A 57,671-nucleotide genomic window follows, 5' to 3' on the forward strand; every position below is an offset into this window, starting at 1 on the left:
AAAACAAAATATTGGCACTGACATTCATCGACACACTGTTGAGTTCTCAAAGAACACGCACACACCACCACCACCCACACGAAGCAGGAGGATCCGGGGCAACCGTTCCAGCCTAGCCAGCCGCACGGAGCCGAGTCAAGACTCGAACTCTTCGGTGACCAGGATGTCAGATGATCTACGGAGCCGGTGATCGAGGCCTTGCGGTCTCGGTCCGTGTCCGTGTCGCTCTGACTCGACAAAAGTTACGCGACGGATAACAGTGCGTCAAATCCGCAGGTCGGCCACACGACGGGCTCGCGACCATGCAGGTCAGCGCGCCGCTCCGGCGCCTCGCGGGCCTTCGAGTGCTCGAACCCCGACTGTGACCCCGCGCACGCGTGGCTCACACCGAGCGCCATACGCCGGCCATGTTCTTCTTACCCCGACGCAGCACCAGCCACTCACCGTGCAGGAAGTCGTCCGCGGAGGGAGTCCAGTCCTCGGCAGCGATCTTCTGGTTGTTCACCGACACTCCCCCCTCCTTCACCACACGACGGGCGGCGCCCTTCGACTCGCACAGCGACGTGTCGACAAGAAGGTCGACGATCGTGCGCTCCTCCCCTGCCGGCAGCTCGGCGACGTCGGTCTCCGACAGCGCGGCCGACAGTGTCCCCGCGTCCAGGTCGCGAAGCTCTCCCCGGCCGAACAGGGCGGAGCTGGCAAGTTCGACGGCCGCGGTGTTGTCCGCGCCGTGCACCAGCGTCGTCATCTCGGCCGCCAGTCGCTTCTGCGCCGCGCGGGCCTGGGGTCGTTCTGCCGTCGCCGCCTCGAGTTCCGCCAGCTCGTCACGATCGAGGAACGTGAACCAGCGCAGGTACTTCACGACGTCGGCGTCGGCCGTGTTCACGAAGTACTGGTACCAGGCGTACGGCGACGTCATCTCGGGGTCGAGCCACAGGCTTCCGCCACCGGTGGACTTACCGAACTTCGTGCCGTCCGCCGCAGTGACCAGAGGAACGGTCAGCCCGTGCACGGCGTCGCCGTCCATACGTCGGGTGAGATCGATACCCGCGACGATGTTGCCCCACTGATCCGATCCGCCGACCTGCAAGGTGCATCCGTGCTGCCGATGCAGGTGCAAGTAGTCCTGCGCTTGCAACAACATGTAGCTGAACTCGGTGTAGGACATCCCGTCCGATTCGAGGCGCTTCTTCACCGTGTCCCGCGCCAACATCACGTTGACGGAGAAGTGCTTGCCGATGTCGCGGAGGAAGTCGATGGCAGACAGCGACGCGGTCCAGTCGAGGTTGTTCGCGATGACCGCACCGCCGGCACCCTCGAAGTCGACGAAGCGAGAGAGCTGACCCTTGATGCGATCGGCCCACTCGGCCACCGTGTCACTCGAGTTCATGACGCGTTCGCCGACGTCACGCGGATCACCGATGAGTCCGGTGGCTCCGCCGGCCAGCACGATCGGACGATGACCCGCACGCTGGAAACGTGACAGGACCAGCAGCGGAACGAGGTGCCCTGCGTGCAAGCTCGGTCCCGTCGGATCGAATCCCGCGTAGAGGGTGATCGGGCCGTCCGCGGTTGTCGCCGCTGTCAGTGCCTCGATGTCTGTCGACTGGGCTATCAGTCCACGCCAGGTCAGGTCCTCGATGATGCTCACACCGCTGATTCTTTCGCATGCACGCACGTCACCCGACGGCGCCCTCAGGCCTCAGTACCGGGCTCCCCGGCGGGGTCTGTCGGAGCTCGCGGGTTCCGTCTATAGGCAGACACGGCCACCGAGGGAATCCAGAAACGCCACGGACGGTCGGGAGCGGTGGACACGCCGACACGAGGACCTGACTGTACCGGTGACGCCGTCTCGTCCGACAGCGTCACCGACACTTCCGCGCTCTCGGCGAAGACACGAACACCGTTGTGGGCCAACGACAGTGCGAGAGCACTCCCGACGTTGCCAGGTCCGCGCGCCATACCGAACTCCGGTGCGCGGGGCCTCCGCGTCCTGGCGACCGCGAGACCGTCGACGACCTCACCCGCGCGGATCAGGACGGCGCCGGCCGTTCCGTCAGGACCACAGACGATGTTCGCGCACAGATGCATCCCGTAGCTGAGATAGACGTACAGGCGACCGGGCGGCCCGAACATGACCGAGTTGCGCGGTGTGGGACCTCGGAACGAGTGCGCCGCGGGGTCGGGCCAGGGTCCGCCGGGATCTCCGCCGTACGCCTCCACCTCGACGATGCGCAGCGTGACGCCCGCGCAGGTCAGACTGGCGCCGAGCAGACGCGTCGCCGCGTCGACGGGAGTCGCGGACCCGAGAAGTCGTTCGGACGGCAGTACGGGGCCGGTCATGTCGGCGATCGACGAGTCGCAGTCGCTCCCGTCACTCCGCGATCGGAGCGGGCGCGGTCGCCCGAGCCAGAATGTCCTCGTGCTCGGCGTCGGTGGCGTCACGCGCATCGTCGATGAGCAGCACCGGAATGCCGTTCTCGATGGGGTAGACACGGCGCAGCCGGGGGTTGTAGAGCAGCTCGTCCTGGATCAGCAGAAGCGGACCCTTGTCCTGCGGGCAGGCGAGAATGCTGTGCAAGCGAGCATCGACGCTCAAGAGGACTCCTCGTTCCGTCGTCGCGTCGGTCTTCCGACGCGGTCTCACCCTACTGATGCGCGGTGAAGCGCTCCGCCGCCACTGCCTTCGTCATGCGCTTGTACTCGCCGGACGTCGACGCCAGATACCAGGTCTTGACCCCCGGACCGGGCAGTCCGGCAGCGCGCAGCGTGTCGTCGAGTGGTCGGAACGCGCGGCTCAGCGGGATGTCCGCGACCACGTGCACGACGTCGGGTCGCTCGGCCGGATCCAACACCAGCAGCGCGTCCGACACCATCGATGCCGTGAGGTTCTGACCCGCCCGCACGGTCACCGCGCACACCGACCACTGGTCACCGTGCTCCCCGATGCCGTACGCCACGGCCAGGTCCACCGGCTCCGCCTCGCCGATCGCGTCGGCTATCGGCTGCGGGTAGACGGGTCCGCGTGCGGTGGTGATCACCGAGCGCTTGTGCCCGAGCAACCAGTAGTCACCGCCCTCGTCCCGGCGGAACAGCAGGTTGGTCGGAGTCCACACGTCGCCGGCACTGAAGACACCACGCATGAACGCGCCGCTGGAGTCGTCCAGTCCGGGGCGGCCGAGCAACAGGCCGGGTTCGCCGGTCTCGCAGTGTCGGACGAATCCCTGCTCGTCCACGAGGTACCGACCCGAGACGGCGTCGTATGCCGCGAGTTCCACCCGTGCACTGCCCGGCAGCGGGCGACCCTTTGCCCCGATCTTCGTTCCCGCCACGTTCGCGAGGACGACGTCGCCCTCGGTGGACGCGTAGAACTCGAGTACCCGCGCAGGTGCCAGTCGTTCGAGCGTGTGCCGCCACAGGTTGGTGGGCATGCCCGATCCGATGAGGAGCCGTACGGCGTGCTGTCCTCGGTGCGGAAGGGACTCCGACGTCAGGATGTCCCGCATCATGGTCCACGTGTAGGACACGACCGTGACGCCGTAGCGCTGCACCTCGTCCGCGAAGCGCTCGGGCTCGACACCGCGCGACAGCGCGATGCGGGACCCGCCCGCCAACGCGCCGCCCACCGCCACGAGCAGTCCGGCCGAATGGTGCAGCGGCGCCAGGCAGTACACGGTGTCGCCGCGGGACAGACCTGCGGAGCTGGCCGTACCGAAGGCCGACAGAGCCCAGCGGTAGTTGGTGATGAACTTGGCATCCAGGGTGTCGTCGTTCCCGCTGAACAGCACGAAGGCGAGTTCCCGTGCGCGCCCGGGGTTGGGGACGTACCACCCCGGCAACTCCACCGTCGACGGGTCGACCTGCTCGAGATCCACGACCAGGTCGGAGTCCTCGATGTCGAGCGAGCGGGACTCGCCGCCGCCCAGGACCAGCACGTCCAGTCCGTGGTCGACGGATCCGGCCAGATTGTCGGGGTCGACGATCAGCAGTTCGACGCGCCCGAGTCGCAGCGACGCCGAGAGATCGCTGGTGGGCTGCAGCATGACGGCCACCGCGCCGATGCGGGACAGTGCGGCGACGGCGGCGAGTGCGCTCGGACGTGTCTCCATCAGCACGCCGACGTGCATCGCGGGGCGTACACCGTTGACGATCAGGCCGCGCACCACGTTGTCGATGCGCTGGTCCACGGCGGCGTAGGAGTACACACGGTCGTCGAACACGAAGCACTCACCGGCACTCGCGCGCCGAGCCTGCTCACCGAGCAGACGACCGAGGGATACCTGCGAATGAGGTTGCAACTGGCCGAGTCTGGCGAGACGGGGCAGTGTGCGAGCGGCCTCGGACGAGATCTCACGAGACCCCTTCACGGCCCCGGCCGCCGCCGAGGCGATGCCGCGACCGAGACCCAGGCCGACCTCGGCGATGGTGGCCGCGGTGTGGACGAGACGATTTCCCACCGACACGCCGCTCTCCGAGGCCGGGTGCTCGTCGTACCCCATGGCGTGCACCTCGACCGGCCGCGGCCCCAGGCCCTCGCGCCACCGGATCCACCCCGCCGTGCTCGGCCACGTCTGCGTGGCCGCGGTGCTCCCCACCACCAGTCCGAAGTGCCCGGCGCGGAGCCCTGCTTCGTACACCTTGGCCCGCGGAGCCGCCTTGCGGATGCCGCGCACCGCGAGCGGTTGGCCGATGTCGTCGACCTCCCCCACGAACGCGAGGATCGGCATGGTCAGTTCCGCGAGCGAGACGACCTTGCCGCGGATGGAGAACCCACCCGTCATCATGCGGTTGTGCACGACGAACTGCGTCAACAGTTCCGCGACCGCCGGGCCCGACCAGGCGACCCACCCGTCCATCGCGAGGAACCGGCGCTGGGACTCGCGGGGCAGGAGCGCGTCCCGGTCGTGGAGCTGGAGCAGGAAGTCGATGCGCGACTTGACGGTCTTGGCCGGGTCGAGCAACTGGAACCCGGTGCGGGCCATCCAGTCGGTCACCGCGAGACGCGTGAACACGTGCTCGGCGAGGAACTCGGCACCCTTGGTGGCAACGTTCGCCGGGATCCCGAGAGGGAGCGCCGCGAGGGTGTCCACCGGACTGCCGAACGTGATGATGCTGGCGATGTCGCGACTCGAGCGGTACGCGGCGGCCTGGTAACAGAACATGCCGCCCTGCGAGTACCCACCGAGATGGACCTCGCGACCCGTCCGCTCGGCGACGATGTCGATGATCTCGCTGATCGCGACGATGTGGTCCGCCAGCGTCCGGTTCCACCCGCCCTCCTCGGTGGCCGGCGAACCGAAGTCGACCACCCAGGGGTCCATCCCCGCCTCGTGCAGGATACCGACGCCGCCCTGGTCGCGGGTGACGTCGTAGACGTCGGCCGACATCATCATCGGCGGTACGAGCACGACGGGCGGACCCGTCTGCTCGGACTCCGGGAAGTACCGACGCAGCCGGTACATACGATCGCGCGCGACCACCGAGAAGGGAGACGGAACGGCATCCGTCTCGAGTCCCCCGAGACGGATGACCTCGAGCCCGTTCTGCGCCGTGGCGACCACACGCCGCAACGACGTCGCGACCGACCCGGTGTCGATTCCCAGCAACTGCACTCCTCGAAGGCGGCATCGATTCGGTCGGTGTGGTCCACGACTCGTCGACCGATGAGGACACAGCGTCTCACACCACTCCGACCGCTCGGATCGGGTCGTCCCGTCAGGCCGTGATCCACGTCCTGAGCTCGGCCGCGGTGCGCTGGACCACGATGATCTGCTCCGCCACCCGCGCGGGCGCGGTACCGCCGCGGCTGTCCCGCGAGCCGATGGATCCGTCGACGGTGAGCACCGAGCGGACCTCCGGCGTGAGCGCCGGGTCGATCGTCGCGAACTCCTCGTCGGTCAGTTCGTCCAGACCCACACCGCGCGACTCCGCACGTCGCACGCAGTCGCCTGCCACCTCGTGGGCGTGCCGGAACGGCACACCGTTGCGGACGAGCCACTCGGCGATGTCCGTCGCCAGCGTGAATCCCGCCGGCGCCAGCTCGCGCAGCCGGTCGGTGTGGAAGGTGAGGGTGGACACCAACCCGGTCAGGGCGGGCAGAAGCATCTCGAGCTGAAGCACCGAGTCGAAGACGGGCTCCTTGTCCTCCTGCAGATCACGGTTGTACGCGAGGGGCTGAGCCTTGAGCGTCGCGAGCAGACCGGTGAGATTGCCGATCAGTCGCCCGGTCTTGCCGCGCGTGAGCTCCGCGACGTCCGGGTTCTTCTTCTGCGGCATGATCGAACTGCCCGTCGACCATGCGTCGGCGAGTGTCACGTAGCCGTACTCCGGGGTGCTCCACGACACGATCTCCTCGGCGAGACGCGACAGGTCCACGGCAGTCATGGCCAGGACGAACGCCGCCTCGGCGGCGAAGTCGCGCGAACTCGTCGCGTCGATCGAGTTCTCCGCGGAACCGTCGAACCCGAGCTCCGCGGCGATCTTCTCCGGGTCGAGTCCGAGCGACGAGCCCGCCAGGGCGCCCGAACCGTAGGGCGACACCGCGGCGCGGCCGTCGAAGTCCCGGAAGCGCTGCACGTCCCGCAGCAGCGGATGGGTGTGTGCGAGCAGATGATGCGCGAGCAGGACCGGCTGCGCGGCCTGCGAGTGCGTCTTGCCCGGCATCGCCGCGTCGGGATGTGCCTGCGCCTGCGCGGTGAGGGCCTCGACCACGTCCAGCACGCCCGCCGACACCCGCCGCACCGCGTCCCGCAGCCACATCCGGAACAGGGTCGCGACCTGGTCGTTGCGCGACCTGCCGGCGCGCAACCTGCCGCCGAGCTCGGGTCCGACCCGGTCGATCAGCCCGCGCTCGAGGGCGCCGTGCACGTCCTCGTCGGACTCGGCGGGACCGAACGCACCCGAGTCGACGTCGGCGGCGAGCTGATCGAGGCCGGTGAGCATCGCCTCGAGATCGCCCGCCGTCAGCAGGCCGGCCGAGTTGAGCACGCGTGCGTGAGCCTTGGAGGCACGGACGTCGTACGGGGCGAGCACCCAGTCGAAGTGGGTCGACTTGCTCAGCGCCGCCATGGCTTCCGCGGGACCCGACGCGAAGCGCCCACCCCAGAGAGCGCCCGCGTTGGTGCCGTGCGCGGGTGACGTCACAGGTCCGACTGTCCCTGCGACGCCACCGCGCCACGGTCACGGCTGGCCGCGATCTTGGACGACAGGCCGTGCAGCTGCACGAAACCCTTGGCCGACGACTGATCGAAGGTGTCGCCCGCGTCGTAAGTCGCGAGATTGAAGTCGTAGAGCGACTCCCCGCTGCGACGACCGTTCACGACGACGGTGCCGGCGTGCAGCACCAGGCGGATCTCACCGGACACGTGCTCCTGGGTGTGCTGGACGAAGGTGTCGAGAGCACCCTTGAGCGGCGAGAACCACAGGCCGTCGTAGACCTGCTCGGCCCACTTCTGGTCCGTGTGCCGCTTGTAGCGGCCGAGCTCGCGTTCGAGGGTGACGTGCTCGAGCTCCTCGTGGGCACGGATGAGGACCATGGCGCCGGGAGCCTCGTAGACCTCACGGCTCTTGATACCGACGAGCCGGTCCTCGACCACGTCGAGGCGGCCGACACCCTGCTTGCCCGCACGGGTGTTCAGTTCCTGGATCGCCTGCAGCACCGAGACCGGGCGGCCGTCGATGGCGATCGGGCGTCCCTTGTCGAACGTGATGACCAGCTCGTCCGGCGCGTTGAAGTTGGCCGTCGGATCCTCGGTGTAGTCGTAGACGTCCTTGGTCGGGGCGTTCCACAGATCCTCGAGGAACCCGGTCTCCACGGCGCGACCCCACACGTTCTGGTCGATCGAGAACGGCGACTTCTTGGTGACGTTGATCGGGATGCTGTTCTCCTCGGCGAAGGCGATAGCCTTCTCGCGGGTCCAGGCGTAGTCGCGCACCGGGGCCAGCACCTCGAGCTCGGGCGCGAGCGTGTTGAAGCCGACCTCGAAGCGGACCTGGTCGTTGCCCTTGCCGGTGCACCCGTGAGCCACGACGGTGCCGCCGTGCGAGCGCGCATTCTCGACGAGGTGCTTGACGATGAGGGGACGGCTGATGGCCGACACCAGCGGGTAGCGGTCCATGTAGAGGGCGTTCGACTGGATGGTCGGGAGGCAGTACTCGTCCGCGAACTCGTCCCGGGCGTCCACGACGACGGCCTCGACAGCGCCGCAGTCGAGTGCGCGCTGCCGGATGACCTCCATGTCCTCGCCACCCTGGCCGAGGTCGATCGCCACGGCGACCACCTCCTTGCCGGTCTCGCGGCCGATCCAGCTGATGGCGACAGAGGTGTCGAGACCGCCGGAGTAGGCGAGGATGACGCGTTCGGCCATGGGGTGTGTGCTCCTTCGTGTGATTCTGACGTTCTGGGATTCGGTCTGGTGGTTCAGCGCGCGAGATTCTCGATGCGGTCGGCGAGCTCGCGTCCGGACAGCGGATCGCGGGCGATCACGAAGATGGTGTCATCCCCCGCGACCGTTCCCACAATCTCGGGCAGTGCCGCCCGGTCCAGTGCACTGGCGAGATAGTGCGCGGCTCCGGGCGGCGTGCGGAGAACCGCCATCGTGGAGCTGGCGTCGGTGGAGACGAGCAACTCGCCGAGCAGCCGGGAGAGCCGATCGGTGCCGCCCGCGACCCCTCGGACCGGGCTGCCGTCCTCGGGAACGACGTAGACGCCCGCACCGCCGTCGGCGGCGCGAAGTTTGACGGCGCCCAACTCGTCGAGGTCGCGGGAGAGAGTGGCCTGGGTGGCCTCGATCCCCTCCGCCGCGAGCAGCGACTGGAGTTCCTGTTGCGACCGGACCTGGTGGGTGGAGAGCAGGGCCACGACGCGCGCCTGGCGCCCGGCGCGCGTCGACGACGTCACCGGGCCCTGCGACTCGGCGGTCACGGCGTCCGTCGTCCCGATGCCGCCTGCTCGAGCAGCCACACCAGGACGGCCTTCTGTGCGTGCAACCGGTTCTCGGCCTCGTCCCACACGACGCTGCGAGGGCCGTCGAGCACCGTGTCGCTGATCTCCTCGCCGCGGTGGGCCGGGAGGCAGTGCAGAACGAGAGCCTCCGAGTCGGCACGGTCGAGCAGCGACTCGTTGATCTGGAACGGGCGCAGGGGTCCGACGCGGTCGAGGCCGTCGTTCTCCTGCCCCATCGACGTCCACGTGTCGGTGACCAGCACGTCGGCTCCGGTCGCGGCGGCGATCGGATCGTTCGTGACGGTCACGCTCGCTCCCGTCCGCTCACCGCGCTCCTGCGTGGCGGCCAGCACCGACGGATCCGGCACGAAGCCCTCCGGGGCGGCGATCGTGACATCGACGCCGGCGGTGACGGCGCCGAGCATGAGGGAATGCGCCATGTTGTTCGCGCCGTCACCGAAGTAAGAGAGGCGCAGACCTCTCAACGATCCCTTGCGCTCGGCGAGCGTCTGGAGATCGGCCAGCACCTGGCAGGGGTGGAAATCGTCGGACAGCGCGTTGACGATGGGCACGCTCGCCCCCGTCGCCATCTGCTCGAGGCGCTTCTGCCCGAACGTACGCCACACGACGGCGTCGACGTAGCGGGACAGCACGCGCCCGGTGTCCTGCAGCGTCTCCTCGCGTCCGAGCTGCGTGCTGCGGCCGTCGACGACCACTGCGTGGCCGCCGAGCTGCGCGATGCCCATCTCGAACGAGAAGCGGGTGCGCGTCGAGTTCTTCTCGAAGATGACGCCGACGCCGCGCGGACCCTCCAACGGGCGCCGCGAGAACGGCGCCTTCTTGAGTTCGGCTGCGAGAGCGAGGATCTCGGCCTGCTCCTCGGGGGAGAGATCGTCGTCTCGAAGGAAGTGCCGCAGTGTCACGAGGTCGCCTCTGCTGTCGGCCGCGCCTCGTCGAGGACCGCGGGAAGTGCACGGACGAACGATGCTGCCTGCTCGTCCGTGATGATCAGGGGCGGCGCCAGACGCAGGACGTTCGCCTGCGCCGCGTTCACCAGGAAGCCTGCGTGGCGGGCCGCGGTCTCGACATCGGCCGCCACCGGCTCGGTGAGGACGATGCCCAGCAGAAGGCCCGCACCCCGTACGTGATCGACGAGGGGATGTCCGAGCGCCTCGATGTCGTGTCGCAGGATCTTGCCCAGCCGGTCGGCGTGCGAGAGCAGATCCTCGGACGCGAGAGTGCGCAGCACCGCCAGGGCCGCCGCCGAACACACCGGGTTGCCACCGAATGTGGTCCCGTGCTTCCCCGGGGTGAGCATGGCGGCTGCCGGGCCGATGCCGATGCAGGCGCCGATGGGCAGTCCCCCGCCCAGCCCCTTCGCGAGGGTGATGACGTCCGGGACGATGCCGAACCGCTGATGGGCGTAGAACCACCCCGTACGGCCGATGCCCGTCTGGACCTCGTCGAGGATCAGCAGGGCGCCGTGGCGCGCAGTGATCTCGCGCGCTGCGGGCAGATAGCCCTCCGGCGGGACGACGACTCCGCCCTCACCCATGATCGGTTCGAGGAAGACGGCGGCCGTGTTCTCGTCGACCGCCGCCTCGAGCGCGGCGATGTCGCCGTAGGGAACGTGCGACACACCGGCGGGCATGGGCTCGAACGGAGCCCGCTTGTCCGCCTGCCCCGTGAGCGCGAGGGCTCCCATGGTCCGACCGTGGAACGCGTTCTCCGCCGCGATGATGTTCGGTCGACCCGTGAGACGCGCGATCTTGAAGGCGGCCTCGTTCGCCTCGGTGCCGGAGTTGCAGAGGAACACCCGAGCATCGCCGCCGGCCGCGTGACCGAGGTGCTCGAGGAGGTGCTCCGCCAGTTCGATCGACGGCGGCGCCGCGTAGAGGTTGGACGTGTGGCCCAGCGTCGTCAGCTGGGCGGAGACCGCCTCGACGACGGCAGGATGTCCGTGGCCGAGGATGTTGACCGCGATCCCGGCGAGGAGATCGAGGTACTCCTTGCCGTCGGCGTCCGTCACCACGGCTCCCGAACCGCCGACCAGCGCCACGCGCGGCACGCCGTAGTTGTTCATCAGCGCATTCGAGAAGCGTTGCTGCAGTTGCTCCGTGCTGGTCATGCCCGTCCTCTCGTACTGCCGTCGTGCACCATCGTGCCGATGCCCTCGCCGGTGAACAGTTCCAGGAGCACGGAGTGCTCGAGTCGACCGTCGATGACATGGGCGCTGGGAACTCCCCCGCGCACCGCGCGCAGACACGCCTCCATCTTGGGGACCATGCCGGCGTCCAGGCCGGGCAGCAGTTCGGCGAGGACGTCCGCCTCGATCTCCGAGACGAGCGACCCGCGGTCCGGCCAGTTCGTGTAGAGCCCCTCGACGTCGGTGAGGACGACGAGCTTCTGCGCGCCGAGCGCCTCCGCGAGGGCCGCGGCCGCGGTGTCCGCATTGATGTTGTGCACGACGCCGTCCGCGTCGGGAGCGATGGTCGAGACGACCGGGATGCGCCCGGCCTCGATGAGGTCGTGCACCGCTGCGGGATTCACCGTCGTCACGTCCCCCACCAGACCGATGTCGGTGGCGACACCGTCGACGGTCACGGTGCGTCGAGTCGCCGTGAACAGGTGCGCGTCCTCGCCGGAGATGCCGACAGCGTAGGGGCCGTGCGCGTTGATCAGTCCGACCAGCTCGCGACCGACCTGCCCGAACAGGACCATGCGCACGACGTCCATCACTTCGGGCGTCGTCACGCGGAAGCCGCCGCGGAACTCCCCCACCAGTCCGAGTCGAGTGAGCATGGCGGTGATCTGAGGACCGCCGCCGTGCACGACCACCGGGTGGATACCGACGGTGCGCAGGAACGCCATGTCGGCCGCGAACGCGGCCTTGAGTCGATCGTCGATCATGGCGTTGCCGCCGTACTTGACCACGACGACCTTGCCCGTCCACTGCTGGAGCCACGTGAGGGCGCCGGCGAGGATGCGTGCGGTGTCGTGTGCGGACACGGGCTCGGACGACGTCATGACGAGTACGCCGAGTTCTCTTCGACGTAGGCGTGCGACAGATCCGTGGTCCTGATCGACGCCGACGCGGAGCCGACACCGAGGTCCACCTCGACCGTGATGTCGACGGCCGAGAGATCGACCTCACGAGCGCCGGGCACACCCATGCTGTCGACGCACACGGGATCGCCGTTGAACGACACGACGATGCGATCGGGATCGAGCGCGACCGGCGCAATGCCCACAGCGGCGAGAACGCGGCCCCAGTTGGGATCGGAGCCGAACAGCGCCGTCTTGACGAGGGAATCGCGTGCGATGGTTCGCGCCGCCACGAGTGCGTCCTGTTCGGACTCGGCACCACCGACCCTGACGATGATCCGCTTGGTCACGCCCTCCGCATCGGCCATCAGCTGATCCGCGAGGTCGTCGCACACCGCGAGGACAGCGGCGTCGAGTTCCTCCTGTGTCGCCTCGATGCCGCTGGCACCGGACGCGAGGAGCAGCACCGTGTCGTTCGTGGAGGTCGCGCCGTCCACGTCGAGTCGGTCGAAGGACTGTGCCGTCGCGTGTCGGAGGGCGCGATCGAGCTGATCGGCGCTCGCCACGGCGTCCGTGGTGACGACACACAGCATTGTCGCCAGCGAGGGCGCCAGCATGCCGGCGCCCTTGGCCATGCCGCCCACGTTCCAGCCGTTCCCGTGGTGGATCGCGGCCTGCTTCGGCCGGGTGTCGGTCGTCATGATCGCGTAGGCCGCATCGGTGCCGCCGGAGATGCCTCCGGCGAGCTCGTGCACCACCTCGGTGACACCGCCGAGCACCTTGTCCATGGGCAACCGGTCGCCGATCAGTCCGGTCGAACACACGGCGATCTCGCCGGCGCCCGTCTCGGTTCCCCAGTCGCTGAGGGTCGATGCGAGGTGATCGGCGGTACGGTGCGTGTCCTGGAATCCGGGCGCACCGGTGCAGGCGTTGGCGCCGCCCGAGTTCAGGACGACGGCGCGGAGCCGACCGGAGGTCAGCACCTGCTGCGACCACAGGACGGGCGCAGCCTTGATCTTGTTCAGGGTGAAGACACCGGCCGCTGCCAGATCGGGGCCCTCGTTGACCACGAGGGCGACGTCGAGGCCCCCCTTGGCCCGGAGACCGGCCTCGACCCCGGCGGCCCGGAATCCCGCTGCCGACGTCACACCCTGTGTGCGGACGAGAACCCCGGGAGCGCGCGTGGGGGCGCCGGGAGAGGACTGGGTGTGGTCGGTCATGGTGCTGTTCCCACCGTGGAGAGTCCGGCGCTCTCGGGGAGTCCGAGAGCGATGTTCATCGACTGCACCGCGGCACCGGCGGTGCCCTTCGTCAGATTGTCGATGGCGGCGAGGACCACCAGCAAGCCCGCGTCCTCGTCGACCGCCACCTGCAGGTGGACCGCGTTGGACCCGAGCACCGACCCCGTCTGCGGCAGCTGCCCCTCCGGGAGAAGGTGAAGGAAAGGTTCGTCGGAGCAGTACTTCTCGTAGACCGCACGCGCCTCGGAGGCCGACACTGTCGTCGGAGCGGTGCACGTCGCCAGGATGCCGCGCGGCATCGGAGCCAGCACAGGAGTGAACGACACGATCACGTCGGTGCCGGCGATGGCGGAGAGGTTCTGCGTGATCTCCGGCGTGTGGCGATGCGCGCCGGCGATGCCGTAGGCACGGACCGACCCCATGACCTCGGAACCCAGCAGGTCCGGCTTCGCCGCGCGACCGGCGCCGGAGGTGCCGCTCACGGCCACCACGGTCACGCGGGGCTCGACCATGCCGGCAGCGAACGCGGGCGCCAGAGCCAGCGACGAGGCGGTGGGATAACACCCCGGGACCGCGATGCGCGTCGCTCCGACCAGGGCGTCCCGACCACCGGGCAACTCGGGCATGCCGTAGGGCCAGTGTCCGGCGTGCTCCCCGCCGTACCAGCGATCCCAGGCGGCGGCGTCGGTCAACCGGAAGTCGGCACCGCAGTCGATGATCAGCGTGGAGTCCGACAGCTGTTCGGCGAGGGCGGCGGACTTCCCGTGCGGGAGCCCGAGGAACACGACGTCGTGCCCCTCCAGGGCCGCGGCGTCCGTGTCCACCAGCACGCGGTCCGCGAGCGGAACGAGATGCGGATGGTGTTGCCCCAGCGTGGTTCCGGCGTTTCCACCGGCCGTCAGGGCGCCGATGGTCATCCGGCCGTCGAGCACTGCCGGGTGTCCGAGCAGCAGACGCAGGATCTCGCCACCCGCGTAGCCACTGGCGCCCGCGACGGCCACCCGGGTGCCCGTCGATGTCGATGCACTGTCCATACGATGATTATGCATGACGGTGCAAGCTCATTCAAAAGCGGCGCACCGTCAGTGTCGGAGTTCGGCTCCCACCGCCGTCGCCGCTGCCGCGACGGCGGCATCGCGAGCGGCACTCGCCTCGTCCTCGGTCAACGTACGGTCGGCCGCTCGGAACCGCAGGGCGAAAGCCAGCGACTTCCGGCCGGCACCGACCTGATCGCCGGAGAACACGTCGAAGACACGAATGTCCTCGAGGAGTGGGCCCGCCCCCGACACCAGAGCCGACTGCACGGCGGCGGCCGGGACGGACTCGTCGACGACGACCGCGACGTCCTGCAGCACGGCGGGGAACGGCGAGATGGACGGCGACGGCAGCGGCTCGCGGGTGGGAACGAGATCGAGGTCGATCTCCACCGCGCAGGTCCGCGGCGGCAGACCGGCGCGCTCGAGGACACCGGGATGCAGCTCACCCGCGTGCCCGACCACGACACCGTCGACAACGACTTCGGCACACCGGCCCGGATGCCACGGAAGGTACTGGGCGGACCGGAGTTCCACCTCGACGCCGGACGCGCTCGCGATCGTCCTCGCTGCGCTGAAGGCATCGGTGGCGTCGGCAGGACGGCCGGCGCCCCACGGCCCGGGTGCCGTGACCGCACCGGTCAGCACGACGGCGGCGTGCAGCGGCTGCACCGGCAACGACTGCTTCAGAGCGTCGATCTCGTCCTCGGTGGGACGACGGTCGACGGCGAGCGCATCGATCGGGCGCGTGCCCTCGCCCGGTTCGACGACCTGCGCGACGGCGAACAGCGCCAGATCCCGCTGTCCGCGCGAGACGTTGCGCTGGGCGATCTCCAGGAGACCGGGGACGAGAGTGGTCGCCAGTTCGGGTCGGTCCGCCTCCAACGGATTGAGCACCCGCGTGGTCACCCGGCGCGGATCGTCCGCGTCGAGTCCCCAGACGTCGAAGACCCCGGCCGGCAGGAACACGGGCGCGAGGACCTCGACGTGCCCTGTGTAGGCCAGTGCCCGACCCACCGCCCGGCGACGACGCTGAGCGGCGGTGAGTCCGCGGCCCGCGGGAGCGCGCGGCAGGACGGACGGAATGGACTCCAGTCCCTCGAGTCGCAGCACCTCCTCGACCAGGTCGGCGGCCTGACGGAGGTCGGGACGCCACGTCGGCGGCGTCACGACGGCCACCCCGCGCCCGGCCTCGGACACGTCCACGACGACGTCGCACCCGACCTGCGTGAGGCGGCGCACCGCGGTTCCGCTCGGATAGGTCACACCCGCCACCCGGTCCGGCAGGTCGAGATCCATGGTCACGGTCTCGGACACAGTCGGTGCACCGATGTCGGTGAGCAGCGGCTCCACCCGGCCGCCCGCGATCGAGGCCAGCAGTGCGGCGGCACGGTCGAGCGCGCGCACCGGGAGAGCGGAGTCCACCACACGTTCGTAGCGACGGCTCGCCTCACTGGGCAGCCGGTGACGGCGCGCGGTGCGGAACACGGCGAGCGGGCTCCAGATGGCCGCCTCGAGCAGGATGTCGGTGGTCTCGTCGCCCACCTCGGTGGACGCGCCACCCATGACACCGGCCAACGAGACCACGCCGGACTCGTCCGCAATGACGACGTCCTCCGGGTCGAGGGTGCGCACGGTGTCGTCGAGGGTGCGGAGCGTCTCCCCCGCCTCGGCCCGGCGGACCACCAACCCGCCCGACAGCGCGGAGGCGTCGAACGCGTGGAGTGGTTGGCCCAGCTCGAGCATGACGTAGTTGGTGACGTCGACCGCGGGCGAGATGGGTCGCACCCCGGACAGCAGCAGCCGTCGCTGGATCGTCCAGGGGGTCACCGCGGCCGGATCGATGCCCACGACGCGGCGCGCGGCGAAACGGGTGGCACCCGACTCGGAACGGACGTCGACGGGCCACGCCTCGCCCTCGGAGGCGGCCGCGGACACGACTGGCTGCGGGGCGTCGGCGGGATCGACGAAGCCCAGGTCGAAACCGCACGCCAGTTCGCGGCCGAGACCGCGCACGCTCAGGGCGTAACCGCGATCGGGCGTCACATTGACGTCGAACACGGTGTCGTCCATGCCCAGAACGGCGAGTGCGTCGTCGCCGGGCTCGGCCGTGCCGACAGGCAGCACGAGAATGCCGGAGTGATCCGAACCGAGACCGAGCTCGGACACCGAGCAGATCATGCCGTCGGACGTGCGCCCGTACGTGGACCGCGCGGCGATGGCGAACCCGCCGGGCAGAACACTGCCGGGAAGTGCGGCCACGATGAGGTCGCCCTCCGCGAAGTTCCTTGCACCGCAAACGATTCCGCGGGGCTCAGCCTCGCCCACCTCGACCAGGCAGAAGCGGATCGGCTTCTTGAACTCGGTCAACTCCTCGATGGACTGCACACGGCCGACGACCAACGGGCCCGTGATCTCCGGAAGGGGGATGACGTCCTCGATCTCGAAGCCGACGGACACGAACCCCGCGTCGAGCTCGTCAGCAGTGACGCTCCACTCAGGAGCGGCCTTCCGGACGACCTCGGTCAACCAGGACTGGGGCACTCGCACGACTTCTCCACTCTCTCTGTCTGAATGCTTGTCTGCAGGGGCCGAGCGTCAGCCGGCCACGCCGAAGGGCAGGCTGAACCGCACGTCGCCCTCGACGATGTCGCGCATGTCGGGAATGTCGTTGCGGAACTGCAGCGTTCGCTCGAGGCCCATACCGAAGGCGAACCCGCTGTAGATCTCCGGGTCGACGCCACAGGCGCGCAGCACGTTCGGATTCACCATGCCGCAGCCACCCCACTCGACCCAGCCCGCTCCACCCTTCTTGCGGGGGAACCACACGTCCACCTCCGCGGACGGCTCGGTGAACGGGAAGTAGTTGGGGCGCATACGGGTCCGCGTCTCCGGGCCGAACAGCGCACGCGCGAACGCGTCGAGCGTGCCGCGGAGATTGGCGAGCGTGAGCCCCTTGTCCACGGCGAGTCCCTCGACCTGATGAAAGACGGGCGTGTGCGTCGCGTCGAGTTCGTCCGTACGGAACGTACGCCCGGGGCACACCACGTAGATCGGCAGGTCGCGCTCGAGCATCGACCGCACCTGCACCGGCGAGGTGTGCGTGCGCAGCACCTGACGAGACCCCTCGGGCGCGACGTGGAACGTGTCCTGCATCGTCCGCGCGGGATGGTCGGGCAGGAAGTTGAGCGCGTCGAAGTTGAAGTGCTCGGTCTCCACCTCCGGGCCCTCGGCCACCTCCCACCCCATCGCCACGAAGACGTCGGCGACCTGATCGGCGATGACGGTGATGGGATGGCGGGCACCCACCGGGCGGCGGACGGACGGCAGGGTCACGTCGATCGCCTCGGCGACGAGCACGGCCGCGTCACGTTCGGCGAGCAGCACCTCACGACGATCGTCGAACGCGATCCGCACGCGGTCACGCGCCACCTTGACCCGCTTGCCGGCGTCGGCCCGCTCGGTCTTCGGCAGCGAGCCCAACGCGCGCTGTGCGAGCGCGAGGGGCGCCTTGTTCCCGATGTGGTGGATCTTGGCCTCGGACAGAGCGTCGATGTCGGACGCGGCGGCGAAGGCGGACTCGGCCTCGGTGACGGCTGCGTCCAGCGCCGCGTCGGTCAGCGCCTCCGCGTCGGCAGCGGCCTGATCGGCCTGCGCTTCACCCTCGTTGCGCTCCACGTCCACACACTCCATCGTCTCGATCGGCGAGCACCTCTGTCGCGATGCTCCTCACGGTCGCCGGGCAGAACCCGGCGGGGAAAGCCTAGGCGGTGCCCCCGCGGCGCTGCACCCGCGCACCGGCGTACAGACACACGGCGGCCGCGGTGGCGAGGTTGAGACTCTCGGCGCGGCCATGGATGGGAATGCGCACCCGGTGATCCGCAGCGGCCGCGACCTCGCGGGACAGCCCGTGCGCCTCGTTGCCGAACACCCAGGCGGTGGGCCCGGCCAGCGCGTCGTCGGCGTCGTCGAGGTCCAGTTCACCGTCGACGGTCGTCGCCAGCAGACTGGCGCCGGTCGCACGGACCGCGTCGAGTACCGCCGTCACCGAACGCTCCCGTGCGACGGGGAGATGGAAGAGACTTCCGGCGGACGCGCGGACGCTCTTGCCGTTCAGCGGATCGACACTGTCCCCGGCGAAGATCACCGCGCCGGCGCCGGCGGCGTCCGAGACGCGCAGGATGGTGCCCGCGTTGCCCGGCTCGGAGATGTCGACGACGACCGTCACGAGTGACGGGTTCGCGGCCAACGCCTCGGCCAGGGAGACGACGACGGACGTGCACACGGCCACGATTCCCGGCGGCGTCACGGTGTCCGACAGCGATTTCGCCGCGCGCTCGGTCATCAGCTGCGGCTGCGCACCGGCCGCGGCCGACGCCTCGAGCAGTCCGCGGTGCTCGTCGAACCAGCGCTCGGTGGCGAACACCTCGCGCACGACACCGGCGGCGACCGCCTCGGTCACCGCGTTCTCTCCCTCCGCGAGGAAGAGGCCGGTTCGCCGACGTTCGACGCCGCGCTGCAGCTTGACAGCCGAAACGACCCGCGGAGTCCGCTCGGTGAGCGGCGCCGCGGGTCGTGACGGAGTGTCGTCGAAGCGCCTGATCAGGCTGCTTCTCCGGCCGGTGCGTTGATGTCGGCAGGCAGTGCCGCCTTGGCGATCTCGACGAGTGCGGTGAACGCCGCAGCGTCGGAGACCGCGAGCTCGGCGAGGATCTTGCGGTCGACCTCGACCTCGGCGATCTTCAGACCCTGCACGAAACGGTTGTACGTGATGTCGTTCGCCCGAGCTGCCGCGTTGATACGCGTGATCCACAGCTTGCGGAAGTCACCCTTGCGAGCGCGGCGATCGCGGTACGCGTAGGTGAGCGAGTGGAGCTGCTGCTCCTTCGCCTTGGTGTAGAGACGCGAACGCTGCCCGCGGTATCCGCTGGACGCCTCGAGAATCGAACGACGCTTCTTCTGGGCGTTGACCGCCCTTTTCACGCGTGCCACTGGTGAATCCTGTCGTAGAGGGGCCTAGGGCCCGGGTGGGAAAGAGATCAGAGACCGAGAAGCCGCTTGACGCGGGGAACGTCGTTGGGGCTGACGACGGCCTTGCCGTCGAGGCGACGCGTCACGCGCGAGGACTTGTGCTCGAGCAGGTGGCGGCGGCCGGCCTTCTGGCGCAGGATCTTTCCGCTACCGGACACCTTGAATCGCTTCGCGGTGCCGCTGTGAGTCTTCGACTTGGGCATGAGTCCTCAGTTCTGTTACTTCGGTCGGTGGTGCTGGTGGATCCGAGCGCTCAGGCGCTCGGTGTGGCTGGTGCCTGCGGCGTCGCCGGCGTCTGCGGAGCAGCGGGTGCCGGCGGTGTCGCCTCGGCGGCGGGTGCAGCAGTCGGCGCGGAGGCCGGCGGCGGCACGGTGGCGCGCGGTGCGTTGGACGCCTCCGCTGCCTTCGCCCTGGTCTTGGCGCCCTTGTGCGGAGCCAGGACCATCGTCATGTTGCGGCCGTCCTGCTTGGCCGAGGTCTCGACGAAGCCGTGCTCGGCGACGTCGGCGCCCAGGCGCTGCAGGAGGCGGTAACCGAGTTCGGGCCGCGACTGCTCGCGTCCACGGAACATGATGGTCACCTTGACCTTGGACCCGGCCTCGAGGAAGCGGACGACATGGCCCTTCTTCGTCTCGTAGTCGTGGTCGTCGATCTTGGGACGAAGCTTCTGCTCCTTGATGACCGTGAGCGTCTGGTTCTTACGCGACTCACGAGCCTTCTGCGCGGCTTCGTACTTGAACTTGCCGTAGTCCATGATCTTGCAGACCGGCGGACGGGCGTCGGGTGCGACCTCGACGAGGTCGAGATCGGCTTCGACAGCCAGGCGGAGTGCATCTTCAACACGCACGATCCCCACCTGTTCACCGCCAGGTCCGACGAGTCGGACTTCGGGAACTCGGATGCGATCGTTGATGCGGGTCTCAGTGCTGATGGGGCCTCCTCGGTAGTGCGGTGACGGATGGTGGTGCTCGACCCGATGCGGTGCGCCGTCCTACGCGCTCCACACCGGCGCTCGTGCTCTCCGTCTACCTCGACACCGTGGCCACCCGATTTGTTCCCGCGGGAACCTTCCGAACGACGAAAACCCCGTCGCTCACGATCGAGATCGCGAGCAGCGGGGTCCGGTACCGACCGGTCGACGGATGTCACCATCCGCGGGCCACCTCGTCTCGTCGACGAAGCGCACCACTTCCCGATGTGGCTGGGAAGGACCGGAACCACTGCCCGGCGAACCGTGCGGTGGTGGGAGTCGGACTCCACTTGCTGCCTCCGGGTTCCGCATCCGTGCCCGGCACTTGCGCGCCGACACGGACACACCTGAAGGCGGTCGTGGAAAGAAGAATAACACCAGGTGCCCTCGCGGACCGAATCCGTCCGGTCACGCACCGGGCGGGGACGTCGGTGTCGGCGCATCGTGGCATCGTCTGATGTCATGACGACCCCCGATGATGCCGTTCAGGCCGGTGCTCCACAGGTGGAGGGCGATGCGCCGCAGCTCGAGCCGGACGTGCGTGAACTGGCCGACGTCCCTGCGATCGAGGTCATCAGCCGCGCCGCGGTGATGCTCATGAGCTCCGCCGCCGAGAAGCTGGGACTCTCCGACGCGGATCCGTCCGACAGCCCCCACCTCGACCTCGACGAGGCGCGACGCGTGATCACCGCACTCGCCGGACTGGTCACGGCCTCCGTGGAGTACCTGGGACCGCACGCCGGCCCCATCCGCGAAGGGCTGCAGGCACTGCAGAAGGCGTTCCGCGAGCAGTCGGCGCACCCGGACGCGCCCGGCGCCGGGCCCGGCGAGAAGTACACCGGGCCCGTCCACTGACCGTCACGCGACGGCCCGGTCAGGAGACCGCGACAGGCTTGCGCTTGCGGGTCCGCTTGACCGGGACCGGTGGGGTCGAGGCGGCGTCGAGAGACTCCTGCAGGAACTTGCCGGTGTAGCTCTCGGGCACGGCGGCGATCTGCTCGGGAGTGCCCTCGGCCACCATCGTTCCGCCGCCGGATCCGCCCTCGGGTCCCATGTCGATGACCCAGTCGGACGTCTTGATGACGTCCAGGTTGTGCTCGATGACGATGACGGTGTTGCCCTTGTCCACCAGACCGTTGATCACCAGCAACAGCTTGCGGATGTCCTCGAAGTGCAGACCCGTGGTCGGCTCGTCGAGGATGTACACCGTGCGTCCCATGGAGCGCTTCTGCAGCTCTGCGGCCAGCTTCACACGCTGCGCCTCGCCGCCGGACAGCGTGGTGGCCGGCTGCCCCAGACGGACATAGCCCAGGCCCACCTCGTTCAGCGTCTTGAGGTACCGGTGGATCGAGGTGATCGGTTCGAAGAAGTCGGCCGCCTCCTCGATGGGCATGTTCAGCACCTCGGCGATGGTCTTGCCCTTGTAGTGGACCTCGAGCGTCTCCCGGTTGTACCGGGCACCGTGGCACACCTCGCACGGCACGTAGACGTCCGGCAGGAAGTTCATCTCGATCTTCAGGGTGCCGTCACCCGAGCACGCCTCGCACCGGCCGCCCTTCACGTTGAAGGAGAACCGACCCGGCTGGTAGCCACGGATCTTGGCCTCGGTCGTCGCGGCGAACAGTGTCCTGATCTTGTCGAACACCCCGGTGTAGGTGGCCGCGTTGGACCGCGGCGTACGGCCGATGGGTGACTGGTCGACCCGGACCAGCTTGTCCAGCTGGTCGAGGCCGTTGACGCGGGTGTGCCGACCGGGTACCTGACGAGCGCCGTTGAGCTTGTTCGCCATCACCGTCGCCAGGATGTCGTTGACCAGCGTGGACTTGCCCGATCCCGACACGCCCGTCACGGAGGTGAGCACTCCCAGCGGGAAGCTGACGTCGATGTCCTGCAGGTTGTGCTCCCGGGCACCGATCACGGAGATCTTGCGCTTGGGATCGATCGGGCGACGTACCGCCGGGACATCGATGGCCGAGCGACCCGAGAGGTACGCCCCGGTGAGGCTCTCCGCGTTGGTGAGAAGCGTCTCGTAGGTTCCGCTGTGCACGACACGTCCGCCGCGCTCACCGGCGAGCGGGCCGATGTCGACGACCCAGTCGGACGTGCGAATGGTGTCCTCGTCGTGCTCGACGACGATGAGCGTGTTGCCGAGGTTGCGCAGCCGCGTGAGCGTGTCGATGAGCCGGCGGTTGTCCCGCTGGTGGAGGCCGATGGACGGCTCGTCCAGCACGTACAGGACTCCGACGAGACCACTGCCGATCTGCGTCGCCAGGCGGATGCGCTGCGCCTCGCCGCCCGACAGCGTTCCTGCCGCGCGCGACAGCGTGAGGTACTCGAGTCCCACGTCCAGCAGGAAGCCGAGGCGGGCCTGGATCTCCTTGAGCACCTGGCCGGCGATGGCCTCCTCACGCGGACCGAGCGTCAGCGTGTTGAGGAAGTTCGAGCACTCCGAGATGGACAGTGCACACACGTCGGCGATGGACTTGTCCCCGAAATCGCCCGCGGCGATGGTCACGGACAGGATCTCGGGGCGCAGGCGGGCACCCTCGCACACCGGGCAGTCGACCTCCCGCATGTAGCCGTCGTAGCGCTCCTTCATCTGCTCCGACTCGGTCTGATCCATCCGACGGTGCAGGAAGGGCATGACGCCCTCGAACTCGGCGTAGTAGGACCGGGTGCGTCCGTACCGGTTCTTGTAGCGGACGTGCACCTGATGCTCGCTGCCCTCGAGGACGGCACGCTTCACCTTGGCCGGCAGCTTCCGCCACGGTGTGTCGATGTCGAAGCCCATGGCGTCGGCGAGCCCGGACAGCAGCCGGCCGAAGTACTCGGACGTCTGGCCCATGGACCACGGCGCGATGGCGCCGTCCGCCAGGCTCAGATCGGGGTCCGGAACCACCAGTTCGGGGTCGACCTCCTTGCGGATGCCGAGTCCCGCACACTCGGGGCACGCGCCGTAGGGCGAGTTGAACGAGAACGCGCGGGGTTCGAGTTCGTCGACGGACAGCGGGTGCCCGTTGGGGCACGCCAGACGCTCGGAGAACCGGCGCTCACGGTCGGCGGCGTTCTCCTCGCGGTCGACGAAGTCGAGCACCAGGATGCCGTCGGCGAGGCGCAGCGCGGTCTCCACCGAGTCGGTGAGCCGCTGCTTGGACGACGCCTTGACGGTCAGGCGGTCGACCACCACCTCGATGTCGTGCTTGTCCTGCTTCTTCAGCTTGGGCGGATCGGTGAGCTGGTGCACGGTGCCGTCGACGCGGATACGCGAGTAACCCTGCGTGTTGAGCTGCTCGAAGAGATCGACGAACTCGCCCTTGCGGGTGCGCACGACGGGAGCGAGCACCTGGAAACGCAGGCCCTCCTCCATCGCGAGCACCTGGTCGACGATCTGCTGGGGCGACTGCTTGGCGATGCGCTCACCGCACTGCGGGCAGTGCGCCGTGCCGGCGCGTGCGTAGAGCAGGCGCAGGTAGTCGTAGACCTCGGTGATGGTGCCGACCGTGGACCGCGGGTTGCGGTTGGTCGACTTCTGATCGATCGAGACCGCGGGCGAGAGGCCCTCGATGAAGTCGACGTCCGGCTTGTCCATCTGGCCCAGGAACTGGCGCGCGTAGGCCGAGAGCGACTCGACGTAGCGGCGCTGACCCTCGGCGAAGATGGTGTCGAACGCCAGGCTCGACTTGCCCGACCCGGACAGACCGGTGAACACGATGAGACTGTCCCGGGGCAGATCGATGTCGACGCCCTTGAGATTGTGTTCGCGTGCGCCCTGCACTACCAGGCGATCCGCCACGGTTGTCCTCTCCTTCGTCACGGCCCACGGCCGTGCAACGTGCTGCGTCGACTCTCTCGTCGACCGCGTGAACTGCCCACTCTTCGTCGGACATGTCGTGTTCGGACACGACAGGCTTCGACGACCATATGCCCGAGGTCCGACAGACTCGACCGGCCGACGGGCTCCGCGCCCGGCTCACGACCGGTCGTCGTGGGTAATCTCACGCTCATGACCGAGAATGCACCGACGATCTCCGACGACTACACCGGCGAGGTGTCCGTGGGGACGGGCTCGCAGCGCCGGACCCTGTCGCACGCCACGATCGTGAAGACCTCGGTGGGCCCGATGGACAACAACGCCTACCTCGTCATCTGTTCCCGGACGGGCCGATCGCTGCTCGTCGACGCCGCGAACGACGCTCCGACGCTGCGCGCCGTCGTCGACCACGTGGCACCCGAGGTCTCGCTGATCGTCACGACGCACCAGCACTTCGACCACTGGCAGGCGCTCGAGGACGTCGCGTCGGCGACGGGCGCCCCGTCGGCGGCACATCCGCTCGATGCGGAACCGCTCCCCGTCGCCCCCACCCGCCTGCTCGACGACGGCGACTCCGTGCAGGTCGGCGACGTCACCCTCGACGTGATCCACCTCCGCGGCCACACTCCCGGGTCGATCGCGCTGGCGCTCACGGACCCCGAGAGCGGCGTCGTGCACCTGTTCACCGGCGACTCGCTCTTCCCCGGCGGCGTCGGCAAGACCGACGGAGAGGCGAATTTCGTGTCGCTGCTGGACGACGTGGAATCGCGGATCTTCGGTCGCTACGACGATCGAACGGTCGTCTACCCGGGCCACGGCAAGGACACGACGCTGGGCTCGGAACGTCCTCACCTCCACGAATGGCGGACCCGCGGCTGGTGATCCGTCACCACGATCCGGTCCCCCGCCCGCCCGCGATTCAATCGCCGGGGCGGGGGGTATGGATACAGTTCGAGAGCGTCACATGCATGTCATGGGCGTGAACAACCGCACTCGTGCAGCCAGAGCAGTCCCCCACACCACAGCCGCAACGCAGGAGGCTCAGTGATTGTCCGCCGGATCGCCCGACCGATGCTCGCATCCATCTTCATCGCAGGAGGCGTGGATGCGCTGCGCAACCCCGCCGGAAGGGCTCAGGCCGCGAAGCCTCTGATCGAGAAGAGCCAGGACGCCCTTCCCGACGAGGTGACGCAGAACGTTCCCTCCGACCCCGAGACGCTGGTCAAGATCAACGCCGCGGTGCAGATCGGCGGCGGATTCCTTCTCGCGACCGGTCGGGCGCCGCGCCTCGCGTCCACCGTGCTCGCGGGCAGCCTCGTCCCGACGACCCTCGCAGGTCACTCCTTCTGGAACGAGACGGACCCGCAGGCGAAGGCGCTGCAGCGCACCCAGTTCATCAAGAACGTCAGCCTCCTCGGCGGCCTGCTCATCGCCGCCGTCGACACCGAGGGCAAGCCGTCCGTAGCCTGGCGCGGTCGCAAGGCGGCCAAGTCGGCCAAGGTCGCCGTCGCCGGCGCCCTCCCGCTGGTGTCCTCCTCGGACAGCTCCGAGACACTCGCCCACGCCGGCGAGCGCGCCAAGGAGCTCGCGGGCGTCGCCGCCGAGCGCGCACAGCCGCTCGTCGAGATCGCCTCGCAGCGTGGCGCCGAGCTGGCGGACGTCGCCCAGGATCGCGGCGGCAAGCTCGCCGAGCTGGCGAAGGAGCGCAGTGCCAAGTGGGCCGATCTGGCCGCTGCACGCGCATCCGAGTTCGCCGACGTCGCCCAGGATCGCGGCAGCAAGTACGCCGAGATCGCCGCGTCCCGCGGTGCCGAGCTGGCCGAGAAGGCCAAGGCCGACGGCAGCGATCTGGCGGAGAAGTACGGCAAGAAGGCCCGCAAGCAGGCCAAGAAGTCCGGCAAGGACGCGCGCAAGCAGTTCGACGCAGCGCGCAAGGAGTACAAGAAGCAGTACAAGTCCACCAGCAAGGACGCGCAGAAGCAGTTGCAGGCCTCGCTCGAGGACGCCGAGAAGCGCGCCAAGGAGGCACGGGCCCGCGTCGAGGGCACGGTGCACCAGTACCTCTGATCTTTTCCCCGCAGCACACGGCCGGTGTTCCCGAGAGATCGGGGGCACCGGCCGTTGCCGTCGGGAGCCCGTAGACTTTTCTGGCGCTTCCGTGCGCCGCCGAGAGGTGCACGACCGCCCTCGTCACCCCGCCCCACTCGCGTACAGGAGACCATGTGCCGGATCAGGGCACCCCGACAGATCTGCACGACGCCGACCTCGATCAGGAACAACAGCGCGTCACCCTGCTCTACGACCGCCTCGACGCTCTGCGGACCTATGCACGGTCCCGGCTGAGCGCCGTCCTGCTCCAGACGGGCGGGACACCGCAGGCGCGCAGCGAACGCGAGTCCTACTCGGCTCTCTACAACGACGACATCGCGAAGTACGACGCGTCCGAGAACGGTCTGTGCTTCGGCCGGATCGACGTCGAGGACGACGCGCCGCGCTACATCGGCCGTGTCGGCATCCTCGACGAGGACGACGACTACCAGTCGTTGCTCTACGACTGGCGCGCCCCGCTGGCCCGCCCGTTCTATCTCGCCACGCCCGCCGCCCCCGAGGGCGTCGTACGTCGTCGCCACATCCGGACGCGCAGTCGTCGCGTCACCGGGGTGGCGGACGAGTACCTGGACCTCCGGACGGCGCAGGACGCCGGCGTCGCCACCGGATCGGACGGTGTCGCTGGAGAGAGCGCTCTGCTGTCCGCGCTCAACGCCGCACGCACGGGACAGATGAACGACATCGTCGAGACCATCCAGCGCGAGCAGGACGACATCATCCGGTCCACGCATCGCAGCGTCCTGGTGGTGCAGGGTGGTCCCGGCACCGGCAAGACGGCGGTGGCCCTGCATCGCGCCGCCTACCTGCTGTACACGTACCGCAAGCAGCTGGACAAGAGCGGCGTGCTGATCATCGGACCGAACAGCACCTTCCTGGACTACATCGGCCAGGTGCTGCCCTCCCTGGGCGAGACGGGGGTGCTGCTGTCGACCATCGGGGATCTGTACCCGGGTGTCGACGCGAGCCGCGAGGACTCCGCGCGCGCGGCGGAACTCAAGGGCTCCCTCGACATCGTCGACGTCCTGATCGCCGCCGTGCGCGACCGTCAGGAACTTCCGTCGGAGCCGGTGTCGGTCGACTTCGACACCTACACATTGCGGATCGACCGCAAGATGGTCACGCGCGCACGGGGACGAGCGCGGTCCTCGCGTCGACCCCACAACCTCGCTCGACCGATCTTCGTGTCCACCATGATCGATCTGCTCGCCGACCAGTTCGCCGCCATCGTGGGCGGTGACGTGCTCGACGGGTCGAATCTGCTGAGCCGTGACGACATAGCCGACATCCGCGACGAGATGCGGGAGAGCCCCGAACTGATGGGTGCGATCGGCGCACTGTGGCCGGAGCTGTCCGCCCAGGACGTTCTCGCCGGACTGCTGGCCTCGGCCGAACGGCTGCGGACGGCCGCACCGGGGTGGGACCCCGAGGACCGTGCCGCCCTCGAACGGTCGGACGACGGACGCTTCAGCGGTGCCGACGCTCCCCTGCTCGACGAGCTCGCCGAGCTCCTGGGTATCGACGACGCTGCGGAACGCGAACGGGAACAGCGTCGCTGGCGCGCCCAGATCGAGGACGCCCAGGGCGCTCTCGACATCCTGACCGGATCGGCACCGCAGGATCTCGAGGACGAACTCGATCCGGAGATCCTCATGGCGTACGACCTCATCGACGCCGACAGACTCGCCCAGCGTCAGGGGCACGGACGCCGGTTGACGGCGGCCGAACGCGCGGCCGGCGACCGCACGTGGACCTACGGCCACGTCATCGTCGACGAGGCGCAGGAACTCTCGCAGATGGCGTGGCGGATGGTCATGCGCCGCATACCCAATCGATGGATGACCCTCGTGGGCGACGTGGCCCAGACGGGCGACACGGCGGGTGCCTCGTCCTGGCAGGACGTCCTGGGCCCCTATGTGGCGCAACGGTGGAAGCTGACCGAACTCACCGTGAACTACCGCACCCCCGCGGCGATCATGGAGATCGCCCGGCGAGTTCTCTCGACGCTCGACCCGGCCGCATCGATCCCGCGGTCGGTGCGGGACAACGGTGAGACGCCGTGGGCGCATCGAGTCACGGAGGACGATCTGGTGTCGGCGGTCGAACGCCACGTCGCCGCGCATCCGCGCCCGGGGATGTCGGCGGTGCTGGCACCCGCGGACATCGCCGCGCGGCTCGCACACCTGGGGGCCGACGACGTCCGGGTGTGCACGGTGCGCGACGCGAAGGGACTCGAGTTCGACTCGGTGCTCATCGTGGAACCCGCACGGATCGTGGACGACTCGGCCCGCGGCCTGAACGATCTGTACGTCGCGCTCACGCGCGCGACACAGCGGCTGGGAATCGTCCACACATCGCCGCTACCGGACGTGATGGGACCCATCGCCCCCCTGACGCAGTGATGCCGTCACGGCACGAACGGATCGTGCCGTGACGGCATCCAGCGGTGGTTCGAGCGTCAGTGCGTGGTGTGCACGATCAACACGTCGCAGCGCGCCTTGCGAGCCGCATCGGACGGAACCGAGCCGAGCAGGCGGCCGGTGAGCGAGTTCAGTCCACGGTTTCCCACCACGAGCAGATCCGCCTTCACCTCGCCGACGAGCTCGAGCAGCGAATCGACGGGGTTGCCCACCACGGGACGCTCCTCGATCGACGAGGCGCCGGCCGCCACCGCACGCTCCCGCGCGACACGCAGAATCTCCTGTGTCGGAGCGGATCCCGTGATCTGGTACGCGTCGTCCTTCAGTGCGTCCGCGTCCTGCGAGGACGCCTTCGAGTCCGCCGGGTAGTACGCACACGCGATGTAGAGCGTCGCGGCGGAATCGCCCGACAGCGCTGCCGCCTTCTCCACGGCCCGCAGTGACGAATCGGAGCCATCGGTTCCGACGACGACGTTGCGGTAAGCGCTCATACATTCCTCCAGTGGTCATGTCCCGACGATCATCGAGTGTCGATTCGAGACATTAGTCGCAGCGGCGACCGCCCGACGCGGCTTCCGGTCGAAAGCACGTGTCTCTCCCCTCGCATACATTGAAGTAATGCCACGACCCCGATTCCGGTTGCCCGGACGCGCCTCGACGCTCGGACGACCGGTGATCGTCGTCGTCGCGGTGCTCGTCGTCCTCGCCCTCGCCGTGGCGTCTTTCGCACTTCTGCGCGACTCGAACGGTTCCGCGTCGTCGGTGCGGACCGAGGACGCCGTCCGCACACTGCCGGAGAGTCCGGGCAGCAGTGCCACCGTCGACATCGACACGACGCTGTACCTGCCGGACACGGACGGGCCCGCGCCGGCGGTGTTGTTGGCCCACGGCTTCGGCGGCGACAAGAACTCGGTGGCCGCCCAGGCACGGGATCTCGCGTCGCGAGGGCTCGTCGTCCTCGCGTACAGCGCGCGCGGCTTCGGCCTCAGCACCGGCAGCATCGGCCTCAACGATCCCGATCGTGAGGTGGCCGACGCTCGCGGGCTGATCGACTACCTGGCCACTCGCCCCGAGGTGCAACTCGATTCCCCGGGTGACCCTCGGGTCGGCGTCGCCGGTGGTTCCTACGGCGGCGCGCTCGCGCTCATGGCGGCCGGAACCGATCCTCGCATCGACGCGGACGCCGCCTCGATCACGTGGAACGACCTAAACCAGTCCCTCTTTCCCAACTACTCGGTGGCCGAGCCGTCGTCGCAGGCACCGACACCCGCCGTGTCCGAGGGCAGCGACGCCGGCGTCCTGAAGCGCGGCTGGGCCGGCATCTTCTTCGGCGCCGGTGCGGCCCCCGCTCCCGGTGGAGCCGGCGACGCTCCGACATCGACCGCCCCCGCTGGAGCATGCGGCCGGTTCGCCCTCCAGGTGTGTCTCGCGTACGCGGAGTCCGCGGTGAGCGGACAACCGTCCGAGGCCACCAGCGAACTGCTGCGTGCGCGCTCGCCCCGGTCGTTCGCCTCCTCGATCACCGCACCCACCCTGCTCGTGCAGGGCCAGCGCGACACCCTCTTCGGACTCGACCAGGCCGACGCCACCGCGCGGCAGATCGCGGCGGCCGGTGGCTCGGTCCAGGTGCGGTGGTTCGACGGCGGCCACGATGCCGGCGGGACCGACGCCACCGCGGACGGTGCGGTCGCGGACTTCCTGGTGCAGCATCTGATCGGGGACGGGACCGACTCCCCGCGCGCCGATTCGGCGTTCACGTACGCGTTGGCGGGCGATCCGACCGACCAGGGCGATCGGGCTCGCGAGCTCACCGCCGCCGCGTATCCGGGGCTCTCGGACGCCACTCCGACCGAACGCCAGGACTTCCCGCTCACCTCGGCCACCGGCAACGACACTCAGACCGTCGTCCGGCCGCCCGGTGGGTCCCCGGCTGCTCTCACGTCTCTGCCCGGGGTCGGCTCCGCCTCGGTCCTCGGCGGCGCCGCGGCCGGGCTCGGCGGGGCCGCGAGCGCACTCCTGACGGGCGACATCCCGGGACAGACCGCGTCGTTCGTCACGGAGCCGCTCGACTCGTCGTACACGATCGTCGGTACGTCGTCGGTGTCCGTCACCGTCGGTCCGACCACCTCGCCGAGCGGCACCGTGCTCTTCGCCAAGCTGTACGACGTGTCCGACGACGGTCGACGCACTCTGCCCAACGGCCTGGTGTCCGCGGTGCGGGTCCCCCCGTCCGACCAGCCCTCCACGGTGAGCGTCACGTTGCCGGGCATGGCATACCAGGTCGCCGCCGGGAATCGCGTCGAGGTGGCGTTCTCCACCACCGACCAGGCCTACGCCGTCCCGCTCGAGCCCGCGGCGGTGTCGGTCACACTCTCCGACGCCACGCTCGCGCTGCCCGAGGTACCCGCCGAGAACGCGGAGTCGACGTTCCCGTGGGTCCCCGTCGTGGGCATCGCGGGTCTCGCCGTGCTGGTCGCCGCCCTCGTCGCTCTCGCATCGTTCATCTCCCGGCGTCGCACCGTCGCCGAGGTGGACGAGTCGCTGGTGGACGTCCCGCTGGTGATCACCGATCTCGCGAAGAGCTACTCCAACGGCTTCCGCGCGGTGGACGGCGTGTCGTTCCGCGTCGGCGCGGGGCAGGTGCTCGGGCTCCTCGGCCCCAACGGCGCCGGCAAGACCACCACGCTGCGCATGCTGATGGGCCTCATCACGCCCTCCAGCGGCGAGATCCGGGTCTTCGGGCACCTGGTCTCTCCGGGGGCGCCGGTCCTGTCCCGACTCGGTTCCTTCGTCGAGGGGTCCGGATTCCTTCCCCATCTCTCGGGGATGGAGAACCTGGACCTGTACTGGAAGGCGACCGGCCGACCGGCGGAGGACGCCCATCTCGAGGAGGCACTCGAGATCGCCGACCTCGGCACGGCGATCCACCGCAAGGTCCGGTCGTACAGCCAGGGCATGCGGCAACGACTCGCCATCGCGCAGGCGATGCTCGGACTCCCGGACCTCATGGTCCTGGACGAACCCACCAACGGGCTCGACCCGCCCCAGATCCGCACCATGCGCGACGTCCTCATCCGCTACGCGCAGACGGGCCGCACGGTCCTGGTCAGCAGCCACCTGCTGGCGGAGGTCGAGCAGACCTGCACGCACGTCGTCGTCATGAACAAGGGCGTCGTCATCAGCTCCGGGACGGTCGACGATCTGATCGGCGCGAGCGGTCCTCTGGAGTTCCGTGTCGATCGGCCCGCCGATGCCGTCTCGGTGCTGCGAGGCATCGACGGCATGGGCGAGGTCGTCGAGGCGGAACCGGAGGGCGCGATCAAGGCGCAGCTCGGAGTGCTCGATCCCGCAATGGTGGTGCGGACGTTGGTGGGCGCCGGTATCGGCGTCTCCTCCGCGTCGCGATCGACACGACTCGAGGACGTCTTCCTCGACCTCGTGCACGACGACACCGACCGACTCCGTCATGCGGCGGAAGCATCCTCGGGGAACGGAACGACCACATGAGCGCCGACAGTCGACCGACGACCACCACCGCGGCGCATCCGGACGGCCGGGTCGCGGGGTACACCCCCGCGGGCACGCTGTCGCTACGGACCGAGCTGACGCGGCAGTTCACGCGGCGGAGAACCCAGTTGTCCCTGGGCTTCCTCGCGTTGCTGCCCGTCATCATGGCAATCGCGTTCACGGTGGGCGGGTCGGACTCCGACACCGCCAGCGGGAGCCTCATCGACCTGGGCACGCAGAGCGGGGTGAACTTTCTCGTCTTCGCTCTGTTCGTGTCGGTGGGATTCCTGCTGATCGTGGTGGTGGCGCTGTTCTTCGGCGACGCGATCGCCAGCGAGGCATCGTGGTCGAGTCTGCGCTACCTGCTCGCGGTTCCTGTTCCGCGAGGTCGGCTGCTGCGACAGAAGGCCCTGGTGTCGGCGATCCTGTCGCTCGCCGCGCTGCTCACGCTCGTGGGGGTGTCGCTCATCCTGGGCAGCGTGCTGTACGGCCTGGGGTCGCTGGTGTCACCCTTCGGCGATGCCCTGTCGTTCGGGCTGTCGATCGGGCGGCTCGCGATCGGCGTCGTCTTCATCGCGATCAATCTGACGTGGGTGGCCGGGCTGGCACTCGCCCTGTCGGTGTCCACCGACGCGCCCCTGGGCGCGGTCGGCGGCACGGTGATGGTGTCCATCGTGGCCCAGATCCTCGATCAGATCACGGCACTGGGATCACTGCGCAACCTGTTGCCCGGCCACTACTCGACGTCGTGGACGGGCGTGCTGTCACCGACGCTGTCGTGGAACGACCTGCTCGACGGCGCCTTCTCCTCGCTCGCGTACGCCACGATCTTCGGCATCATCGCGTGGCGACGATTCGCGACGAAGGACATCACGAGCTGACGACGAGGCCCGGCACCGTGTCCGTCGGTGCCGGGCCTTCTCGTGTGCGAGGACGGGTCAGGACAGGCCCGCGGCGTCCATCCCGCGCAGCTCCTTCTTGAGGTCCTGGATCTCGTCGCGCAGACGGCCTGCCAGCTCGAACTGAAGTTCGCGCGCCGCGTTCATCATCTGATCGGTGAGCTGCTTGACCAGGTCTGCCAGCTCGGCGCGCGGCATGGTCGAGACGTCGCGCCCCTCCACGACACCGCTGCTGCCGGCTCGTCCCGCCTCGCCGGGCGCCCGCCGGCCACGGCTCGCGTTGCGGCCCGATCCACCGATGTCCACGGTGGCCTCGGTGTCCTCCGCCTCCTCGTACACCTGGTCGAGGATGTCGGCGATCTTCTTGCGCAGCGGCTGCGGATCCACACCCATCTTCTCGTTGTAGGCGATCTGCTTGGCGCGGCGACGCTCGGTCTCCTCCATGGCGTACTGCATCGAGTCGGTGATCTTGTCGGCGTACATGTGCACCTGGCCGGACACGTTTCGGGCCGCACGGCCGATGGTCTGCACCAGGCTGGTCCCGCTGCGCAGGAAGCCCTCCTTGTCGGCGTCCAGGATCGCGACGAGGGAGACCTCCGGGAGGTCCAGACCCTCACGGAGCAGGTTGATGCCGATGAGCACGTCGTACTCGCCGAGCCGGAGCTGACGTAGCAGCTCGACGCGTCGGAGAGTGTCGATGTCGGAGTGCAGGTAGCGCACCCGGATACCGAGCTCGAGGAGGTAGTCGGTGAGATCCTCCGCCATCTTCTTGGTCAGCGTGGTGACCAGGATGCGCTCGTCCTTCTCGGTGCGCTGGCGGATCTCGTGCACGAGGTCGTCGATCTGGCCCTTGGTGGGCTTGACGACGATCTCGGGGTCGACCAGGCCGGTCGGGCGGATGACCTGCTCGACGACCTCACCGCCGCTCTGTCCCAGCTCGTACTTGCCGGGGGTGGCCGACAGGTACACCGTCTGCCCGATGCGCTGCGTGAACTCCTCCCACGTCAGGGGGCGATTGTCGGTGGCCGACGGCAGCCGGAAGCCGAACTCCACGAGGTTGCGCTTGCGCGACATGTCCCCCTCGTACATGGCACCGATCTGGGGCACCGTCACGTGGGACTCGTCGATGACGAGCAGGAAGTCGTCCGGGAAGTAGTCGATGAGTGTGGCCGGCGCAGTCCCGGCAGGTCGCCCGTCGATGTGGCGCGAGTAGTTCTCGATGCCGGAGCAGAAGCCGACCTGCTTGATCATCTCCAGGTCGTACTGCGTACGCATGCGCAACCGCTGGGCCTCGAGCAGCTTGCCCTTGCCCTCCAGGTCGGCGAGCCGCTCCTCGAGCTCGGCCTCGATGTCCCGCACCGCACGCTCCATGCGCTCGGGCCCGGCGACGTAGTGGGTCGCCGGGAAGATGCGCACGCTGTCGACCTGGCGCACCACGTCGCCGGTGAGCGGATGGAGGAAGTACAGCGCCTCGATCTCGTCGCCGAAGAACTCGATCCGGACGGCGAGTTCCTCGTAGGACGGGATGATCTCGACGGTGTCGCCGCGCACACGGAACGATCCGCGGGTGAACGCCATGTCGTTGCGGGTGTATTGCACGTCGACCAGCAGCCGGAGGAACTTGTCTCGCGGGACCTCCTGCCCCACCTCGAGATGCACCGAGCGGTCCACGTAGGACTGCGGCGTGCCGAGACCGTAGATGCACGACACCGAGGCGACCACCACGACGTCGCGACGGGACAGCAGGTTTGCCGTTGCCGAGTGACGGAGCCGCTCGACGTCGTCGTTGACCGACGAGTCCTTCTCGATGTAGGTGTCGGTCTGCGCGATGTACGCCTCGGGCTGGTAGTAGTCGTAGTACGAGACGAAGTACTCGACGGAGTTGTTGGGCAACATCTCTCGCAGTTCGTTGGCCAACTGCGCAGCCAACGTCTTGTTGGGCGCCATGAGCAACGTGGGCCGTTGCACCTGCTCGATCAACCACGCGGTGGTGGCCGACTTTCCGGTGCCGGTGGCGCCCAGGAGCACGATGTCCTTCTCGCCCGCCTGGACCCGCTTGGTCAGCTCCGCGATGGCCGTCGGCTGATCGCCCGCAGGGCTGTACTCGCTGACCACCTCGAAGGGACGATCGCTGCGCTCGATGTCGCCCACGGGACGGAACTCGGAGTGCGCCAGGACGGGTTGTTCAGCTGCAAAAGCCATACCACCAGAGTAGGCCCGACCACCGACACAGTCGCCGTTCGGCGGGTCACACGACCCGGCCGCGGGTACACCGACCGTCGCTGTCGGACCTGCGCGTCACAATGGGCCCATGCTGCTCGCACGCGTCGTCGAGACCTCGGCCACGGTGGCCGCCACCCGGTCCCGCAAGGCCAAGGTCGTGGCGCTCGCCGCGCTGCTGTCCGAGTGCACTCCCGAGGAGGTCGCCCTGGTGACGCTCTACGCGTCCGGCACTCTGCGTCAACGTCGTACCGGCCTGGGGTGGCGCAGCGTCGCCACTCTTCCCCCGGCCGCCGACGCACCGACACTGACGGTCGCCGCCGTCGACGCGGCGTTCGACGCCGTCTCGACGATGGCGGGTCCGGGATCGCAGGCAGCACGCGCGGCGGCGGTGTCCGCTCTGTTCGGCAGCGCCACCGACACGGAACAGACCTGGCTGCGCGGCGTGGTCACCGGTGAGGTCCGTCAGGGTGCGCTCGACGCGCTGGTCCAGGAAGCCGTGGCGGCCGCGGCCGACGTCCCGCTCCCCGAGGTGCGCCGGGCCGCGATGCTGTCGGGATCCACGGTGACGGCCGCGACGGCCGCGTTCACCGGCGGGTCTGCGGCACTCGCGGAGCTGGGACTGACCGTGGGCCGAGCAGTGCTCCCCATGTTGGCCTCCAGCGCCCCCACCGTGGCCGAGGGTGTGGCGAAGGCGGCCGGTGGCGCCGCCGGCGCCGTGGCGCTCGACACCAAGCTGGACGGCATCCGTGTGCAGGTCCACCGTCGCGGTGAGGACGTCTCGGTCAGCACCCGCAGTCTCGACGACATCACCGCACGCCTGCCCGAGGTCGTCGAGTTCGTGCGCGCCCTGCCGCTCACCTCCGTGGTGCTCGACGGCGAGGCACTGGCCCTGGACGAACATGGACGTCCGCGGGCCTTCCAGGAGACGGCGTCCCGCACGGCGCAGTCGACGGGTGTGGCCGTGACGCCTTTCTTCTTCGACATCCTGCACCTGGACGGTGAGGACCTGCTGGACCGTGCGCTGCACGAGCGGCTGGCCGTTCTCGACGCTCTGATCCCGGAGGGCAACAGGGTGCCGCGGCTGGTGACGGCCGACCTCGAGGCCGCGGACTCGTTCGCGGCGTCGGCGGTCGCGTCCGGTCACGAGGGTGTGGTCGTCAAGAACCTCGATGCGCCGTACGACGCGGGACGGCGCGGCGCCGCCTGGGTCAAGGTGAAGCCGGTGCACACGCTCGACCTGGTGGTGCTCGCAGTCGAGTGGGGATCCGGCCGCCGGTCCGGTCTGCTGTCCAACATCCACCTGGGCGCAGTGGATCCTGCCGGCGGGTTCGTGATGCTGGGCAAGACCTTCAAGGGCATGACCGACGAGATGCTCGCCTGGCAGACGGAGCGGTTCCTGGCTCTCGAGACGGGACGGACCTCGCACGTGGTGCACGTGCGACCCGAGCAGGTCGTCGAGATCGCGGTCGACGGACTGCAGCGTTCCTCCCGCTATCCGGGCGGCATCGCACTCCGATTCGCGCGCGTGGTCCGCTACCGCGACGACAAGGTGGCTGCGGACGCCGACACGCTCGACGGCGTGCGCAGCATGTTCGCGCCGCCCGCTCCGTGACGGTGCGCGGTACGGTGCGGACCATGACGGGTCTGGCACACGTGCACCCACCGAAGGTCGAGGTGTTCGACGTCGCGGGACGCACCAACACCGATCCGAAAGGTGTCGTCCGCCCGGTCGACGTGTACGAGACGACCGACTGGGGGCTCTACATGGCCCGTCCGTCGGACCATCCGTCCTTCGACTACCTGGAGTCGTGGATCGTCCCCAGCCTGGGTATCCGCGCGTCGATCTTCCACTACCTGCCCACGCATGTCCGCGACCAGAATCACTACGTCGACATCGGCGAGTTCGTCCGCGACGGGAACGTGTGGCGCTCGGTCGACCACTACCTCGACATCGTCGTCCGTACCGGCCGCGACGCCGAGCTCCTGGACGTCGACGAGTTGCTCGTCGCGCACAGCACCGGGTTGCTCGACGCGCGGACGACGGAGGCCGCCATCCGTCGGGCGTCCGACGCCGTGGACGGAATCGCGGCGGCGAACCACGACGTCGACGGATGGCTCGCCGCTCTCGGCATGACGACCCACTGGGCGGATCGCTGAGGAGCGATCAGTCGGCTTTCCACCCCGTCCGAGCCGCCCATTCCACGACCTCGGGATACACAGTGTCGAAGTACGGCGCCTTCTCCCCCACGTACGCCTCGATGGCCTCCACGTACTCGCCGTGTTCCGCGGCTCGCGAGGCAGCACGGGTCTTCACGTCGAGGTACGCCTCCCGAGCGGCGGGGTCGGCGCGAAGCCGGTCTCGGAACATGAGCGCGAAGACCTGTCCGGGGTACCCGTCGACCCGGAGGTGGATGTTCACCGGTCTGCCCGGGTCGGCTGCGCCGTGCAGACGCTTCTCCCACAGTGCAGGATCGGCTTCCCCCGGCACCGCCGACGGCTTCGGGTCGTCGGCCGTGATGTGTTCGATGCGCGGAAAGGTGGCCGCCGTCAACGGATCGCGCAGTGCGTCCGCGGTGGCGAGATCCGCCACCGTCACCTGGATGTCGAGGACGTCCTTCGCCGGGAAGTCGGGAACCGCGGTGGATCCGATGTGGTCGATCCGTAGCGCTCGGTCGCCGCAGGCGAGACGCACACGATCCATCACGCGCTGTGCCTCGGCGGGCCACATCGGGTCGGCCGGCACCACGCGGGGGGCGGTCCGGGCCACGGTCTCCGAGCGGAGGTTGGCCGCGAAGAGCTCGAGACGATCGGCCCACAGTTCACGGACGGTGGCCTCCAACGCTTCCGGTGTCCCGGAGTTGTCGAGCCACACGTCGGCGGCGGCGCGGCGCTGCTCGTCCGTCGCTTGGGCTGCGATGCGGGCGCGGGCGTCGTCCTCGTTCAGCCCACGCGACGCCACCAGCCGTCGCACCCTCTCCTCCGCCTCGACGTGGACGACCACGACGAGGTGAAAGGCTGCGGCGGTGCGAGATTCGACGAGCAACGGGATGTCGTGCACCAGGACGCAGTCCGGCGGAGCGCTGTTCACGAGCTCGGTCGTGCGCTGCCCGATCAAGGGGTGCAGGATGCCGTTCAGGGCGAGGCGGGATTCCTCGTCCCCGAAGGCCTTGGCCGCCAACGCCGGTCGATTCAGGCTGCCGTCGTCAGCCAGGATGTCCCCGCCGAAGCGCTCGACGAGAGCGGCCAGTCCGGGCGTGCCCGGCTCCACGACCTCGCGCGCGATCTTGTCGGCGTCCACCACCACGGCGCCGAGGTCGGCGACGGTGCGTGACACCGTCGACTTCCCCGCGCCCATTCCACCGGTCAATCCGATTCTCAACACGCACCCAGTGTGGCCGAGTCCGGCGCGCAGCGCATCAACACGCCGCGAATCACCAGTCTCAAATGCACCATGTTTCCCAACCTGTCGGTTATCTTCGAGGCGCACAACAGGCTTTCGTATTTTCTCCGGAAGGCTCCGCGAGACGGTACTCGACAGGTAAAGGACGGGCATGAACACCATTGCGGGAGAGGGAGTCGGTCGGATGCAGTCCGGACGGCACCGCCTGGGCATGTCCGACGGCGTCCACTGCATCCTGATCCCTCAGGTCGCCGATGCGCTGGCGGAACATCGCCGCAACTGGTTCACCTCGCTCATCAGCCCTGCCCGCCACAGCTTCGCGTCCATGCGCAAGCGCGGCGTGCAGATGGGCACCGGCTGGAGTGCAGCCGCAGCGAGCTGACCCACCGCACCACCGACCACACGAGAGAAGGCCCGATCCTGCGCGGATCGGGCCTTCTCTCGTGTGTGGAGCCGGTCGGGTGCCGGTGCCACGAACGGGAGAAGCCCCGAACCTGTGCGGTTCGGGGCTTCTCTCGTTCAGCGGTCGATCAGCGGATCATGCTCCGCCGGGTCGGCGAATCAGGCTCCGCCGGGTCGGCGAATCAGGCTCCGCCGGACAGCTTCTCGCGCAGAGCGGCGAGCTGAGCGTCACTGGCGAGCGATCCGCCGGTGGACTCGGGAGCTGCTGCCGCCGGTGCACCCTGTGCGGACGGGGTACCGGTCTCCGAGGAGTAGCCGGCCGCTGCGTTGGCAGCTTCCTGCGCCTCGTCGGCTGCGGTCTTCTCCATCTGCGCGGTGTGCATCTTGTGGCGACGCTCCGCCTCGGCGTAGCGGCCTTCCCACTCCTCGCGCTGCTTGTCGAAGCCCTCGAGCCATTCGTTGGTCTCGGGATCGAAGCCCTCGGGGAAGACGTAGTTGCCCTGCTCGTCGTACGAGTCGGCCATGCCGTACTTGGACGGATCGAACTCGGCGCTGTAGTCCTCGTTGGCCTGCTTCAGCGACAGCGAGATGCGGCGACGCTCGAGGTCGATGTCGATGACCTTGACGAGCGCGTCGTCGCCCACGGTGACGACCTGGTCCGGGACCTCCACGTGGCGCTCGGCCAGCTCGGAGATGTGGACCAGGCCCTCGATGCCCTCTTCGACGCGCACGAACGCACCGAAGGGAACCAGCTTGGTGACCTTGCCCGGGACGATCTGACCGATCGCATGGGTACGGGCGAACTGACGCCACGGGTCTTCCTGCGTCGCCTTGAGCGACAGGGAGACACGTTCGCGGTCCAGGTCGACGTCGAGAACCTCGACCGTGACCTCGGTGCCGACCTCGACGACCTCGGACGGGTGGTCGATGTGCTTCCAGGACAGCTCGGACACGTGGACCAGGCCGTCGACTCCGCCGAGATCGACGAACGCGCCGAAGTTGACGATGGAGGACACGACGCCCTTGCGGACCTGGCCCTTCTGGAGCTGGTGCAGGAACTCGCTGCGCACCTCGGACTGCGTCTGCTCGAGCCATGCACGGCGCGAGAGGACGACGTTGTTGCGGTTCTTGTCGAGCTCGATGATCTTGGCCTCGATCTCCTTGCCGACGTACGGCTGGAGATCGCGGACACGACGCATCTCGACGAGCGACGCGGGAAGGAAGCCACGGAGACCGATGTCGAGGATGAGTCCACCCTTGACGACCTCGATGACGGTGCCCTTGACGGCCTCGTCCTTCTCCTTGAGCTCCTCGATGGTGCCCCAGGCGCGCTCGTACTGTGCGCGCTTCTTCGACAGGATCAGACGACCCTCTTTGTCCTCCTTGGTGAGGACGAGAGCTTCGACCTCATCGCCCACGGAGACGACCTCGTTGGGGTCGACGTCGTGCTTGATGGAGAGCTCGCGAGAGGGGATGACGCCTTCGGTCTTGTAACCGATGTCGAGCAGGACCTCGTCACGGTCGACCTTGACGATCGTGCCCTCGACGATGTCGCCATCGTTGAAGTACTTGATCGTCGCGTCGATCGCGGCGAGAAAATCCTCGGCGGAGCCGATGTCGTTGACGGCTACCTGCGGCGAGGTGACGGTGGATGAGGCCATGTGGTGAGTTGCTCCGGACGGGTTGGGGTCGGTGGATGGATGTTCGGTCGGACAGACTCGTTCTTCCTGCGGACAGGACACGCGTGCTGCCGTATCTTGAGCGCTGGGAGACGAGACACGACGCAGTCCCCCCGGACACGCCACGGACCCTCGCTGACGAGCGGGAGTCCGACCACGTGCACGCGAAGACAGACATTCGCGTATCGAAGACTACTCGGTGCCCCGCGCACCGAGCAAACCCGGTTACCGTGTTGCGCGTGTCCACAGAAACCCCCGGCGATCTCGGTGTTCCGGCACGTCCGACCGGGTCCACGCCCGGCCACGCTCCCGCTGCCGACGCGGCCCCCGCGGAGCCGCTGCCCGGTCGCCGCCGCGTCGACTCCCGATCCTCCGAGCGGGCGTCCCGGTCCTGGTGGGACCAGGATTCCGACGAGTACCACCGCACCCACGGCGACTTCCTCGGCGTGACGAGCGAGGCCGGCGAGTTCGTGTGGTGCCCCGAGGGTCTGCACGAGGGTGACGTGCACCTGCTCGGTGACGTCGAGGGGCGCGACGTGCTCGAGATCGGATGCGGATCCGCACCCTGCTCGCGCTGGTTGGCCAGTCACGGTGCCCGCGCGACGGGCCTCGACATCTCGGCCGGAATGCTGGCGCACGGCGCTGCGGCGATCGCGGCCCGCGAGGCATCGTCCCCCGGCAGTGCGTCACCCGCACTGATCCAGGCCTCCGCGGAGAACCTGCCGTTCGCCGACGCGTCCTTCGACGTGGTGTGCTCGGCCTTCGGCGCGATCCCGTTCGTCGCCGACTCCGCCGGAGTCATGCGTGAGGTCCGGCGCGTGTTGCGCCCCGGCGGACGGTGGGTGTTCTCGGTCAACCACCCGATGCGGTGGATCTTCCCGGACGATCCGGGCCCGGCCGGGCTGACCGCCACCATCCCCTACTTCGACCGCACGCCGTACGCCGAGTTCAGTCCTGACGGCACCGCCACCTACGTCGAACACCATCGCACGGTGGGCGACCGCGTTCGCGAGATCGTCGCCGCCGGGCTGACTCTGGTCGACATCGTCGAACCCGACTGGCCGGAGTGGCTCGATCGCGAGTGGGGTCAGTGGTCGCCGTTGCGTGGAGTGCTCTTCCCCGGCACCGCGATCTTCTGCTGCACCGCCTGACCTGTCAGAGACCACGCACCACGTGGGCGTCGACCGTCTCGAGGAACTCGCTCGTGGACGCGAGTCCCCCGATGTCCGCGGTACCGACTCCCGAGGCGATCGTCGCCTCGACCGCCGCGCGGATCCGCTCACCCACCCGTGCGTGATCGGCGGGCCCGGGTCCCGCCGCGAGGTGCTCGAGCATCGCGGCCACCGACAGCAGCAGCGCCGTCGGGTTGGCGCGGTTGCGGCCCGCGATGTCGGGGGCCGCGCCGTGGGCGGCCTGAGCCATCACCTTGGTGTCCGAGGCATTGATCGACGGTGCCGTCCCGAGCGACCCCGCCAACTCGCCGGTGAGGTCGGACAAAATGTCTCCGAACATGTTCTCGGCCACCAGGACGTCGAAGGTCTCCCCCGACCGCACGAGCTTCGCCGTGAGGGCGTCGATGTGCTCGTGGTCCACCTCGACGTCCGGGTGCCGCTCGGCCACCTCCATGCACACGTCCTTGAACAGCCCCGTCGTCAATCGCAACACGTTCGTCTTGTGCACCACGGTCACGTGACGCCGACGAGTCTCCGCGAGGGCGAACGCCTGCTCGGCGATGCGTTCGCACGCTCGACGGGTGAACACCGCCACGGCCAGGGCGACGTCGGGAGTGGGCATGAACTCCCCGGATCCGACGGCCATGTTGCGGTCGGCGTAGAAGCCCTCGGTGTTCTCCCGGACGACGACCAGGTCCATGTCCGGACTCGTCGCCCGCACGCCCGGCAACGCGCGTGCCGGTCGGATGTTCGCGTACAGATCGAACTCCTTGCGGATGCGACCACCCGGCGTCAGCTGCCCCCGCGTCTCCTCGGGGTAGGACGCGCTGTCGTGCGGTCCGAGGATCCAGGCGTCCAACTCTGCCAACGCGCTCAGGGTGCGCGGCGGTACCGCGTCGCCGAACTCGTCGAGTGCCGCACGACCGAAGGGCAGCTCCACCCACTCGACGGGCGTGGCACCCAGGGCCTGCACGGCCGCATCGACGATCTGTACGGTCCCGGGTACGATCTCGGTGCCGATGCCGTCGCCGTGCAGGACACCGATGCGGTGCGGTGCGCGGCGCGAACCGGCACCGGACTCGTCGGACTGTGAGGCCCCGGGATGCGCTGCACTCGTCATGGCCGCCATCATTACCCATCATGGTGCAGTCGGTGGAACTCCTCCTGGACGAGCGCAGCGACGATGCGATTCGGCGCGAGTGGAACTACCTCGCCGAGCTGGGCCTGCCGAGTCAGGCTCGGCACGCGGGGGCGTCCAACCGTCCGCACGTCACCATCGCGGTCGCGTCGAGGATCGACGACGTCGCCGAGCGCCGGCTCGCCGCTCTGATCGCCGACGGACGAGACGCCGGGTCGTGGCGGTTCCCCGAGTCGGTACGCCTCGGCGGGTTGGTGGTCTTCGGCGGATCGCGGGCGGTCCTGGCCCGCTCCGTCGTGCCGACCGCGGCTCTCCTGGATCTGCACGCGCGGGTGTACGAGGCGCTCGCCGACTCGCCCGGCATTCCCCCGCATCTCGAACCCGGGCACTGGACTCCGCACGTGACCCTGGCGATGCGCGCGCGTCCCGAGGACATCGGTTCCGCAGCATCGCATCTCGTGACCGATCTTCAGGACGTCGACGCCGAGGTGTCGGCCGTCCGTCGCTGGGACGGCGACGCGAGAGCCGACTGGCTCATCGGGTGACAGGCGGCGCGGCCACCGAGGCGGCTCGGCGCCTCGTCGTGACCACCACCCCGACGATGATGAGCGCGGTACCGAGCACCGCGTTCGCGGTGACCGACTCGTCGAGCACGAGGGCGCCGAGCGCGATGCCGACGACGGGACTGAGGTACGTCACGGTCGACGCGGCGGACGGTCCCCATCCCGTCACGACGTTGGTGTTCCACAGGAAGGCCAGCCCGGTGCCGGCACAGCCGAGCGCGAGCATCGACGCGACGACGGGCACGTCGAGACGCACCGCGTCGCTCGCCACCACGGGTGCCGCGACCAGCATCATCATCGCGGCGAGACCGATCTGCATCGTCGCCACCGCCAACGACGGCACACCCAGCGGGATGACGAACCGACGCAGGTACACCAGCGCGACACCGTAGGACGCGGTGGCGCCGAGGCACGCCAGCTGCGCACGCGGGCTGCCACTCAGACCGCTCTCCCACGGCGCGAACACCACGACGATGCCGGCGAAGCCGATCAGGAGGCCCGCGGCGCGCAGCAGAGTCGGCCGTTCGGCGGGAAGAACGGCGAAGGCCAGCACCGTCGTCATGAGCGGCGTCGTCGCGTTGACGATGGATGCCGTGGCCGAGTCGATCTCCTGCTCCGCCCACGCGAACAGCAGCCACGGGAGGATGCACTGCACCACCGCGAGGAACGTCGAGTGGAGCCACACGACTCCTCGCCGCGGGAGTCGAACATGCATGGGACGCGACAGGATCAGCAGTGTGGCCGCACCGAGGACGAGTCGCGCCAGCACCACCTGGACGAAGCTCAGCCCCTCGAGGCCCACCTTCATGAACAGGAAGCTCGCGCCCCACACCGCTGCGGTGGCCAGGAACTGCAGTACGAGCACGATCAGAAACGGTAGTCGCCGTGGCGGGTCACCTCGGCATGGGTGTCGGGTGTCCGATCCGCGAGTGCGAGGGCGGCCAGGACAGTGAGGAGGAGCAGGACTGTCGCGAGAACGAGGAAGAAGGTCATGCGAGAAATACTCCGTCGCAGCGGATTCCACCAACAGTGGCAGTAATGACATATTTCGTCGTTTTCCTGCCATACTGGGCGACATGCTGACGAAGGTGGTCGTCCCGCTCCTGCCGTTGACCGAGGCGTTCGAACTGGGTGTCGCGTGCGAGGTCTTCGGATTCGACCGGTCGGACGACGGACTGCCGGTCTACGACTTCTCGCTGATCGCGGCCGTCCCCGACCCGATCCGCACTCGGTTCGGCTACTCCATCGACGTCCCGTACGACCTCGATCGACTCGACGACGCGGATCTGATCATCATGTCCGCGGGTGGTACCGCGACGGCGCCGGACGGCACGTTCGCCTGCGGCACCGGTGACGGCCACGACCTCGAGCCGCTGGCCGAGAAGTTGCGCGCTGCCGTGGCGAGAGGCGCGCGCGTCGCGAGCCTGTGCACCGGCGCCTTCGTTCTCGGCGAGGCGGGACTGCTGGACGGACGTCGGTGCACGACCCACTGGCGCCATGCGGCGCGCCTGGCCGAGCGCTTTCCCGGCGCCACGGTCGACTCGAACGTGCTCTACGTCCAGGACGGCAACGTCTACACCAGCGCGGGAACCGCTGCCGGGATCGACCTGTGCCTGCACATCGTGCGGTCCACACAGGGCGCCGCGGTGGCCAACGGCATCGCACGACGCATGGTGGTGCCCCCGCACCGTGACGGCGGCCAGGCCCAGTACGTCGCGGTGCCCGTCCCCACCTGCGACTCGGACACCCTCGCCCCGCTCATCGACTGGATCGCCGAGAACCTGCGCGAGGACCTCACCGTGGACGTCCTGGCAGCACGCGTCTCGATGTCGCCCCGCACCTTCGCTCGCCGATTCCAGGCGGAGACGGGCACGACCCCGGCACGCTGGATCAGCGATCAGCGCGTTCTCGAGGCGCAGCGACTCCTCGAGTCAAGTGACCTGTCGGTGGACGCCGTCGCGGACACCGTGGGATTCGGTTCCGCGGCGGTGTTGCGCCAGCACTTCCTGCGGCTACGCCGCACCACACCGCAGTCCTACCGGCGCACCTTCCGGGCGGCGCCCGTCTCGGTCTGATCGAATTCGGGAATGACGGCGCGGGTCCGCCTGTTGACGGTGGACAGAACACCATGCCGGAGCCCACACGAGGTGGGTCGGCACTCACGACGAAAGGATCCTCGTGGCAACGCAGACCCTCACCCAGCAGAACTTCGACGAGACCGTCACCGGTAACGACGTCGTTCTGGTCGACTTCTGGGCCGACTGGTGCGGACCGTGCAAGCAGTTCGCCCCGACGTTCGAGAAGTCCTCGGAGCAGCACCCCGACGTCGTGTTCGGCAAGGTCGACACCGAGGCGGAGCAGGGACTCGCCGCCGCCGCGAACATCCGCTCGATTCCCACGCTCATGGCGTTCCGAGAGGGCGTCCTCGTCTTCGCGCAGCCCGGCGCACTTCCGCAGGCGGCGCTCGAGGACCTGGTCGGCCAGATCAAGGGCCTGGACATGGACGACGTCCGCAAGCAGATCGCGGAGCAGCAGGCCGCGGCCGAGTGACCACCGCGGGCTGACACCCGCACCACGACGGCGGGCGACGGAAGAGATTCCGTCGCCCGCCGTCGTCGTCGTGTGGTCGCCTCAGTGTGCGGCGTCGTCCCAGGTGCGACCCGTTCCCACGGAGACGTCGAGCGGCACCGACAGCTCGATGGCGTGCGCCATCTTGTCTCGGACCAACGCCTCGACCTCGGCGCGTTCGGACTCGACGACCTCGAGCACCAGTTCGTCGTGCACCTGGAGGAGCATCCGCGAGGTGAGCCCGGCCTCGACCAGTCCGAGCTGGACGTCGATCATCGCGACCTTGATGATGTCGGCCGCGGTGCCCTGGATGGGGGCGTTGAGGGCCGCGCGCTCGGCGACCTCGCGGCGCTGACGATTGTCGCTCGTCAGATCCGGCAGGTAGCGGCGACGTCCGTAGAGAGTCGAGGTGTAGCCGACCTTGCGCGCCGCCTCCACGACCTCGTGCAGATAGTCGCGCACCCCACCGAACCGGGAGAAGTACGCCTCCATCTGCTCCTTGGCCTCCTCGGTGGAGATCTTGAGCTGCTGGGAGAGGCCGTAGGCACTGAGCCCGTACGCCAGTCCGTACGACATCGCCTTGACCCGGCGGCGCAACTCCGGCGTCACCTCGTCGATGGGCACCCCGAAAGCGCGCGACCCGACGAAGCTGTGCAGATCCTCGCCGGTGTTGAAGGCCTCGATGAGCCCCTCGTCCTTGGAGACGTGCGCCATGATCCGCATCTCGATCTGGCTGTAGTCCGCCGTCATCAGCGAGTCGTAAGCCTCGCCGACGACGAAGCCCTCCCTGATGCGACGGCCCGCGGACGTCTTGACCGGAATGTTCTGCAGGTTGGGCTCGGTGGAGGACAGCCGACCCGTCGCGGCGATGGTCTGGTTGAACGTGGTGTGGATGCGCCCGTCGTCGCTGACCGACTTGAGCAGACCGTCGACCGTCACCTTGAGCCGCGTGGCGTCCCGGTGATCGAGCAGGTGCCGGAGGAAGGGATGCTCGGTCTTCTCGAACATCGACTGCAGCGCTTCGGCATCGGTGGTGTAGCCGGTCTTGGTGCGCTTGGTCTTGGGCATGTCGAGCTCGTCGAACAGGACCACCTGCAACTGCTTGGGTGACCCGAGGTTGATCTGCTTGCCGATCACCGCGTAGGCCGCCTCGGCGGCGACGCTCACCTCCCCGGCGAACTGGCTCTGCAGGTCGTGCAGATGATCGAGATCGATTGCGATACCGGTGTTCTCGACGGTGGCGAGCACGCCGAGCAGCGGCAGCTCCATGTCCGAGAGCAGCGGCGCGGACTCGATCTCGTCGAGCTCACGGTCCAGCGCGTCCGCGAGATCCAGCACCGCCTGCGCTCGCAGGATCTCCCCCTCGGCCACCGCTGCCTGCGTCTCGTCCTCGCTGTCGAGCAGGGACAGCTGGGCGTCGCCCGCGTCCTCGATGCGCAACTCGCGCTTGAGGTACCGCAGCGACAGGTCGTCGAGCGCGAAGCTCCGCTGCCCCGGTCGGACCAGGTAGGCCGCGAGTGCGGTGTCGCTGGTCAGCCCCGCGACGGGCCATCCGCGACCGCGCAGCGCATGCAACGCCCACTTGGCCTCGTGGAGAGCCTTGGGCCGCGACTCGTTCGCGAACCAGGCCGCGAGTGCCTGCTCGTCCTCGGCGGTGAGCCCGATGGTCTCGACGTAGGCGCCCTCCCCGTCCGCCGACGCGAACGCGACGGCCGACGCGTCACCGTCGAACGGGGACCGCGTCCCCACGACGGAGAGCCCAGTGCGGACACCGTCCTGAGTGTGCGCCTCGAGCCACTCGGCGAGCTCGCCCGGTTCGAGCGCGCGGCCCCGCACCTCGAAGCCCTCCTCCGCCTCCGGCTCGGTCGACGAAAGGGTGGCGAAGAGCCGATCGCGCAACACACGGAACTCGAGATCGTCGAACAGCGCGTGCACGCGTTCGCGGTCCCACGGCGCCAGCTGCAGCTGATCCGGTGTGTACGGCAGAGGGACGTCGCGCACCATCTCGGTGAGCTGGCGATTGAGGACGACGCTGGAGAGATTGGCGCGCAGCGCGTCGCCGACCTTGCCGCGCACGGTGTCGACCTTGTCGACCAGGTCCTCGAGGCTGCCGTACTCCCGGATCCACTTGGTGGCGGTCTTCTCCCCCACCCCCGGGATGCCGGGAAGATTGTCGCTGGGGTCTCCGCGCAGCGCCGCGAAGTCCGGATACTGGGCCGGGGTGAGTCCGTACTTGCTCTCGACCTCCGCCGGCGTGAACCGCGTCAGGTCGGAGACGCCCTTGCGCGGGTAGAGGACGGTCACCTGGTCGTTGACCAACTGCAGCGAGTCCCGGTCGCCGGTGACCACCAGCACCCGGTACCCCGCCGCGACCGCCTGCGTGGTGAGGGTGGCGATGATGTCGTCCGCCTCGAAGCCCGGCTCCGCCATCACCGGGATGCCCAGTGCTCCGAGGACGTCCTTGGTGATGTCGATCTGGCCCGCGAACTCGTCGGGGGTCTTGATGCGATTGGCCTTGTACTCCGGGAACTTGTCCGCCCGGAAGGTCTGGCGAGAGACGTCGAAGGCCGCGCCGACGTGCGTGGGCGACTCGTCCCGCAGCAGGTTGATGAGCATGGAGGTGAACCCGTACACCGCGTTGGTGGTCTGCCCGCTGGTGGTCTTGAAGTTCTCGGCGGGCAGGGCGTAGAAGGCGCGGTACGCCACCGAGTGACCGTCGATCAGCATCAGGAGGGGCGAGGACTCGGTTACTGGACTCACGCAGGTCAGTCTAGGGAGGCGTACCGACACGGGCGTGGTCGGCGGTCGACCGCTTCGAAACAAGACTGAAACATCGAAGAAATCGAAGCGGCCGTTCTCGATACCCGGAGCCCGATAGAGTCCGACAATTGCAAGCAGAGCCGAGATTCCTCGGCGTTAGTCGACCGTCCGAGAGGACCCCCGTGCCCCCCTCGAGTCCTCGACGGCCCGGACGAACGACGGCCACCGCCGCCCTCGTCCGCGCGCTCGTCGTCGTACTCCTCGGCCTCATCGCCGCAGCCACCTTCGGTGGAACGGCCCTGGCCCAGGAACCCACTCCGTCCCCCACTCCGAGCTCGAGCTCCCCACCCGCGAGCGGCTCCGAGTCCGACTCCGCTCCACCCGCCGACGCGGTGAACGTCAGCGGCAGCCTGAACAACGCCGGTGAACGCCTCGTCGGCGTCGACGTCGTGGCCCTCGACTCCGGAGAGTCCGAGGTGGCTCGCACCACGTCGGAAACCGGTGGGCGATGGACACTTCCGGTCTCACCCGGCAGTTACACGTTCCGCGTCGACCCCGAGACCCTGCCCGACGGTGTCTCCGTGCAGGGCGACGTCGAACGCACCGTGGAGGCAGGTCGCGCCAACACCGTCATCTTCAGTTTCGGTGAGGAACGCAGCGCCACGGTCGTCCCGTTCTACGAGAAGTTCCTGCGCACCACCATCGACGGGCTGCGCTTCGGACTGGTCATCGCGCTCGCCGCGATCGGTCTGAGCCTCATCTTCGGCACCACCGGGCTCACCAACTTCGCCCACGGCGAGTTGGTCACGCTCGGCGCCGTCGCGGCATGGGTCTTCAACCAGAAGCTCGGGATCCAGCTGATCCCGGCGACCGTCCTGGCGGTGATCGTCGGTGTGGCGGTCGGCTGGGCGAACAACGCCGGACTCTGGAGACCGCTGCGCAGACGCAAGACCGGCCTCATCGGCCAACTCGTCGTCTCGATCGGTCTCGCGATCGCCCTGCGGTACCTGATCCTCATCTTCTTCTCCGACCGCGCCGAGCCCTACAAGGACTATCAGGCGCAGGTGCAGCGTGAGTGGGGGCCGTTCGCCATCACCGACGTCAACCTCGCCTGCATCGTCATCAGCGTCGTGGTGCTCGTGCTCGTCGCGCTCATGCTGCAGAAGACCCGTATCGGCAAGGCCATGCGCGCCGTCGCCGACAACCGCGATCTCGCCGCGTCGTCCGGCATCAACGTCGAGCGCGTCGTGACCTTCGTCTGGTGCATGGGTGGCGGTCTCGCCGCTCTGGGCGGCGTGCTGTTCGGGCTCTCCGAGCTCGGCGGACGCGTCCAGTGGGAGATGGGCTTCAAGCTCCTCCTGCTCATGTTCGCCGGCATCACCCTCGGTGGCCTCGGTACGGCGTACGGCGCCCTGCTCGGCTGTGTCATCGTCGGTCTGCTGGTGCAGTGGTCGACGCTCGTGATCAACCCCGACCTCAAATACATCGGAGGATTGCTCGTCTTGATCGTCATCCTCATCGTCCGGCCGCAAGGCATCCTGGGCTCGCGGCAAAGGATCGGCTGACCATGGACATCATCGGAGCAATCCAGGTATCGCTGGCCCAGCTCGTCGGGCCCTCCGCGATCTTCTACGCACTTCTCGCCATCGGACTGAACCTGCACTTCGGCTACGCAGGACTGCTCAACTTCGGTCAGATCGGCTTCGCCCTGCTGGGCGGATACGGCGTCGGCATCATGACCATCACGTACGAACAGCCGCTGTGGCTCGGCATCCTCGTCGGACTCGCGGCAGCCGGTCTCCTCGCGCTCGTGCTCGGTATCCCCACCCTGCGACTGCGGGCGGACTATCTCGCCATCGTCACCATCGCGGCGTCGGAGATCCTGCGACTGGTCTTCCGGTCCACCGCGTCGAACGGTGTCACCGGATCGACCAACGGCCTCTTCGGTTTCGCCGATCCGTTCACCAACCTCAGCCCGTTCGACTCGGGCAAGCAGTACTCGTTCGTCGGCGTGAAGTTCTACGGCGACGACCTGTGGGCCATGGTGGTCGGATGGTCACTGGTGCTGATCCTGTGCGGACTCGTGTACCTGCTCACGCACAGCCCCTGGGGACGCGTCCTCAAGGCGGTGCGCGAGGACGAGGACGCCGCCCGCTCGCTGGGCAAGAACGTCTTCGTCTACAAGATGCAGGCCCTCGTCCTCGGTGGCGTCATCGGCGGTATGGGCGGCGTGTTCAACGCTCTGCAGACCAAGTCGATCAACCCCGACTTCTACTCGACGGCGCAGACCTTCTTCGCCTTCGGCGCGCTGATCCTCGGCGGTGCGGCCACGGTCTTCGGTCCGGTCGTCGGAGCCATGCTCTTCTGGTTCTTCCTGTCGATCCCCGACGTGCTGCTGCGTCAGGCCGCCGCCGGCGACGACCCGCTCATTCCGATGACCGAACAGCAGGTCGGCGCCACACGATTCGTCCTCCTCGGCATCCTCATCGCGGTGCTGATGATCTTCCGCCCGCAGGGACTGCTGGGCAACAAGCGGGAGGTACAGCTCGATGCCAAGTAACACCATCGCGGCACGCAAGCCGCTCAGCGCCGAGGTGCGCGCGGCGTTGTTCGCCGACGTCGCGAACACCCCCGGCGTCGCCAAGCCCGACCCGACCATGGTGGTCGACGGCGTGTCCCGGACCTTCGGTGGCCTCAAGGCCGTCGACGTGGCACACCTCGAGATCCAGCGTGGCTGCATCACCGGTCTGATCGGCCCGAACGGCGCCGGCAAGACGACCTTGTTCAACCTGCTCACCGGGTTCGACCAGCCGGACACCGGGTCCTGGTCGATGGACGGCAAGTCGCTGGGCAGGATGACGCCGCACCAGGTGGCGCGCCACGGTGTGGTGCGCACGTTCCAGCTGACGAAGGCACTGTCGAAGCTGACCGTGCTGGACAACGTCCGGCTCGGTGCCACGGGACAGAAGGGTGAGCGGATCTTCAACACGCTCATGCCGTGGACGTGGAAGGCGCAGGAGCGGGAGGTCACCGAGCGTGCGCGGGAACTGCTCGCGCGATTCAAACTCGACGCGAAGTCCGAGGACCTCGCGGGATCCCTCTCCGGCGGACAGCGCAAGCTGCTCGAGATGGCGCGAGCGCTCATGACCGATCCCGCCGTCGTCATGCTCGACGAGCCCATGGCCGGCGTGAATCCCGCACTGACGCAGAGCCTTCTGGGCCACATCAAGTCGCTGCGCGACGACGGCATGACCGTCGTCTTCGTCGAGCACGACATGGACGTCATCCGCGACATCAGTGACTGGGTCGTGGTCATGGCTCAGGGCAGCGTCATCGCCGAGTCCGCGCCCGCGCAGTTGGCGGACAACGAGGCCGTCGTCGACGCGTACCTGGGAAGCCACCACGATCAGGCGCTCGAGTTCGACGCCGACGGAAATCCTGTGGGCGCCACGGCAGAACTGGCCGAGGCGCTCGAGCAGGCCGAGGTCGAGACACTCGAGTCGGGCGGAGATCTCTCCGCGGCCGAACCCGAGATCGGGACGGACAAGAGGACCACGACATGACCGAATCCGGAGCGACCACATCCGGGGGAACCGGGCTCACCGCAGCAGAATTCGCGGCGACACCGGACGAACACCGCCGCCTGGCCACCGACGCGCTCGTGCGTGCCGACGACCTGGTGGCCGGATACATCCCCGGCGTGAACATCCTGAAGGACTGCAACTTCTATCTGAACGACGGCGAGATCGTCGGCATCATCGGCCCCAACGGTGCCGGCAAGTCGACGTTGCTCAAGGCACTCTTCGGTCTCATCCCGATCCGCAGCGGATCCGTCACGCTGCGCGGCGACACCATCACGTCCGCCGAGGCGCACGTGCTGGTGACCAAGGGTGTCGGCTACGTTCCGCAGACGCAGAACGTGTTCCCCTCGCTCACCATCGAGGAGAACCTCGAGATGGGGATCTACCTGCGGCCGAAGAAGTTCCAGGAGCGGTTCGACTTCGTCAGCGAACTGTTCCCGCTGCTCTCCGAGCGTCGCAAGATCAAGGCGGGCGCACTGTCCGGCGGTGAGCGCCAGATGGTGGCCATGGGCCGCGCCCTGATGATGGAACCGTCCGTGCTGCTGCTCGACGAGCCGTCGGCGGGCCTGTCCCCCATGTTCCAGGACGAGGTGTTCATTCGCTGCAAGAAGATCAACGCGGCGGGCGTCTCCATCATCATGGTGGAGCAGAATGCTCGCCGGTGCCTCCAGATCTGTGACCGCGGCTACGTGCTGGATCAGGGCAAGAATGCGTACACCGACACCGGCACGAACCTGATGAACGACCCCAAGGTCATCGAGCTGTACCTCGGCACGTTGGCGGGGAGCAAAGAGAAGAAGTAGTACCCGCGCACACCGACAGGGGCGCTCCGAGTTCGCTCGGGGCGCCCTTCTCGCTGTCTGCGGCCCCTCACCCTCGGCGAGTACGTCCGAAGTGCCGTGCGACGAGCCGTATTCACAACACTGTCGACGTACTCGCGGACGGGGAGCCCCGAGCACGACAGCAGAACGGGCCCGACTCCAGTGGAGTCGGGCCCGTTCCGGGCTACTGCAGATCAGCCGCCGACGACGATGTAGTCCTCGGTGGTGAGCTTGTTGTCCGGTCCGAAGACCAGCTTGCCGTACGAGCCGACGGACGGCTCACCGCCGTCGGTGAACGCGAGCTCACCGGTGACACCGTCGTAGTCGATGTCGGTTCCGGCCTTCACCAGCGGCAGGCACTCCTGGAACGTGGTGCACTTCGTTCCGTCCTTGGTGACGGAGTTGATGTTCGCCGCGATGTCGACACCCGCGGTGGACTTCGCCTGCTCCGCGGCCAGGGCGGAGATCACGACGGCGTCGTAGGACTCACCGGCGTAGTTGAAGTCGACCAGAGCTGGGTTGACGGCCTTGAGACGGTCCTGGAAGCCGGCGCCCACGTCGGTGAGCGGCGTGGTGCCACGCATGGTGTCGAGCAGGCCGGGTCCGACCGACTCGCCGAGGGCGTTGCCCATGTTGCCGTCGACGCCGTAGACGGCGGTGCCGTCCGACGGTCCGATGCCGATCTCGTGCATACGGGTGATGATCTTCGCCGACTCCTCGAAGCCGATGATGGCGACGGCGTCCGGGTTGAAGTTCTTCACCTGGTCCACCTCGGCGTTGAACGACTGCGCGTTGGGGTCGTAGATGATCTTCTGGATCTGGTCGGACGCGATGCCGGCGTCCTCGAGGTTGGTGACAGTGTTGCTCGCCAGGCCCGTACCGTACGGGTCGTTGAGCGCGAGGATGGAGACGCGCTGGCCGCCGTCCTCGGCGATGAGCTGCGAGAGCGCCTGTGCCTGAAGCACATCGGTCGGTGCCGTGCGGAAGTACTGGCCCTTGTCCGCGTAGCAGACGAACTGGTCGGAGGTGTTGGCCGGCGAGATCTGCACGACGCCGGCGCTGGCGATCTTGTCGATGACCTTGAGGGACACCGAGGACGACGCTGCACCCAGGATGACACTGACGCCGGCCGCGAGCTCGCGGTCGACGGTGCTGTTCGCGGTGTCCGTGGTGGTGTCGCCCGAGTCGCCGGGGATGAGCTCCATCGGCTGGTCGAGAACGCCACCGGCGCCGTTGACGTCGTTGACTGCGAGCTGCACGCCGGCGACCTCGGGCGGGCCGAGGAAGGCGAGGCTACCGGTCTCGGGAAGCAGTGTGCCGAGCTTGAGCGGAGTGGTCACCGGCGTCGCGCCGGCAGTTGCCTGCTCGGGTGTGCAGTCGGTGTCCACGGTGGCCTCCGCAGCTGCGGAAGAGCCGCCGGCAGCGCTGGTTTCGCTGCCGGAACTCGAATCGTCGCTCGAGGAACAGCCGAACAGGGCGAGCGAAGCGACGCTCACCACCGCAGCCGTCCGAACGATGGTTCGTCTTGCCATCTGTCGTCTCCTAGAAATATGTGCGTCACGCACCCGATACCGTGACGCTCGTGAAGGAGAACCTATCGCTCCCCGACGGTTCGCGACCCGTGGAACAAGCCCTGTGACCTTACTGTGACGTCTACGCAGCCAGTTTTAACGCAGCCGTAGCCTGGCACAGTCTTCGAGGCCGGATCACGGCACTCGGTGTCACGCGACGGGGGCGTCTCCGAGCGTCTCGATGACGACGGAGGCGACCGCTTTCATGGTGGTGCGGCGGTCCATCGCGGCCCGCTGGATCCACGTGAAGGCCTCCGGCTCGGAGAGCGACTGGGACGTCATCAGCAGACCCTTGGCGCGCTCGATGAGTTTGCGCGTGTCGAGGCGGTCGTGGAGATCCGCGATCTCGGTCTCCAGCGCGGAGATCTCGGTGAACCGGCTGGCGGCCAGTTCCACGGCGGGCACCAGGTCCGCCTTCGTGAAGGGCTTCACCAGATACGCCATGGCGCCGGCGTCGCGGGCCCTCTCGACGAGTTCGCGCTGGCTGAAGGCCGTCAGGATCACGACCGGAGCCAACCGAGCCGCGGCGATCTCGGAGGCCGCGTCGATACCGTCTCGACGCGGCATCTTCACGTCCATGATCACCAGATCCGGAACCAGGGCGCGGACGAGGTCCACCGCTTCCTGACCGTCCGCGGCCTCGCCGACGACGTCGTACCCCTCCTCGCGCAACATCTCCACGAGGTCCAGCCGAATGAGTGACTCGTCCTCCGCGACCACCACACGACGTGGCTGCGACGGTGCCGGTGTGTTCACGCTGACTCGCCCTCCCTCGATGCACTGCTCCCCCGCGGCGGCGCCGTTCTCGACGCTGCGCCCGGGCCGTCGTCAGGGTACCGGTGCACCGCATCCGGCACCGATCTTCTACACTCGGTGACCGCACCAGCTCGCCCCGCGAGCGGTTCGCCCTCGTATCCCAATTGGCAGAGGAAACGGATTCAAAACCCGTGCAGTGTGAGTTCGAGTCTCACCGAGGGCACCAGTACATCTCCCCCGCAGCCGCTCAGGCCATCGATCGAACGTCCAGCGAGAGCGCGAATCCCGGATCGGCCGGCCCCGTCGTCAGGCGCAGCACGTGGCGCCCCACCCGTCGGCATGCGAAGGAGATCGGGAACGCCACAGCCTGCTGCTCCCCCTCGAGGTGACCGGCGACGGGCAGTTCGAACACGTGCAGAGGCTCGTCCTCGCCGTCCGTGATCTCCACCCGTACCCGCTCACCCGACACGTCGTCGGGGCCACGCTGCAGCAGGACCACCAGGTAGGCCTCGACGGGCTGCGCGAGGGACGGGAGCACACACCAGTCCCAGATGCCGCCGAGCACGTCGAGCTTCTGGTCCGACTGGCGCGCGTAGTCGGCGAAGAAGGCACTCGTGACGATCATCGGACGACCCCGGCGGTGGGCACCGTGATCTGATGGGACGACAGAACCGCCGCATCATCGAAAGGCTCCGTCGTGTCCGTTCTGCTCTCCGCCGCCGTCGTCGCGGCGGGTGTCGGTTCCGCTGCGGTGGCCGGCGTCCTGCTGGCCTTCTCCATCGCCGTGATGCCGGCGCTGGGCGTACAGCCCGCGTCCGCCGCCACGGCGGTGATGACGCGCGTGAACGTGGTCATCGTCGCTCCCGTCTTCATGGTCCTGCTGTTCGGTACCGCGGCGGCATCGGTCCTCGCCGCCGTCACCGCGTTCCTCGAGCCTGGCACACCCGCCGTTCTCGTCGCAGCGGCGGCGGCGCTCTACGTCGCGGGCTGCCTCGGCGTGACCGTCGCCGTCAACGTGCCGCTCAACGATCGGCTCGCTGCCGCGGAGGACGTGTGGCCCGAGTACCTCACTCGGTGGACCCGGTGGAACCACGTCCGCGTGATCGCGGGACTGGGTGCGTCGGTGCTGTTCGTCGTCGCCGGTGTCGCAGCATGACGGTGGTGCACGGCTTCGCCCCGCTCGTCGGCGACTCGCCGCACACGCTGGTGCTCGGTTCCATGCCGGGGGTCGCGTCGCTGACAGCCGAGCAGTATTACGCCCATCCGCGGAACGCGTTCTGGCCCATCATGACTCACCTCTTCCACCTACCCGGGGATGCCGGTTACGCGGAGCGCGTGCGCGCACTCACGGCCGCGGGCGTCGCGGTGTGGGACGTTCTCGAACTGTGCACTCGCGAGGGCAGTCTCGACTCGGCCATCGAGAGCGACACGGTGGTGCCGAACGACATCGACGCGCTGCTCACGGCCCACCCCACCCTCGACCGCATCGTGTTCAACGGCGCTGCGGCGGCGCGGCTGTTCGCTCGCCACGTGGCGCTCTCCCGTCCCGTCGAGTCGTTCCGGCTGCCGTCCACCAGCCCCGCCCATGCCGCCCTGAGCACGGCGGCGAAGGTCGACGCCTGGCGCATCGTCGCGAGGGACGACCGGTGACCGCGACGGCCTCGAGTCTGCGCTTCGCGCTCCTCGTCACCGCCGCGAGCGGGTTCCTCGATGCCTACACCTACGTCAGCCGAGGCGGCGTCTTCGCCAACGCGCAGACGGGCAACGTCATCTTCCTGGCGATCGAGGTGTCGCGGACGCACTGGCGGGACGCGGCCCAACACCTGTGGCCGATCCTCGCGTTCGTGGTCGGTGTCTCGATCGCCAAGGTCATCAAGACGGTACGGGCCGAACGCCGAGTGCACCGGCCGATCCGGTGGTCCATCGCGGCGCAGGCAGGCATCCTCGCCGTGGTGGGCTTCGTACCCGCCACTGTGCCGAATGCGCTGGTCACCGTGCCGATCTCGTTCATCGCCGCGCTGCAGATCGC

General features: G+C 68.5%; 50 protein-coding genes and 1 tRNA gene (1 of these 51 only partly in view). 21 read left to right on the plus strand and 30 right to left on the minus strand.

Annotated elements, in window-relative coordinates; all coding sequences use genetic code 11:
* Positions 1 to 382: 382 nt before the first annotated feature.
* From tyrS to infC, 18 genes are all read right to left on the minus strand, one after another.
* Positions 383 to 1,651 carry a tyrosine--tRNA ligase gene (gene tyrS / locus OHB23_RS15715; RefSeq protein ID WP_328809865.1) on the minus strand — a complete coding sequence of 423 codons (1,269 nt, stop codon included), beginning with the start codon at positions 1,649 to 1,651 and terminating at the stop codon, positions 383 to 385.
* Positions 1,652 to 1,695: 44 nt separating this feature from the next.
* The gene (locus OHB23_RS15720) at positions 1,696 to 2,343 is read right to left on the minus strand and encodes a DNA-3-methyladenine glycosylase (protein WP_328809866.1); all 648 of its coding nucleotides are present in this window, start codon (positions 2,341 to 2,343) and stop codon (positions 1,696 to 1,698) included.
* 31 nt (positions 2,344 to 2,374) lie between these two features.
* Positions 2,375 to 2,599 carry a Trm112 family protein gene (locus OHB23_RS15725; protein WP_027506733.1) on the minus strand — a complete coding sequence of 75 codons (225 nt, stop codon included), beginning with the start codon at positions 2,597 to 2,599 and terminating at the stop codon, positions 2,375 to 2,377.
* A 49-nt stretch (positions 2,600 to 2,648) separates the two neighbouring features.
* Positions 2,649 to 5,606 carry an AMP-binding protein gene (locus tag OHB23_RS15730; protein WP_056448110.1) on the minus strand — a complete coding sequence of 986 codons (2,958 nt, stop codon included), beginning with the start codon at positions 5,604 to 5,606 and terminating at the stop codon, positions 2,649 to 2,651.
* A 109-nt stretch (positions 5,607 to 5,715) separates the two neighbouring features.
* Positions 5,716 to 7,143, minus strand: a complete 1,428-nt coding sequence (gene argH, locus OHB23_RS15735) for an argininosuccinate lyase (protein ID WP_328809868.1) — start codon at positions 7,141 to 7,143, stop codon at positions 5,716 to 5,718.
* Positions 7,140 to 8,366, minus strand: coding sequence for an argininosuccinate synthase (locus OHB23_RS15740; protein ID WP_328809869.1), 1,227 nt, complete (start codon positions 8,364 to 8,366; stop codon positions 7,140 to 7,142). The genes argH and OHB23_RS15740 overlap by 4 nt, the downstream gene beginning before the upstream one ends.
* Positions 8,367 to 8,419: 53 nt before the next feature.
* Positions 8,420 to 8,941: an arginine repressor gene (locus OHB23_RS15745; protein ID WP_197027837.1), complete on the minus strand. Its 522-nt coding sequence runs from the start codon at positions 8,939 to 8,941 to the stop codon at positions 8,420 to 8,422.
* Entirely contained in the window at positions 8,920 to 9,867 is a 948-nt protein-coding gene (argF, locus tag OHB23_RS15750) for an ornithine carbamoyltransferase (protein WP_027506738.1), read from the minus strand. The genes OHB23_RS15745 and argF overlap by 22 nt, the downstream gene beginning before the upstream one ends.
* Positions 9,864 to 11,072 (minus strand): acetylornithine transaminase, encoded by a 1,209-nt coding sequence (locus tag OHB23_RS15755; protein WP_056447982.1) that lies wholly within the window; start codon positions 11,070 to 11,072, stop codon positions 9,864 to 9,866. The genes argF and OHB23_RS15755 overlap by 4 nt, the downstream gene beginning before the upstream one ends.
* Entirely contained in the window at positions 11,069 to 11,971 is a 903-nt protein-coding gene (gene argB / locus OHB23_RS15760; protein ID WP_328809870.1) for an acetylglutamate kinase, read from the minus strand. Before argB ends, OHB23_RS15755 begins: the two co-directional genes overlap by 4 nt.
* Positions 11,968 to 13,209, minus strand: coding sequence for a bifunctional glutamate N-acetyltransferase/amino-acid acetyltransferase ArgJ (argJ, locus tag OHB23_RS15765; RefSeq protein WP_328809871.1), 1,242 nt, complete (start codon positions 13,207 to 13,209; stop codon positions 11,968 to 11,970). Before argJ ends, argB begins: the two co-directional genes overlap by 4 nt.
* Positions 13,206 to 14,264, minus strand: a complete 1,059-nt coding sequence (gene argC / locus OHB23_RS15770) for an N-acetyl-gamma-glutamyl-phosphate reductase (RefSeq protein ID WP_328809872.1) — start codon at positions 14,262 to 14,264, stop codon at positions 13,206 to 13,208. The genes argJ and argC overlap by 4 nt, the downstream gene beginning before the upstream one ends.
* Before the next feature lie 48 nt (positions 14,265 to 14,312).
* Positions 14,313 to 16,814 (minus strand): phenylalanine--tRNA ligase subunit beta, encoded by a 2,502-nt coding sequence (gene pheT, locus OHB23_RS15775; RefSeq protein ID WP_328809873.1) that lies wholly within the window; start codon positions 16,812 to 16,814, stop codon positions 14,313 to 14,315.
* 48 nt (positions 16,815 to 16,862) lie between these two features.
* The gene (pheS, locus tag OHB23_RS15780; RefSeq protein ID WP_027506744.1) at positions 16,863 to 17,942 is read right to left on the minus strand and encodes a phenylalanine--tRNA ligase subunit alpha; all 1,080 of its coding nucleotides are present in this window, start codon (positions 17,940 to 17,942) and stop codon (positions 16,863 to 16,865) included.
* Between the two features lie 85 nt (positions 17,943 to 18,027).
* A complete protein-coding gene (locus OHB23_RS15785) occupies positions 18,028 to 18,867 on the minus strand; it encodes a TrmH family RNA methyltransferase (protein ID WP_037186780.1) in 840 nt (279 codons plus the stop codon).
* Positions 18,867 to 19,256 (minus strand): 50S ribosomal protein L20, encoded by a 390-nt coding sequence (rplT, locus tag OHB23_RS15790; RefSeq protein WP_027506746.1) that lies wholly within the window; start codon positions 19,254 to 19,256, stop codon positions 18,867 to 18,869. Before rplT ends, OHB23_RS15785 begins: the two co-directional genes overlap by 1 nt.
* A 47-nt stretch (positions 19,257 to 19,303) precedes the next feature.
* Entirely contained in the window at positions 19,304 to 19,498 is a 195-nt protein-coding gene (gene rpmI, locus OHB23_RS15795) for a 50S ribosomal protein L35 (protein ID WP_027506747.1), read from the minus strand.
* 50 nt (positions 19,499 to 19,548) lie between these two features.
* Positions 19,549 to 20,226: a translation initiation factor IF-3 gene (gene infC, locus OHB23_RS15800; protein WP_082544654.1), complete on the minus strand. Its 678-nt coding sequence runs from the start codon at positions 20,224 to 20,226 to the stop codon at positions 19,549 to 19,551.
* 501 nt (positions 20,227 to 20,727) lie between these two features.
* On the opposite strand from infC, the gene OHB23_RS15805 reads away from it, so the two are divergent.
* Positions 20,728 to 21,120 carry a DUF1844 domain-containing protein gene (locus OHB23_RS15805; RefSeq protein ID WP_231476444.1) on the plus strand — a complete coding sequence of 131 codons (393 nt, stop codon included), beginning with the start codon at positions 20,728 to 20,730 and terminating at the stop codon, positions 21,118 to 21,120.
* A 19-nt stretch (positions 21,121 to 21,139) separates the two neighbouring features.
* Here the strand turns inward: OHB23_RS15805 and uvrA are convergent, their stop codons facing one another.
* Positions 21,140 to 24,058, minus strand: a complete 2,919-nt coding sequence (gene uvrA, locus OHB23_RS15810; RefSeq protein ID WP_222627015.1) for an excinuclease ABC subunit UvrA — start codon at positions 24,056 to 24,058, stop codon at positions 21,140 to 21,142.
* Positions 24,059 to 24,268: 210 nt separating this feature from the next.
* Here uvrA and OHB23_RS15815 point away from each other — a divergent pair, with 210 nt between their 5' ends.
* The 3 genes from OHB23_RS15815 to OHB23_RS15825 all read left to right on the plus strand — a co-directional run bounded on the left by OHB23_RS15815 (position 24,269) and on the right by OHB23_RS15825 (position 28,584).
* Positions 24,269 to 24,958, plus strand: coding sequence for an MBL fold metallo-hydrolase (locus tag OHB23_RS15815; RefSeq protein ID WP_056447965.1), 690 nt, complete (start codon positions 24,269 to 24,271; stop codon positions 24,956 to 24,958).
* Between the two features lie 162 nt (positions 24,959 to 25,120).
* Entirely contained in the window at positions 25,121 to 26,143 is a 1,023-nt protein-coding gene (locus tag OHB23_RS15820) for a DoxX family protein (RefSeq protein ID WP_222627019.1), read from the plus strand.
* 155 nt (positions 26,144 to 26,298) lie between these two features.
* Complete coding sequence (locus OHB23_RS15825) at positions 26,299 to 28,584, plus strand: HelD family protein (RefSeq protein ID WP_328809874.1); 2,286 nt, start codon at positions 26,299 to 26,301, stop codon at positions 28,582 to 28,584.
* A gap of 56 nt (positions 28,585 to 28,640) precedes the next feature.
* On the opposite strand, the gene OHB23_RS15830 is transcribed toward OHB23_RS15825, so the two are convergent.
* Positions 28,641 to 29,093, minus strand: coding sequence for a universal stress protein (locus OHB23_RS15830; RefSeq protein ID WP_027506754.1), 453 nt, complete (start codon positions 29,091 to 29,093; stop codon positions 28,641 to 28,643).
* Positions 29,094 to 29,220: 127 nt separating this feature from the next.
* On the opposite strand from OHB23_RS15830, the gene OHB23_RS15835 reads away from it, so the two are divergent.
* Positions 29,221 to 32,109: an alpha/beta fold hydrolase gene (locus OHB23_RS15835; RefSeq protein WP_328809875.1), complete on the plus strand. Its 2,889-nt coding sequence runs from the start codon at positions 29,221 to 29,223 to the stop codon at positions 32,107 to 32,109.
* Positions 32,106 to 32,990, plus strand: coding sequence for an ABC transporter permease (locus OHB23_RS15840; RefSeq protein ID WP_027506755.1), 885 nt, complete (start codon positions 32,106 to 32,108; stop codon positions 32,988 to 32,990). The genes OHB23_RS15835 and OHB23_RS15840 overlap by 4 nt, the downstream gene beginning before the upstream one ends.
* Positions 32,991 to 33,047: 57 nt before the next feature.
* Here the strand turns inward: OHB23_RS15840 and uvrB are convergent, their stop codons facing one another.
* On the minus strand, positions 33,048 to 35,210 hold the full coding sequence (gene uvrB / locus OHB23_RS15845; RefSeq protein WP_027506756.1) for an excinuclease ABC subunit UvrB: 2,163 nt from the start codon (positions 35,208 to 35,210) through the stop codon (positions 33,048 to 33,050).
* 109 nt (positions 35,211 to 35,319) lie between these two features.
* On the opposite strand from uvrB, the gene OHB23_RS15850 reads away from it, so the two are divergent.
* Positions 35,320 to 36,843 carry an ATP-dependent DNA ligase gene (locus tag OHB23_RS15850; protein WP_328809876.1) on the plus strand — a complete coding sequence of 508 codons (1,524 nt, stop codon included), beginning with the start codon at positions 35,320 to 35,322 and terminating at the stop codon, positions 36,841 to 36,843.
* Positions 36,844 to 36,866: 23 nt separating this feature from the next.
* On the plus strand, positions 36,867 to 37,388 hold the full coding sequence (locus OHB23_RS15855) for a DUF402 domain-containing protein (RefSeq protein WP_328809877.1): 522 nt from the start codon (positions 36,867 to 36,869) through the stop codon (positions 37,386 to 37,388).
* Between the two features lie 7 nt (positions 37,389 to 37,395).
* On the opposite strand, the gene coaE is transcribed toward OHB23_RS15855, so the two are convergent.
* The gene (gene coaE, locus OHB23_RS15860; RefSeq protein ID WP_328809878.1) at positions 37,396 to 38,613 is read right to left on the minus strand and encodes a dephospho-CoA kinase; all 1,218 of its coding nucleotides are present in this window, start codon (positions 38,611 to 38,613) and stop codon (positions 37,396 to 37,398) included.
* A 169-nt stretch (positions 38,614 to 38,782) separates the two neighbouring features.
* Between coaE and OHB23_RS15865 the strand changes: the two genes are divergently transcribed.
* Positions 38,783 to 39,013: a hypothetical protein gene (locus OHB23_RS15865; RefSeq protein WP_081821417.1), complete on the plus strand. Its 231-nt coding sequence runs from the start codon at positions 38,783 to 38,785 to the stop codon at positions 39,011 to 39,013.
* A gap of 202 nt (positions 39,014 to 39,215) precedes the next feature.
* Here OHB23_RS15865 and rpsA read toward each other — a convergent pair whose 3' ends face one another.
* Positions 39,216 to 40,694 (minus strand): 30S ribosomal protein S1, encoded by a 1,479-nt coding sequence (gene rpsA, locus OHB23_RS15870; protein ID WP_027506761.1) that lies wholly within the window; start codon positions 40,692 to 40,694, stop codon positions 39,216 to 39,218.
* 356 nt (positions 40,695 to 41,050) lie between these two features.
* Here rpsA and OHB23_RS15875 point away from each other — a divergent pair, with 356 nt between their 5' ends.
* Positions 41,051 to 41,863 carry a class I SAM-dependent methyltransferase gene (locus tag OHB23_RS15875; RefSeq protein WP_328811658.1) on the plus strand — a complete coding sequence of 271 codons (813 nt, stop codon included), beginning with the start codon at positions 41,051 to 41,053 and terminating at the stop codon, positions 41,861 to 41,863.
* A 4-nt stretch (positions 41,864 to 41,867) separates the two neighbouring features.
* Here the strand turns inward: OHB23_RS15875 and OHB23_RS15880 are convergent, their stop codons facing one another.
* Positions 41,868 to 43,004: an isocitrate/isopropylmalate dehydrogenase family protein gene (locus tag OHB23_RS15880; protein ID WP_328809879.1), complete on the minus strand. Its 1,137-nt coding sequence runs from the start codon at positions 43,002 to 43,004 to the stop codon at positions 41,868 to 41,870.
* Between the two features lie 20 nt (positions 43,005 to 43,024).
* On the opposite strand from OHB23_RS15880, the gene OHB23_RS15885 reads away from it, so the two are divergent.
* The gene (locus OHB23_RS15885) at positions 43,025 to 43,567 is read left to right on the plus strand and encodes a 2'-5' RNA ligase family protein (protein ID WP_027506763.1); all 543 of its coding nucleotides are present in this window, start codon (positions 43,025 to 43,027) and stop codon (positions 43,565 to 43,567) included.
* Here the strand turns inward: OHB23_RS15885 and OHB23_RS15890 are convergent.
* Together OHB23_RS15890 and OHB23_RS15895 are read right to left on the minus strand one after the other, a co-directional pair.
* Positions 43,557 to 44,450, minus strand: a complete 894-nt coding sequence (locus OHB23_RS15890) for a DMT family transporter (protein WP_328809880.1) — start codon at positions 44,448 to 44,450, stop codon at positions 43,557 to 43,559. The two genes, OHB23_RS15885 and OHB23_RS15890, sit on opposite strands and share 11 nt — an antisense overlap.
* A 2-nt stretch (positions 44,451 to 44,452) precedes the next feature.
* Positions 44,453 to 44,578 carry a hypothetical protein gene (locus OHB23_RS15895; protein WP_261769712.1) on the minus strand — a complete coding sequence of 42 codons (126 nt, stop codon included), beginning with the start codon at positions 44,576 to 44,578 and terminating at the stop codon, positions 44,453 to 44,455.
* 83 nt (positions 44,579 to 44,661) lie between these two features.
* Here OHB23_RS15895 and OHB23_RS15900 point away from each other — a divergent pair, with 83 nt between their 5' ends.
* On the plus strand, positions 44,662 to 45,660 hold the full coding sequence (locus OHB23_RS15900; protein WP_027506765.1) for a GlxA family transcriptional regulator: 999 nt from the start codon (positions 44,662 to 44,664) through the stop codon (positions 45,658 to 45,660).
* Positions 45,661 to 45,763: 103 nt separating this feature from the next.
* A complete protein-coding gene (gene trxA / locus OHB23_RS15905; RefSeq protein ID WP_027506766.1) occupies positions 45,764 to 46,135 on the plus strand; it encodes a thioredoxin in 372 nt (123 codons plus the stop codon).
* Positions 46,136 to 46,216: 81 nt separating this feature from the next.
* Here trxA and polA read toward each other — a convergent pair whose 3' ends face one another.
* The gene (gene polA, locus OHB23_RS15910; RefSeq protein WP_328811659.1) at positions 46,217 to 48,880 is read right to left on the minus strand and encodes a DNA polymerase I; all 2,664 of its coding nucleotides are present in this window, start codon (positions 48,878 to 48,880) and stop codon (positions 46,217 to 46,219) included.
* Between the two features lie 215 nt (positions 48,881 to 49,095).
* Here polA and OHB23_RS15915 point away from each other — a divergent pair, with 215 nt between their 5' ends.
* From OHB23_RS15915 to OHB23_RS15930, 4 genes are read left to right on the plus strand one after another with little or no spacing between them, the layout of a single operon-like run.
* Positions 49,096 to 50,478, plus strand: coding sequence for a branched-chain amino acid ABC transporter permease (locus OHB23_RS15915; protein ID WP_027506768.1), 1,383 nt, complete (start codon positions 49,096 to 49,098; stop codon positions 50,476 to 50,478).
* A 2-nt stretch (positions 50,479 to 50,480) separates the two neighbouring features.
* On the plus strand, positions 50,481 to 51,473 hold the full coding sequence (locus OHB23_RS15920; protein ID WP_027506769.1) for a branched-chain amino acid ABC transporter permease: 993 nt from the start codon (positions 50,481 to 50,483) through the stop codon (positions 51,471 to 51,473).
* The gene (locus OHB23_RS15925) at positions 51,463 to 52,476 is read left to right on the plus strand and encodes an ABC transporter ATP-binding protein (RefSeq protein ID WP_027506770.1); all 1,014 of its coding nucleotides are present in this window, start codon (positions 51,463 to 51,465) and stop codon (positions 52,474 to 52,476) included. Before OHB23_RS15920 ends, OHB23_RS15925 begins: the two co-directional genes overlap by 11 nt.
* A complete protein-coding gene (locus tag OHB23_RS15930) occupies positions 52,473 to 53,297 on the plus strand; it encodes an ABC transporter ATP-binding protein (protein WP_027506771.1) in 825 nt (274 codons plus the stop codon). Before OHB23_RS15925 ends, OHB23_RS15930 begins: the two co-directional genes overlap by 4 nt.
* Positions 53,298 to 53,509: 212 nt before the next feature.
* Here the strand turns inward: OHB23_RS15930 and OHB23_RS15935 are convergent, their stop codons facing one another.
* Together OHB23_RS15935 and OHB23_RS15940 are read right to left on the minus strand one after the other, a co-directional pair.
* On the minus strand, positions 53,510 to 54,847 hold the full coding sequence (locus OHB23_RS15935; protein WP_027506772.1) for an ABC transporter substrate-binding protein: 1,338 nt from the start codon (positions 54,845 to 54,847) through the stop codon (positions 53,510 to 53,512).
* Positions 54,848 to 55,036: 189 nt separating this feature from the next.
* Positions 55,037 to 55,642, minus strand: a complete 606-nt coding sequence (locus tag OHB23_RS15940; RefSeq protein ID WP_027506773.1) for an ANTAR domain-containing response regulator — start codon at positions 55,640 to 55,642, stop codon at positions 55,037 to 55,039.
* A 149-nt stretch (positions 55,643 to 55,791) separates the two neighbouring features.
* On the opposite strand from OHB23_RS15940, the gene OHB23_RS15945 reads away from it, so the two are divergent.
* Positions 55,792 to 55,868: transfer RNA gene (locus OHB23_RS15945), tRNA-Leu, on the plus strand.
* 21 nt (positions 55,869 to 55,889) lie between these two features.
* On the opposite strand, the gene OHB23_RS15950 is transcribed toward OHB23_RS15945, so the two are convergent.
* On the minus strand, positions 55,890 to 56,267 hold the full coding sequence (locus OHB23_RS15950; protein WP_222638626.1) for a hypothetical protein: 378 nt from the start codon (positions 56,265 to 56,267) through the stop codon (positions 55,890 to 55,892).
* A 72-nt stretch (positions 56,268 to 56,339) separates the two neighbouring features.
* Here OHB23_RS15950 and OHB23_RS15955 point away from each other — a divergent pair, with 72 nt between their 5' ends.
* The 3 genes in view from OHB23_RS15955 to OHB23_RS15965 are tightly spaced (each overlapping or abutting the next) and all read left to right on the plus strand, a layout consistent with a single transcriptional unit that may run on beyond the window.
* Entirely contained in the window at positions 56,340 to 56,798 is a 459-nt protein-coding gene (locus OHB23_RS15955; protein ID WP_308115500.1) for an anthrone oxygenase family protein, read from the plus strand.
* Positions 56,795 to 57,292, plus strand: a complete 498-nt coding sequence (locus OHB23_RS15960; protein ID WP_328809881.1) for a DNA-deoxyinosine glycosylase — start codon at positions 56,795 to 56,797, stop codon at positions 57,290 to 57,292. The genes OHB23_RS15955 and OHB23_RS15960 overlap by 4 nt, the downstream gene beginning before the upstream one ends.
* On the plus strand, positions 57,289 to 57,671 hold the 5' portion of the coding sequence (locus tag OHB23_RS15965; RefSeq protein WP_328809882.1) for a YoaK family protein. Its footprint extends 277 nt past the window's final position; the window shows 383 of its 660 coding nt (coding positions 1-383); the start codon lies at positions 57,289 to 57,291; the stop codon falls past the right edge of the window. The genes OHB23_RS15960 and OHB23_RS15965 overlap by 4 nt, the downstream gene beginning before the upstream one ends.

This window comes from Rhodococcus sp. NBC_00294 (assembly GCF_036163995.1).
Taxonomy (GTDB): domain Bacteria; phylum Actinomycetota; class Actinomycetes; order Mycobacteriales; family Mycobacteriaceae; genus Rhodococcoides.

Coding starts and splice junctions, on each gene's coding strand:
- OHB23_RS15830 (WP_027506754.1), bottom strand. CDS start 29,093: ATGAGCGCTTACCGCAACGTCGTCGTCGGAACCGATGGCTCCGATTCG.
- OHB23_RS15880 (WP_328809879.1), bottom strand. CDS start 43,004: ATGACGAGTGCAGCGCATCCCGGGGCCTCACAGTCCGACGAGTCCGGT.
- OHB23_RS15835 (WP_328809875.1), top strand. CDS start 29,221: ATGCCACGACCCCGATTCCGGTTGCCCGGACGCGCCTCGACGCTCGGA.
- OHB23_RS15805 (WP_231476444.1), top strand. CDS start 20,728: ATGACGACCCCCGATGATGCCGTTCAGGCCGGTGCTCCACAGGTGGAG.
- argB (WP_328809870.1), bottom strand. CDS start 11,971: ATGACGTCGTCCGAGCCCGTGTCCGCACACGACACCGCACGCATCCTC.
- OHB23_RS15855 (WP_328809877.1), top strand. CDS start 36,867: ATGACGGGTCTGGCACACGTGCACCCACCGAAGGTCGAGGTGTTCGAC.
- OHB23_RS15950 (WP_222638626.1), bottom strand. CDS start 56,267: ATGATCGTCACGAGTGCCTTCTTCGCCGACTACGCGCGCCAGTCGGAC.
- OHB23_RS15840 (WP_027506755.1), top strand. CDS start 32,106: ATGAGCGCCGACAGTCGACCGACGACCACCACCGCGGCGCATCCGGAC.
- uvrB (WP_027506756.1), bottom strand. CDS start 35,210: ATGGCTTTTGCAGCTGAACAACCCGTCCTGGCGCACTCCGAGTTCCGT.
- OHB23_RS15960 (WP_328809881.1), top strand. CDS start 56,795: ATGACGGTGGTGCACGGCTTCGCCCCGCTCGTCGGCGACTCGCCGCAC.
- rpsA (WP_027506761.1), bottom strand. CDS start 40,694: ATGGCCTCATCCACCGTCACCTCGCCGCAGGTAGCCGTCAACGACATC.
- OHB23_RS15740 (WP_328809869.1), bottom strand. CDS start 8,366: ATGGCCGAACGCGTCATCCTCGCCTACTCCGGCGGTCTCGACACCTCT.
- OHB23_RS15865 (WP_081821417.1), top strand. CDS start 38,783: ATGAACACCATTGCGGGAGAGGGAGTCGGTCGGATGCAGTCCGGACGG.
- polA (WP_328811659.1), bottom strand. CDS start 48,880: ATGCTGATCGACGGTCACTCGGTGGCGTACCGCGCCTTCTACGCCCTG.
- OHB23_RS15925 (WP_027506770.1), top strand. CDS start 51,463: ATGCCAAGTAACACCATCGCGGCACGCAAGCCGCTCAGCGCCGAGGTG.
- OHB23_RS15850 (WP_328809876.1), top strand. CDS start 35,320: ATGCTGCTCGCACGCGTCGTCGAGACCTCGGCCACGGTGGCCGCCACC.
- OHB23_RS15900 (WP_027506765.1), top strand. CDS start 44,662: ATGCTGACGAAGGTGGTCGTCCCGCTCCTGCCGTTGACCGAGGCGTTC.
- OHB23_RS15720 (WP_328809866.1), bottom strand. CDS start 2,343: ATGACCGGCCCCGTACTGCCGTCCGAACGACTTCTCGGGTCCGCGACT.
- OHB23_RS15920 (WP_027506769.1), top strand. CDS start 50,481: ATGGACATCATCGGAGCAATCCAGGTATCGCTGGCCCAGCTCGTCGGG.
- OHB23_RS15755 (WP_056447982.1), bottom strand. CDS start 11,072: ATGACCAGCACGGAGCAACTGCAGCAACGCTTCTCGAATGCGCTGATG.
- OHB23_RS15895 (WP_261769712.1), bottom strand. CDS start 44,578: ATGACCTTCTTCCTCGTTCTCGCGACAGTCCTGCTCCTCCTCACTGTC.
- OHB23_RS15885 (WP_027506763.1), top strand. CDS start 43,025: ATGGTGCAGTCGGTGGAACTCCTCCTGGACGAGCGCAGCGACGATGCG.
- OHB23_RS15935 (WP_027506772.1), bottom strand. CDS start 54,847: ATGGCAAGACGAACCATCGTTCGGACGGCTGCGGTGGTGAGCGTCGCT.
- OHB23_RS15815 (WP_056447965.1), top strand. CDS start 24,269: ATGACCGAGAATGCACCGACGATCTCCGACGACTACACCGGCGAGGTG.
- argJ (WP_328809871.1), bottom strand. CDS start 13,209: ATGACCGACCACACCCAGTCCTCTCCCGGCGCCCCCACGCGCGCTCCC.
- argC (WP_328809872.1), bottom strand. CDS start 14,264: ATGGACAGTGCATCGACATCGACGGGCACCCGGGTGGCCGTCGCGGGC.
- OHB23_RS15930 (WP_027506771.1), top strand. CDS start 52,473: ATGACCGAATCCGGAGCGACCACATCCGGGGGAACCGGGCTCACCGCA.
- rpmI (WP_027506747.1), bottom strand. CDS start 19,498: ATGCCCAAGTCGAAGACTCACAGCGGCACCGCGAAGCGATTCAAGGTG.